Consider the following 54609-nt stretch of genomic DNA (forward strand, 5'->3'; position numbering starts at 1 on the left):
GTTTCTCGTCGTTGTTTTGTTTTACTTCGATCATATTATGAGAATTTGGTTAGTATTTCTATGTCGTTTGTTAATATTTTGTGAACCGGACACGCGTCTGCAATGGTATGGAGCCTTTTCATCTGCTCTGCATCCAAAACGCCTTCAAAATTGATATCTCTTTTGAAAACCGCTCTTTTGGTCAGTGGATAATTTTCAAGCTCCACTTCTACGCTGATATTGTCTACGTCCCATTCCTTTCTTTCAATGTACATTCTCAGAGTAGCTGCCGTACAGCTTGCAAGGGATGTTGCCAGAATTTCCATAGGGTTGAAGCCTTTGTTCTGACCGCCTTTATCGATAGGCTCATCAGTAATGATCCGGTTTTCACCAGCTGTTACTTCCGTATAATATTTTGTTTTTCCTAAACTTGCTTTTACCGTTACCGCCATTATTTTTCTGTATTGAATTTATAACTTAATGCTCCTGAAGGGCATTGGTCTATCTGTGTTCTAAGCTCTTCCGGACTTGCATTTTGTGCTTTTATCCAAGGTCTGTCTTTAGGATTATAGACTTTGGGAAGCATTTTTACACATACAGCGGAGTGGATGCACTTCTGAGGCTGCCAGATGACAGTGATGTCGCCGTTGGGATATTCGTGTGTTTCCATATCAAGGTTTCTTTTAATGATTTGTCAGGAATCAGCCATATGAGAGCCACGATGTATAAAAATCTGTGGCAATATAAGGATAAAAAAAAGAAGTTGCTATGCCGGGTATATAAAATATAATCGATATATATTCTTTATATTCTGATATGGATAGCCTCCTTCAGTTTTGAATTTAATGATTGGTTTTAACCTGATTTTTAAAATTTTCGATTTTCGATTTCAGGTCTGCCAGCATATCAGGATTGATCACTCCGCTTTCCATATCAAAATTTTCGTAGAATTTAGGAAGTGAAAACGTGTCCTTGATATCAGCGGCAAACTGAGGAAAAAATGTCTTCGCCGTATTCATCACATTGCCCCCTCCATAGCCTCCGGGAGAAGTGCTCATCAGAAACATAGGCTTGTTCTGAAATACTTTTACATTGATCCTTGAAGCCCAGTCAAAAACATTCTTGAATGCCGCACTATAAGACCGGTTGTGCTCAGCAAGAGAGCAGATGATAACATCAGACTCCTCAATCACTTTTAAAAACCGATGCGCTTCATCCGGAAATCCCTTTTTCTCAAGATCCACCGAAAAAACAGGCATAGTGAAATCGTTGAGGTCAATGAGATTGATTTCCTCATTCTGGAAATCTTTCAGAACAAACTTTACCAGTTCCCTGTTGATAGAAGTGGAAGATGTGCTTCCTGCGAATGCTAATATTTTCATGGCTTTAATGCTTGATCCTGACCGGATATTATTTTCTGTTTAAAATTGATTTGGGTAGCGGAACATATTCATGCTCATCACCGGGAACCAGGGGAAATGCTTCATGATTCTGATCATTCCAGTTTACTTTGGCCTGATCGATCATTTCTTTATCAGAATTCACAAAGTTCCAGAATATAAAACGTTCCTTATCGAATGGCTCACCACCAAAAAGATAGACAGTACCATTCTCGCTCATATCAAATTCACAAAGCTTGGTATCTTTGGCAATCATCAGCTGTTTTGAACCATAAGAATTCCCTTCGGTAGTCACTGTTCCGTCCAGTACATACATGGCTGCTTCACCATAGAGATCTTTTCCGATGCTTATTTTTTTCGCTTCTTTTGTCTTGATCTCAATGAAAAATAATTTGCTGTGTACAGGAACCGGAGATGTTCTTCCGAATGCTTCACCGGCAATCAGTTTATACCGGATTCCGTCTTCTTCCCAAACAGGAATATCATCCTCTTCAATATGATGGAATGTAGGCTCTGCCTGCTCAAGATGCTTGGGAAGTCCCACCCAGATCTGGAACCCGTGTAGTCTTTTATCGCTGTGCCGCAAGTATTCCGGAGTTCTTTCTGAATGTACAACCCCTTTTCCGGCAGTCATCCAGTTGACGGCACCAGGTTTTATTTCAATAGCGCTTCCGATGCTGTCTCTGTGGAAAATAGATCCTTCAAGCAGATAGGTTAATGTGGATAACCCAATGTGAGGATGTGGAGGAACATCAAGATTCTGATAATCCTTTAGTTCGGAAGGGCCCATGTGGTCAATAAACACAAAAGGTCCAACCGCTCTTTTTTCACGGAAAGGAAGAAGTCTTCCTACCAGGAAGTTCCCTATATCCGCTGCTTTTTCTTCAATGATAAGTCCGATATTTGACATGATGATGTAATACTTTTTAAATGCTGTTTAAATTAAATTGAAAAGAGGTATGAATGATTTAAAGCTTGCCGTATCCTTCAAACCTTTCATCAACGATACGCTTCCATTCAGGATGCTTTCTGATAAAAGCAAAAACGTAGGGACAGTAGGGAAGAAGCTTTTTACCGCTTTCTTCAATATAGTTCAGTGTTTTTTCCACTACTGCAGCTGCGGCGCCTGTTCCTGCCAGTTCCGGTTCTGCCTCAGTATGTATCAAAGAGATCTGATGCGTTGTTTCACGGTAATCAATGAATGCAGAATGTCCGTTCACTTCTATTTCAAATCTTTTGTCGGTTTTTACCAAAGGGATATTTTCAAATTCTGGTTTCATAATTCTGGTTTAAAAGTTATGGGTTTAAAGGATCTGGATTTTCTGATATTTGTAAGGAAGATCAAGCCTTATAGGTTTTAAAAACCTATAAGGTTTAGTTATCAATATTAAGCCTCGATCCCTTATATTTCAACCCCAACATAATTATATATAAAGTTAATGAAAAAGGAATAATCAAAGATTAAGCTAAATTTAATTCTTTTAATCTTCCAGGTAGCCGAACTTTCCGGTATTGAAGTCTTCGAAAGCCTGCATGATCTCCTCTCTGGAATTCATTACAAAAGGTCCGTGAGGGTAGATCGGCTCATTGATGGGTTCTCCGCTGATGATCAAAACGACTGCATCTTCACTTGATTCAATAGTAAATGTTTCTCCCTCATTTTTAAACAAAACAAAGTGATCAGCCTTTACCTTTTCTTCTCCGTTTACGATGATGCTTCCTTCGATTACCAAAGCTGCCGTATTGAAATGAGCAGGAAAATTAAAATCCGCCTTTCCGCCTGCTTTAAGCTTTGCATTCATCATATGAACAGGAGTGAAAGTTGTGGCAGGACCTTTCTGTCCCTTATATTCTCCTGCAATGACTTCCACCCATCCATTTTCACCCAGATCAACCCTTTCCATCTTAGAGTTTTCAATGGCCTGATATTTCGGATTGCTCATTTTATCTTTTGCCGGAAGATTTACCCAAAGCTGAACCATCTGAAAGATTCCTCCTTCTTTTGCCCATTCTGTTTCATGATATTCTTTGTGAAGAATACCTTTTGCTGCGGTCATCCATTGTACATCACCTTCTCCGATAACGCCGCCCCCGCCTGCACTGTCATGATGTTCTACTCTGCCATTATAAGCTATGGTTACCGTTTCAAAACCTCTGTGTGGATGAACACCCACACCTCTTGGTCTGGCTGATCCATTGAAATGAAATTTCGAATTGTAATCAAGCATAATGAACGGGTCCATTCTTTTCATGTCTAATCCATGTACGCCTGGAATAAAATTATGAACCCTAAAACCATCACCCACAAAATGTGCAGGTCTTGGAGACACTACGATTTCTATTTGTTTAGTTGCCATAATATTGTTGATTTTATGTAAACAAAATTACCATAGTAATACATGAAAAGCATTGACCTGTGATAAGTTCGTAGGAGTCTAATCCTTCGATTTCATATTCTTTCCATCCGAAATATGAAGCCTTCTGAAGACTAAGCCTGATAAGATGGTCAATATTCCTACGGTAAGAAATGTATACCGGAATGCATTGTGTATTTCACCATTGATGAAGCTGGTATTTTCAAACAGCTTTAAAACGATTAGCCCGAAAGCAATTCCAAAGCCGATGGCGAGCTGCTGATTGACAGATATAAGAGAGTTTCCGCTGCTGGTCTGAAAATTACGGAGGTCAGCTATGGAAATGGTGTTCATTGAGGTAAACTGAATGGAATTAAAGAACCCTAATACAGCAATAATAGGAATAAACCAGTATAATGAAGTGTGGATATCAGGGATTGCCAATAAGCAGATCAGAGTTCCGATAATGAAAGTGTTGACCATTAAGGTCTGGCGATAGCCGTACTTATCCAGAATTTTAATAACTGATGATTTTCCGAAAATGGCGGTTAAGGCCATTGGAGCAATGATCCAGCCCGATGTGACTGCAGACTGTTTGTAGGCAATTTGTATCATGAGGGGCAGCAATAGCGGAACAGAGCTGATCCCTAATCTCGTAGCCAGATTTCCCACGATTCCTACCCGGAACGTTCTTACCTGGAAAAGATTTAACGGGAAAATAGGATTTCCGCCTCTTTTGGCGTGCTTATAATAGTAATAAAGAAAAAGGAATCCTAAAATGAATACAAGCAGAACCGGAGTAATGTTCTGTATATCTCCGAAAAGTTCCAATGATATGGACAAAAGAAGGGAAGCTGCCGCAAAAATCAAAAAGCCTTTTAAATCAAAATCCACATCATCGGATTTGTAATCGGGCATAAATTTTAAGCCCAAAAGAATTCCCAGAATACCGATCGGAATATTGATCAGAAAGATCCAGTGCCAGGAAAGGTAATCAACCATATAGCCTCCGACCAAAGGCCCGAGGACAGGTCCGATAAGAGCAGGAATAATAGCGAAGTTCATCGCTTTGAGAAGTTCATTCTTATCAAAGGTTTTGATCAGCGCCAGTTTTCCAACCGGGGTCATCAGGCTTCCTCCAACACCCTGAACAACTCTTGAGATCACAAGATGGGTAAGGTTTTGAGACAATGAGCAGAATAAAGATCCCAGGCTGAATAAGATCAGTGAGAATATAAATACCTTCTTGGTTCCGAACCGGTCTGCCAGAAATCCACTGGCAGGCATGAAAACAGCAAGGGTAAGAACATAGCTGATGATGGCATTCTGCATATTCAGCGGTGATTCATGAAGGTCTTTGGCAATGGAAGGCAAAGATGTGTTCAGAATGGTAGAGTCCAGCATCTGCATGAAAATAGCGGTAGCCAGGATCAGTGGAAGAATTTTCTTTATGGATGTCTGTTGCGGGCTTGTTTCTGTCATTTTATATAGGCTGGAAAATCCGAAAAATTCCAGGCTTATTTTGATTTGAAGAAGCGCTTGCTTTAAGCGGTTTGATCTTTAGATAAAGAAATCCATATAAAATTAAAAAAGTCCTGTGAAATTTCACAGGACTTTTTGATTTATTTTCTAGGTTTTTCTACTCCTTTCCATTCATCGCCGGCTTTTCTGTACTGGCTTAATGTGAAGTTTTTGAAATCCTTTGTTTTGTATTCAATATTGTCAGTATTCTGCTCAAATGGCATGATGTAATAATAGTCTACATCTGTTTTATCTGATTTGTTTCCTTTTTTCACGGAAGGAACGTATTTTGAAAACTTATAGCTGGGAAGATACTGCCTCAATCTGGTATAGAAAGCTTTATCATCTTTCTCACTAGGAATGATATCCACTATATTTAAATCATCTTTTTTCTTATCGATCCAAAGGTAATATGTTTTTTCCTCTCCTATATTTCTGTTGAAGGAGTTGAAGGCAAACAATTCCTTCGGTACCAGTTCTTTGATCTTTTCAGGATCAACCTTTGTATAATATTGCCCTTTTGAAGGGTCAACATAAGTTTCCAGGTTGTACATCAAAACAGAATTGTTCTCAAATTTTTTGTTTTTAAAATATTGATTTAATGATAATTCTGCTGTGGCTCTCAGCTCCTTACCTCTGTCATCTAATTTTTTTGTTGGATTCTGAGGGTTTACATATTTTACGAACTCATACAAAACAATAGGTTTTATATCTTTTAAGTGAGGATAGGTTTTAAGTTGTTCCGCCTTTACCAACCAGTAATACTGTTGATAGTAATCATCCTTATCAGCATCTTTCACACTTTTATAAGCCAAAGCAAGCTTTTTTGAATTCAGATATTTGCCGTATTTTCCCTGTCCAAAAGCAAAACTGATGGATAATAAGGCAAATAAAACAGTAAGGTTTCTTCTCATTTTTTTTATAATTGATATTTTCGTTTTCCAAATATAATTATTTATTAGATATTATTTTTGATTGTCAGTTAAATTATGCTATATTATTATCGTTAATTCAAAAAAGAATCCTGTATTGCTACAGGATTGATAAATTATTGTGGTAGAGGGCGGATGTTAGATGTTAGAAATTAGAAGTTAGTAAGCTGGTAAAATTAAAATAAATTTTAAACATTGAATCTTAACCCTAAAGAGCTAATGGTCAATTTTTGCTTCACAAAGTCAATAGTGAATTTTGCTTCATAACTTCATAAGTGAATGACGAATTGCCGTTTTCATCCTGTATCTCGAATCCCGTTAACCTGCATCCTAATACGATGTTTCATGTACCTTCACCGCTCTTCCGCTTGGATCGTTCATTTTTTTAAAGGCTTCATCCCATTCTAATGCAATAGGAGTGGAACATGCTACCGATGGTACGGAAGGTACCGTAGCCGCAGCGGTCTCACTTGGGAAATGCTCTTCAAAAATAGTTCTGTATCGGTATTCCTCTTTGTTTTGAGGAGTGTTCAGTGGGAATCTGAATCTTGCATTGGCCATCATTTCATCAGTCACTTCTTTTTCAGCGACTTCTTTTAAAGTATCGATCCATGAATATCCCACACCATCTGAAAACTGTTCTTTCTGTCTCCATACAATAGATTCTGGAAGGATATCCTCAAACGCTTTTCTCAATACCCATTTTTCGATCTTACCTTCTGCAGTGTTGATCATCTTATCTTTTGGGTTGATGTTCATTGCAATATCCATAAACTCTTTGTCAAGGAAAGGAACCCTGCCTTCTATCCCCCAGCTCATGAGTGCCTTGTTGGCTCTCAGACAATCATAAAGGTGAAGTTTTCCCAGTTTTCTTACTGTTTCATCATGGAATTCCTGGGCGTTTGGAGCCTTGTGAAAATATAAATATCCGCCGAACAGCTCATCTGACCCTTCTCCGGAAAGTACCATTTTGATTCCCATTGATTTGATCACTCGGGCCAGAAGGTACATTGGGGTAGAAGCTCTGATCGTTGTCACATCATAAGTTTCCAGGTGGTAGATCACATCACGTACAGCATCCAGACCTTCCTGAACGGTAAAGTTTACCTCATGGTGAACCGAACCAATATGCTCTGCCGCTTTTTGTGCTGCTGCGAGATCCGGAGACCCTACAAGACCTACTGCAAAACTGTGAAGTCTCGGATACCATGCTTCCTGAGTGTCACCACTTTCAATTCTCTGTCTGGCAAATTTCGCAGTAATGGCTGAAATAACGGAAGAATCCAGGCCTCCGGAAAGCAAAACCCCGTAAGGAACGTCGCTCATTAATTGTCTGTGAACGGCATCTTCAAGTCCTTTTCTCAGTTGGGCAATATCAGTTTCATTATCTTTTACCTGATCAAAGCTTTCCCATTCTCTGGTATACCATTGCTGAAGCTCAGCACCATCTTTACTGTAAACCAGATGTCCCGGAAGGAACGTCTCGATGGTTTTGCATACCCCTTCAAGAGCTTTCAGCTCTGAAGCAACATAATAGTTTCCGTTTTTGTCCCAACCCTGGTAAAGAGGGCAGATGCCCATATGGTCACGGGCAATAAGATATACCTCATTTTCGGTATCATATAATGCGAAGGCGAAAATTCCGTTCAGTTTTTCAACGAAATCCTTTCCGTATTTTTGGTAAAGAGCCAGAATCACTTCACAGTCAGACTGTGTCTGAAATTCATAATCAGGAAACTCTTCTTTTAATTCTCTATGGTTGTAGATTTCACCGTTTACGGCTAATACTACTTTTCCGTCTTTTGTAAACAGGGGTTGTTTTCCTGAAGTAGGATCAACAATAGCAAGTCTTTCATGGGAGAATACTACTTTTTCATCCTGAAAAACTCCGCTCCAATCTGGTCCTCTGTGACGGATTTTTTTTGACATTTCCAAAACCTGAGGTCTTAATATTTCAGTTTTCTGTTTGGCGTCAAATAAACATACAATTCCACACATATTTTTTATTATTTATAAGACAAAAGTAGAAGTGATGTTTATAAATAACAATAAAAAATATTTAAAAGTTAAAAATTTTAATTAATTAATGTTTAAAAAAGAAAAATTTTAATTATTTAAATCAATTTGCATGTTTTTGATTAATTTTTTTCACTGTGCCCCTATTGGTAACATTTCTATACGAAATAAAAATGACATATTTATTAATATATGATAATTTATTATACAAATTTTAACCCTTACTTTGTGGCTCGAAATAATTTTTTTTCATCATTTGTGTTTTTACCTTCTTGCAATTCTCATGCAAGAAGGTTTTGTTTTTATTGGAGTCCCAGCAAGGCTCCTGAAACATTCCATGAACTGAAGCTGTTTCCTTCTGAAGGACCCTGAGGAATCTTTATCTGAATCGTGTGTTTTCCTGCCTTCAGGTCTCCGAGCGGGATAAAGTTGGGATTGGTAACCGTTCCCGGGCACCAGTTGGATCTGCTGAGGTCCGATGATGAAAGTCCGTCCTGGAAATTTCCGGAAGCAGGATTGTATAAGCGGTAAGAGCCGCAGTCTGTTCTCCAGGGTATAAATGAAAATACAGGTTGCCCGTCCATAAAGATGGAATTAGCCTTAGGGACAAATTCATCTCCATTTTCCCAGCCTCCATGTCCCGTAGTCGTATATCTTAGCTGAGCATTTTTGAGATCTTGCTTTAAAGTGAAATCAACAGAAAGTCCTTTCTCCTGATTGAACATGGTAGAGTAGTCCTGTCCTGCCATTTCCATAATATTTAATGTATTGAATAAAGGAATGGCAACATTGTTCTTGTAAATATTCTGATCGCTTTTGTGAATAGTGATCTCCAGGCTTACTTTATGCCCACCTTTATCATAATTACCGATAAATGTACCTATCCAGAGCTCCTTTCCTGATAGAGAAGGTTTCAGCTCTGTGATATCCTGCCGGTAAGGGCTGATGGTCTGCCAGTTTTTTCCTTTAAGCTGAATATGGTTGAATTGCTGGATTCCAAATGCGGTAAAGAATCTCATCATTTCCATAGCCGGACTGTAATTTTCTGTAGCAGCTATACCAAAGTATTGCTTTCCGTTTCCATTTTCAAAAGCTGGAAGTGTTTTGACTCCTTTTTCCAGACCATCAAAGAAAGACTTTTCTTTATCCTGCGGAATGAAGAATACGGTTCCGGTTCTGTCGTAAGCATCCCCGTTCGACTGCTGTTTCAGCTCTGCAAAAATATTTTCACCTTCTGTAATGACAGGGAATTTTACTTTTTTAAGAATGATCGTTCCGTTGGCATATCTTTTTATTTGATCATCCGATCGGGAAGCATCAGAAAAATTGATCGTTTCATTCTCAAAAACATTCAGTATGGTAAATCTGCTTTTCCATAGCAGGTCTTTGTATCCCAATTGGTCAGTCTGCTGAATTGACCCTTTTATAATACTGTCAATTCCTGTATTTTTAATTTTTTTGATTGACTTAGCTGTAATCAGCGAATTCTTATTTCTCTCAACTTCTAAAACAAGTCCTAAATTCTGTCCCAGCACTGATGGTCCACCTTGCAGCTTCAGATCGTTGGTATACCAGATCTCAATCGTATTTGAATTGACTTTGGTAACTGCTTTTTTACAGGTATATCCTAAAATCTTCCTGGTTTCGTTGGTCAGCTCAAAGTTTTGCTTTCCTACAGATTCTTTATCTGAAGCTGAGATAATTGATTCGGGCTTTAAAAAAGCATAGGAAACGATGGTATTGGAAGGTTTTTCCACCTTGGTAATCTCGAAAGGGTAGCTGCTTTTTTGTTCTTTAATCGTATTGTTGAGAATGAAATTCTCTTTTTCACTGACCCAAACGATCGTGGAGGGCTGATCAGATATTACTTTTCCGTTATAAGAGCTGGTATACTGAATTTCGTAGGTCTGTGCAGAAAACAGACAGTATAGGAAGACAGCCAGAAAATTGAAAACAGTTCTTGTATGCATAAATAAATGATTTTGCTGTAAAGTTATCCCAAACTTTCCACAGCATCAAAAACGGGTTAATCTACATGATAAGTAGACAATATAATCGAATTGTTACAAAAACTGTTACATTTTTTATAAAAATTTTTTAAATAAAAAAAACTACTCCGTAAATGGAGTAGTTGGTAAGCTTATATTGTAAAGTCTGATTAAGAAACTCTCTCGATCAGAGCCATATAGAATCCGTCATATCCTTCACTGGGCATTACTTTTTCATCCTTGATCATTTTAAACCCAGGATTGTTCCGGATAAACTCTTCAACCTGAAGATTGTTTTCAGAGGGAAGAATAGAGCAGGTAGCATATACCATTTTTCCTCCTTTCTTGAGCATTTTAGAATAATCCTGAAGGATCTGCTGCTGTTCTTTTTTAATTCTGTCGATAAAATCCTGATCGATTTTCCACTTGCTATCCGGATTTCTTTTTAAAACTCCGAGACCTGAACATGGTGCATCAATCAAAAGACGGTCTGCTTTTTCATGAAGACGCTTGATTACTTTGTTATCAGAGATCATACGGGTTTCGATGTTGTGAGCACCGGCTCTTTTGGCACGACGCTTCAATTCGGCAAGTTTCCACTCGAAAATATCTAAGGCTACAATCTGGCCTTTGTTTTTCATCAATGCCGCCAGGTGAAGGGTTTTTCCACCGGCGCCGGCACAGGCATCCACAACCCTCTGTCCTTCTTTTACATCAAGGAAGTAGCCGATCTTCTGTGAAGAAGCATCCTGAACCTCAAACAATCCTTCTTTGAATGCTGTTGTAAGGAAGACATTCTTCTTTTCCTCCAGCTGAACAGCGTCAGGATAATTTTTGATAGGAAAGGCCACAACCCCCTCATCTGAGAGATCAGAAATAAGTTCTTTAGTGGTTGTTCTTAAAGAGTTGGCTCTTAAAACTGTAGGAGCCTGTTCATTCAAAGCAATCATTTCTCTTTCCCAGTTAGCGCCCAATTCTTTTTCAAGCGTTTCTGCCAGCCAGTCCGGGATGGAATGTTCTATCGCTTTTGTAGGAACAGTGTTCTTTTTCAGCTTGGTAAGGATATCTGCGATCTTGATCCCGTCGAATTCCTCAAACTTTTTATAATTGGTTTTGCTCCAAAGCAAATAGGCAATGATCAGTTTATAGATGTTGTTGGGTTTTACACCTTCTCCCATATAGTACTCAAGGCGTTTTTTCCAACGGATGATATTGTAGAAAATCTCAGAAACAACGGCTCTGTCCTGGCTTCCCCATTTTTTGTTAGCTTTTAAAAGTCTTTCGATTACTTTATCAGCGTATTTATTTTTCTCGAAAAATGTTTCTTGTAAAGCATCGTGAATTCCGATCGCTAAGTTTCTGTGAATAAGTTCCATAAATTTGCTTCGCTGTTTTGAATCTGCAAAAGTACGAATTAAAGTTCAAAGTTTAAGGTTCAAGGATTAAAGTTGCTGGTATACAGAGTCTGTTTAAATTTGTATTAAAATAGTATTTCCCGCTGATTTTGCAGATCCCGCTGATTTGATTTACGAATAATGATCTGCTGAATCAGCAAAATCAGCGGGAAAATAAAAAAATAAAGCGTTAAATTAATCAGACAAAATGATTAGCAATTAAATTTAAACAGGCTCACAATCCTTGCCTATTATCTCACATCTCCTGTCTCTTGTCTTGGCTCTTGATTCTTGGCTCTTGGTTCTTGGCTCTTAATTCCCTCCCCTTGACTCTATACCTTAAAAAACTCTACCTTTGCAAAAAATTAAAATATGAGTGATACAGTACTTTGTCCGAAATGCAGCTCTGAGTTTACGTACCCGAGCGATAATATGATGGTGTGCTCTCAGTGTTTCTACGAGTGGAATCCTGAAGAGGCAGCTTCAGAAGCGGCTAATGAAGGAAAAATATTAGACTCTAACGGAAATGAACTTCAGGATGGAGATTCTGTAGTGGTTATTAAAGACCTTCCGGTAAAAGGAGCGCCAAAACCAGTAAAAGCCGGTACTAAAGTGAAGAATATCCGCTTAAGACCAGGAAGCGATCACAATATCGACTGTAAAATTGATGGCTTCGGAGCTATGGCTTTAAAGTCTGAGTTCGTGAAAAAAGCATAGAAAATGGATTTTGAGGGCTAAATATTAAAATCCCTTTGCTATCAGGGCATAAAAAAAGGAAAAAATTGGACAGTGTAATCTTTCAATAGACTTAATTGCAAAATTGCTAATGTCCGTCTAGAAGGCAGAAAGAGAATTAACCAAAAATTTCCTTATGCTGTGGAAGTACAAATGTAAGAAAAAGTTTTAGAACAGGTTCTTATGTTTGTATTTTTTTTATCCACATTTTGTTGATAAGTGCAAGGGAATGTATAAGTTATGTGGGTTGGTCAAAGGGCGAAACTGCAAAATCGTAAAAGAGCGAAGAGAGTGTAAAGGGAAAAGTTGATTTCTATCCAATCTTAACTGCTAGTATTCTTTTATTCATCTCTATTTTAAACTAAAATAGCATTATGGAAAGCAATAAAAAGTTACAATTACTGGTTATTAACTTTTTTTTGCCATTTCGCCTTTTTTGCTCTAAACAAACGAAATAGTAATAAAGCCTTCTAGCTTTTCATCCGTATAGACAACCAATTCTTTTCCTTTCGCTCTAAGCTTGTTCCAATAGTAGTTTCCTGCAAATCTGCTTTCCACCACTTCGGCTTCAAAGCCATTTTCTGTGATTTTTATTTCTTTGGGGTAATAGGAAAATTTCGTCAGCTGAAAATCGTCAGCTTCGGCTTCGTTAAAGATATTTACTTCCCCGAACAGTTTTGCGACATAGGAGTTGTAAGGATGTCTGTAAGTTTCTTCCGGGCTGTTGTTCTGAATCAGCCTTCCGTCCTGAAGAATAACGATCTGATCAAGCCACGGCATAATGTCCTGAAGCTCATGGGTAGAGATGATCAGAGAGACCCGATGTTGCTTTACATATCGGAAAAGCCTTTCCCTGAGCTCAATTTTTCTTGGAAAATCCAGATTACTGAACGGTTCATCTAGAATAAGAAGTTTAGGGAGTACCGAAAGTGCTCTGGCAATGGCTACACGCTGCTGTTGCCCGCCACTAAGATATTTGGGCAGTACATTAGCGAATTCCTGAAGCCCAACCACTTCCAGAAGCTCGATTACAGTTTCTCTTTTCTGAGCTAAATTGATATTTGAAATAAATTTTCCCACATTTTCAGCCACGGTAGCATAAGGCATAAGATCAAAATTCTGTGCTACGAATTTCATCTCAGCCTCTCCGGGAACAAGATTTCCCTTAGGTCCTAAAAGCCGGTTTCCATTAAAAATTATTTCTCCGCTTTCCCAGTCAAGAAGACCATAGATCAGGTTCAGCAAAGTGGATTTTCCGCATCCGCTTTCCCCGGCAAGGGCTATGATCCTGTTTTCCTCAAACCTTAGATTAAGGTTCTGAAACAGGGGATTATCCTGGGTGTGAGAGAAAAATAAATTGTTTACTTCTAATAGCATATTACAAATGTAAGGTTTTTATGAAAACATAATTTTTTTTATTATATTAGCGGAAGTAATAAAAATAAATCAAAAATGAGAAAAAAACTGTTTTCGTTGGCTATTCCTGCTTTATTTATTGCTGCTGTAATGGTTTCTTGTAAAAAAGATAAACCGCTTACCAGCGAAAGTAATGAAGTGACGACTACCAAAGAGGGTAGTCAGTATACTTTGGATACGCTAAACAGTAAGGTTGAATGGAAGGGATATAAAGTATTTAAATCTGAAAATACGAGCCATTTTGGAACGATCAGGTTTGAAAGCGGAGATGTGACGGTGAAAGACGGAAAACTGGAAAGCGGTAAATTCGTTGCTGATATGAATTCATTGACTTCCGTAGATTTGAAAGACAGTCCGGAAGATATGGGAAAATTAAACGGACACCTTAAAAGTGGTGATTTCTTTGAGGTTGAAAAATTCCCAACGGCATCTTATGAAATTACAAAAGTGACTCCTGCTACGGAAGGAGATTACAATACACTTTTAGATGGTAACCTGACCATCAAAGGAATTACAAAACCTGTTCAGTTTAAAGCCAATGTCTCTGTGAAAGAAGGAGAGGTAAGCGTAGCGACTGAACCGAAAGATATCAGGAGAGAAGAGTTTGGGGTGAAGTTCCAGGCTCCAGCTGAAAACGGAGTGATTAAAGATGAGGTAACTCTCCAGATCAACGTGAAAGCTTTAGAAAAGAAATAATTTTTTTATTTAAGTGAAATAAGTGATTGAAGTCTGCCTCCCGAAAAAGAGGCAGATTTTTTTATGAGTCAATTAATTATTAAACTTAAAAGTCGTATTTTTGCAATTACATTTTGAAAGGGTAAAATAATGATAGAAAAGATAGAAGAACTACTGGTCGAAGTAAACGGCTTCAATGCTACCTCTAAGGAAGAAATAGAAAATTTCCGAATCAAGTACAACGGTAAAAAAGGGGTTCTGAACGATTTTTTTGAAAAATTTAAAGAAGTTCCTAACGAGCAGAAGAAAGAATTCGGACAGAAGATCAATACTTTGAAACAAGCAGTTGCTGTAAAATTAGAAGATTTAAAAAATGCTTCTGCATCTTCTATTGTCTTGGAAAAAGAAGACCTTACCAGACCTGCTTTTCCGTTGGATCTGGGTTCAAGACATCCGATCAACCTGGTTAAAAACAGAATTATTGAAATCTTTAAATCTATCGGTTTTGCAGTAGCAGACGGACCGGAGATTGAAGATGACTGGCATAACTTTACGGCGCTTAATCTTCCGGAATATCACCCGGCAAGAGATATGCAGGATACGTTCTTCATTGAGCAGAATCCGGATATTCTTTTGAGAACGCATACTTCTTCTATACAAACCCGTTATATGGAAGAAAATCAGCCGCCGATCAGGATCTTATCTCCGGGAAGAGTTTTCAGAAATGAAGCGATCTCTTCACGGTCTCACTGTATCTTCCACCAGATCGAAGGATTGTATATAGATGAGAATGTAAGCTTTGCAGATTTAAAGCAAACGATCCAGTTCTTTACTACAGAGCTCTTCGGAAAATCTAAGATCAGAATGAGACCATCATTCTTCCCGTTCACGGAGCCAAGTGCAGAAATTGATGTGTACTGGGGACTGAATTCTGAAACAGATTACAGAATCACCAAAGGAACAGGATGGCTGGAAATCATGGGGTGCGGAATGGTAGATCCTGCTGTCCTGAAGAATGTGAACATTGATGCTGAGAAATATTCAGGATATGCATTCGGAATGGGAATTGAAAGAATTACCATGCTTCTGTACCAGATGAGTGATATCAGGATGTTTTTTGAGAATGATATCAGAACACTGGAACAGTTCAAAACATTATAAAAAATCAAACCTCCGGAGCTCCGGAGGTTTTTTGTTTTTAATTACTGACCTAAGAAACAAAACGTAATTAAAAACTGATCTTATTGAAAAATTTACACGTGTCTGTTTTATGATACTTCGTATTTTCAGAGGCATGACGAAGTGAAGCACCTGCTGTCAAAAAATTATTTGAGCTGCTTGTACTATTAAGACAATTGAGGTTTAAAATACATTACACGAGTTTATAAAAAAGAAAATATTAATCTCATTTTATAACGTATATAATGATGACTTAAATCATTCTCTCTTTTTTGCGGGTTTTTAGACAAAAATGTAATTTTGTTTCTGAAAAACAGAGTGTTATGAATAAGATTTTCTTTTCGTTTTTAATGTCAAGCATAGGGCTTAGCGCACAGAAAGTTGAGGTATCTGCGAGTTATGGTACCCCTTCAGTGTATGGGGTAGCTCATGACTTGACATCATCTATCATAGGTTCCATAACAGATACACAAACACCTTCCAGTAATGGAGTTGCTGCACTTGGAATAATGATGTACAGTAAAAATATGAAGTGGCGCTATGGTGTGGATGTAACGAATGAATTTTTTAGTAAGACGGAATCCGTATCAAAGCAAAATATAATGTCACTGCTTCCGAAGGTAGATTATTTCTGGCTTGCCAAAGAAAAAATAGGCTTGTATTCGGGAGGAAGTATTGGAGTAAGCTTTACCCATACAACGTATGTAAATCACGATAAAAAAGAGGATAAGGACAGGAGTACAGGATTAGGATTTAATATTGTTCCCATCGGATTAAGATATGGAGGAGACTTAAGTGTTTTCGTGGAAACAAATGTAGGAATGAAAGGAATTCTACAGGCTGGAGCTTCGTATAGATTTTAACAGGGAATAAAAAAATATCAATAAAAGAGGTCATCAGTTTTTTGATGACCTCTTTTATTGATTATGGAAGTTTATTTTGTAAACTTTAAAGGATATTTTACATTTTTATAATCATCGATACTTGCCTTTAAAGAACCCACAGCCAGTTCAGCTTTCAGAAGCATAGGAAGGTGATTGGCATCATTGGTTACCCACATGGTAACGCCTTCCTTTTCTTTAAATACCCTTCCGCTTTTTACAGACGGAATAATTTTTAAGCAGTTGATGGTGCCGAATTTCGTTTTTAAATTTTCTGTTCCTATAACTTTTAGCTGAAAAGGAAACATTTCATCGTCTATCCATACATTCATATTGATGACGGTTCCCACCTTTAACTCATCCGGACTTTTACTTCGAAGATAATAAAAACATGAAAGCATATCCTGAACTCCCTTTACGGATTTCAGTACTTTAGAGCCATTGGCAGGTGTTTTTTTGTCTGTCAGGATCAGCGTATTATTATCATGATTAAAAACCGTTTCAAAATGCTGGCGGTAGCTTCCTTCACGCACATTTCTTACATAGAAGCTCGGTAAGCCGGTTTCTGTGTTGATGAAACTTTCATATAAGTCATCTACTTTGAAGAATGCTTTCACAGCACCTGTCGTTTGCCCCGTGCCTTTTACGTATAAATGAGGGACGCCTTTATAATTGGTCTTTTGGGTCGTAAGATTAGCAGTTCCCGCATTCAGAAACCCATAGTGGATCCTGAGTGTGATTGATTCGCCATCTGCAATGTTATCAATCTGGGCTGAGCCTAAAAAGAATATGAATACTGCAAAAAGGTTTAAAATTTTCTTCATAACAAGACATTTACAAAAACGTTGCCAAATTTAAAATCTTAATTGATAGATATTTGACAAATCTCAGGTTTTTATTTAGAATCAATTAAATATGCTTCGCATTAAAATTAGTAAATTTGCATTTACATGTATAATTAAATTATCTTAAATTATGATAACCACTGATATATTGATCATAGGTGCGGGACCTACAGGACTTTTTGCAGTTTTTGAAGCTGGTTTATTAAAAATGAAGTGCCATATTATTGATGCGCTTCCACAGCCGGGAGGGCAATTGGCGGAACTTTATCCTAAAAAACCTATTTTCGATATTCCGGGGTATCCTTCAGTAAATGCCGGAGAATTAGTGGATAATTTAATGGAGCAGATCAAGCAGTTCCAACCTGGATTTACGCTGGGAGAAACTGCGGTTTCCTATACAAAAGTTGATGATGAGTGGTTTGAAGTGATCACGAACAAAGGGACGGTTCACAGATGTAAGGCTATCGCCATTGCAGGTGGATTAGGAACTTTTGAGCCTAGAAAGCCTACTTTCGAAAATGTAGCTGATTATGAGGAAAAAGGTCTTGAATATTTTGTTAAAGAACCTGAGCACTTCAGAAATAAAAAAGTTGTAATCGCAGGTGGAGGAGACTCTGCGCTTGACTGGAGCATCTTCCTTTCTAATGTAGCAAGCGAAGTGACTTTGATCCACAGAAGAAACGAGTTCAGAGGAGCTTTGGATTCCGTAGAAAAAGTTCAGGATCTTAAAAACCAGGGAAAAATTAAATTAATTACGCCTGCCGAAGTTACAGGGATCAAAGGTGACGGAAAAGTAGAAGCGATCACTGTAGAGGTTGAAGGTCAGGAAGCTTTTGATATTGAAACAGATTATTTTATTCCTTTATTTGGATTGACTCCAAAGTTGGGTGAGATCGGAAACTGGGGATTAAATATTGAAAAAAATGCAATCGTTGTCAACAATGCGCTTGATTATCAAACGAACATTGATGGTATTTATGCGATTGGAGATATTAACACGTATCCTGGTAAGCTGAAATTAATCCTTTGTGGTTTCCACGAAGCTACCTTGATGTGTCAGAGTGTTTATAACAGATTAAATCCCGGTAAAAAATTCGTATTAAAATATACAACCGTAAGTGGGGTAGACGGATTCGATGGAAGCCGTAAAGAAGCAGAGAAGGCTGTTGTGAAAAAAATTGACTAATTTTGCAGAATTATGTCAGATGTTAATATTAAAATTACCGATAGAGAAGGGGTAACCCATGATGTCGTAGCTCCTACGGATATGTCCATGAATCTGATGGAAATCATCCGTTCCTATGAATTGGCAGAAGAAGGTACTATTGGGGTATGTGGTGGAATGGCGATGTGCGCATCATGCCAGGTTTATGTTATCAATGATCCGGGATTGGAACCCATGGGAGATGAAGAGGATGCCATGCTTGCTGAAGCTTTCCATGTGAAAGATAACAGCCGATTAGGATGCCAGCTGCACATGGTTGATGAAATGGAGGGACTTGAAGTGGAAATTGCTCCTTATCCTTAGAAAAAATATTTTTTAATCTTAATAAAGAAACCCGTTCGATTTATTCGGACGGGTTTTGTTTTTATATTTCCTCCTTAGAAATCCACTTTCCAACTGTCGGAGCCTGATAGTTTCTCATTTTTTCCAGCAGTTCGTCAATAGTATCGCTGATCAGAAGCATATCTCTGTTAACCTGTTTTAAAAAGCCCTTATCGACCATATTCTGAACCAGTTTGATAAGATCATCATAAAAGTTGTCAATATTCAAAACACCGATGGGTTTTTTATGAAGTCCGAGCTGTGCCCAGGTAATCATTTCAAAAAATTCTTCCAATGTACCATAACCACCCGGAAGCACAATAACGCCATCACAGAGGTCGTTCATTTTTGTCTTTCTTTCGTGCATGGTCTCTACAAGGATTAATTCGGTCAGGTTTTTATGAGCTATCTCTTTAGACTGAAGGAAATGAGGAAGAACTCCGGTTACTTTACCGCCTTCTGTTAATACACCATCTGCTACGGTTCCCATCAAACCTACGTCTGCACCGCCATAAATCAATTGTATATCTTGTTTTGCCAGGGTTTGTCCAAGTAAATAAGCCTGTTCTTTGTAAATATCATCCGACCCGAAACTTGAGCCGCAGAATACGGTTATACTTTTCATATTATTTGCAAAAATCTTTTAAATAATTTCTAACTCCAAAGTCTGTTATACTACCTGCTTTGTTAAAACTTATACATGCATTATCATTCTGGTTTAAGACTAAATATGATATTCCTAATAAAATATAAGCTTCATGTACAGATGGATTAAATTCAATATCTCGTATCTGTATTCCATCTATTTTACTAAGGGTCTTTACTGTTTTTTCAAAATTATTTTTATAAAAATAATTATACCCAGTATTTAATATTGAATATAATTCTTTTTCCTCTTTTGTTTTTAAATTTCCTACCCATTTTTGGAAAAATTTTTCAAAAGTAATCACCATATCTTTTCGATACGGATTTTCAAAGTATTCTTCTGCTTTTTTTAAAGCCTGAATAAATTGTGAATGATATTGCGGAGTATATGGATCAATAATTTTAATTTGAGTAATCTTATTATCTTTTGTTAATATAAACTCCGCTTTAAAATATGAATCATCATCACTTTTGTAAGAATTATCTGAAATATTAAATGTTATGAACCCATCAAATGACTTTTGATTGTTAAATCTGGGTTTAATTATTTGATTTGCGATGATTACTGTGTCATTCTTAATGAAATCAATTTTTGGATTAAACTCAGGATTTTTTTTGGTAAAATCATTTCTTTTTAAAAAGGCATATATTTCATTATCTTCCTGAATAAGTAAATAATTATCTTCATACCAATATTTTAAATCTCTGTTTTCCAGTTTTATTTGATCCTTTAAAAAAACAGCCTTAAACTTCTGGTCATTGATTATTAATTCATTGGGTTTGATTTTATAAGAAAGAAAGATAGAATATTTACGATTATTTATTTCTAAATTTTTTCCATTTGATGGATATACTCTATCCAAAAACCATTCTCCCATTAATTTTTGTGTTTGGGAAAAGTTTTTTGAAAAAATAAATAAGCATAATATTAGAATAAAATTCTTCATCATTTTTTATTTGATTAATATATAAGAATATCCAAAATCATAAGACTTTGGATATTCAGTATAGTTATTTTAATGTTCTATTTCTGAGGAATATTCGCTAAAATATCTTTCAGGAAGCTCCAGAATTTCTGAGCGGAAGGGATATTGGCCTTTTCGTCAGGAGAGTGTGCTCCTCTGATGGTTGGCCCGAAGCTTACCATTTCCATTTCAGGATAGTTAGCTCCGATGATACCGCATTCCAGACCTGCGTGGCAAGCTACTACATGAGGTTTCTCACTGAACTTTTCTGTATAGATCTTTTCCATGATCTGTACGATCTCTGAGCCCGGTTTGGGTTTCCATCCCGGATAAGAACCACTGAATTCAACATTCATTCCTGCAAGCTCCGCTACAGATTTCAATTGCTCTGCCGTGGAATGTTTAGATGAATCTACAGAAGATCTTGTAAGGTTTAATATTTTCAGTTCTCCTTCTTTTAATTCAACTCTTGCCACATTATTGGAAGCTTCTACAAGGTTCTCTACATCCGGACTCATTCTGTAAACGCCGTTATGAAGAGCTTTCAGGGTAAGGATGATCTTCCTGGAATCTTCTTCGGAAACTGCTTTTTCAGAGGAAGTAGAGTTTTCGATATTGATCTGAAGACCTGGCTCTACAGACGCAAATTCTTCTAAAATTTCTTTTTTTAGAATGGTAGCCTCTTCAATGAATTCCTGAGCGTTTCTCACTGATATAACGGCTGCTGCTTCTCTGGGAATGGCATTTCTCAATCCACCTCCGTCAATAGAGACCAGTTCTGTATTTTGCTTTTCCAGTCCTTTGTAAAGAAGTCTTCCCAAAATAATATTTGAGTTTCCGAAACCTTTATGGATATCCATTCCGGAGTGACCTCCCTGAAGACCTTTTACCTCTATTCTTACAATCTGTCCTTTCGGAGTTTCTGTAGCATAATTCTGAGTGATGGTAACGTCAACACCTCCTGCACAACCTATATCGATCTCATCATCTTCCTCCGTATCAAGGTTCAGCAGGATGTCTCCGGTTAATTGTCCTGGTTTTAATCCTAAAGCACCGGTCATTCCCGTTTCTTCATCAATTGTGAACAATGCCTCAAGAGCAGGGTGCGGAATATCTGAGCTTTCCAGGATTGACATGATCGTAGCGACCCCTAAGCCGTTGTCTGCCCCTAGAGTGGTTCCTTTTGCCTTTACCCAATCTCCGTCAATCTCCATCTTGATTCCTTCTGTTTCAAAATCAAAATTAACGTCATTGTTTTTCTGGCAAACCATATCCAGGTGTGACTGAAGTACAATAGACTTACGGTTTTCCATTCCTACAGTGGCAGGTTTTTTAATAATTACATTCCCTACTTCATCTACAGTCGTTTCGAGTCCCAGATCTTCACCAAATCCTTTGATGAAAGCAATTACTTTTTCCTCTTTTTTTGATGGTCTTGGAACTGCATTTAATTTGGAGAAGTTTTTCCAGATTATTTGCGGTTCTATATTAGATAATTCCATTGAAATTTATTTTTCTCAAATTTACGAAATAAAAAATGCTTCCGTGGAATACAGAAGCATTTTTGTATGCATTTGGAGGCGAAATCGCAAAACCGCAAATTTGCTAATCGGCTTTTTTACGATTTCGCTTTTATCAACATCCACATTCTCCATAGATTGGTGTTGTGAAGACTGTACCATCCGGTTTTTCAATGGTCAGCGTTCCTTCAAACAGTAAGGCTTCTTCACCTTTTATTTTCTTACCTTTTACAGAGATCTTATAATCATCATTTTCTATTTCTTTGGTAAGCTCTTCATCTACCTCCATATCACTTGATGAGATAAGGTTCATAGCCAGCCTTTTACCATTCAGCATCATATAGGCTGTTTTTCCGGCATCATCTGCATAGATGTATTTCTCAGCTTCAAAATCCGCTTTGCTTCTGGCAAAATAACAGGAACATTCTTTTATTTCTTTTGGAAACGGAAGGATTCCTACCAGAATTTCCTCCGAAGAAGGATGTGTGGCTGCAGAATCTTTCACAATCTTTGAAGAGTCGGCAGAGTCGGAACCTGAAACTGTTTCTTTGTCTTTTTTACAGGCTACCAATATAAAGGCAGAAAATAAAATGATTAGGTATTTCATGTGTTTGTGGTTTGATTTGTTGTTTAGCCTCTTGCTCTTTCCAGCAATGTCATCATTAATAAAGAAAGGACCACCAAGCTTTCCTCTTGATCATCAATATCGATGAGCCTGTCTAACTGGAATCTTCTTCCAAAGAATGAAGGCATTTTTTTTAATTTAAAATAGGCTTTTCCGTCCATTCCTGTTACTGTGTAAGATGGGTTAAGGAAATAACCTGTAAACATTCCGATGATAGGAAGTTCTCCTACAAAACTGTCCCAGAATCTCACCCAGGCATTGTCTTCCTGAATTTTAAACTTAGGTTGATCGTTGGCATCAAGGATATCATAGCTTGCTTTCCAGATAGAACGCATTCCCTTTCTTGCCAGTCTCCCGAAGTTTTTGTTATCTACAAGATCATTTAAAGAGTATGATGCATTGAAATCGATCCATTTATTCGCTCTGATTCTGAAAAGCTCCTTCGACTTGCTCTCATCATTGAAAACGATCACATCTTCCTTCAGCTTGAACATTTTCTGACGCACATACGCTACATAATTTCCATTTTTGTCAGTGATGTTGAAGTCACTTGCTAATGTAGTGATTTTGAATTTGAAATCCAGCGGATAATTTAGGTTGTTGAGTACCATGTTAGTTTATTTTTTTCATATTTAATTCGAGTCGCAAATATAAAGGTTTTTTTAGAGAATCAAGGAGTAAGAGTCAAGAGTCAAGACAAGGACTTTGAGATAAGAGACAAGAGACGGGGACTGTATAACCCGCAACTTTAAACCTTGATTCTTACACTTTGAACTTTAATCCTTATTTTTGTATCTATGGATTACCCAAGTAAAGTTTTGGCAAAGGCAGTTGATGAGATTTCCGGGTTACCTGGCATTGGGAGAAAAACAGCTTTGAGGCTGGCACTGCATTTATTGAAACAACCCAATTCCAGAGCGGTGAGCCTTGGAAATTCCCTGATCAATCTTGTTAACGAAATAAAATATTGTAAGGAATGTCATAATTTTTCTGATTTTGACGTTTGTGAGATCTGTAGTAATGAAAAGAGAAATGGCGAACTGATCTGCATTGTCGAGGATGTACGGGATGTTATCGCGATCGAAAATACCGGAAAGTATTCAGGAAAATATCTGATTCTGGGAGGTAAAATATCACCTATGGAAGGAGTAGGCCCTGGCCAGCTGAATATTCCCAGCATTGAAAAGAAACTGAATGAAGGTCAGGTGAAGGAGTTTATTTTTGCATTGAGTGCAACGATGGAAGGAGATACAACAGCTTATTATATTTATAAGAAATTTAAAAACTTTAATGTAAGTTTTTCAAGCATTGCAAGAGGAATTTCAGTAGGAGATGAATTGGAATATGCGGATGAAATTTCTTTGGGAAGATCCATCATGAACAGATTGCCTTATAACGAAAAGGATTAATATGAAGCTGTCCGTTATTATTGTTAATTATAATGTTACCCAATTGCTCAGAAACTGTCTTTTATCTATTCAGAAATACATAAAAGAGGTGGATTATGAAGTGATTGTCATTGATAATGCTTCCACAGACAGTTCATGGAGTGATCTCATCCCGGAATTTCCCAATGTACGGTTTATTTCTTCTGAAATAAACGGGGGATTCTCAAAAGCGAATAACCAGGCCATACAAACGGCAATAGGCGAATATGTACTGCTTTTAAATCCTGATACGGAACTGGAAGGGTTTTATATGAAGGATCTGCTGGATTTTGCCGATTCCTGTTCAGATTTTGGATGTCTGGGAGTACGGATGCATGATGCGGAAGGGAATTTCCTGCCGGAAAGCAAACGTTCGGTTCCGGATATGTTCAATTCATTTGAAAAGCTGTTTACCAATTTTAAAAAGAATAATTCCAAGTCTTATTACAGAAATGATCTGGAAGAAGAAGCTGTTGCAGAAGTGGATGTGCTCACAGGAGCGTTTTTATTGGCTAAAAAAGAGGTATACCAGAGAATAGGAGGGCTGGATGAAGCCTATTTTATGTATGGGGAGGACATTGACCTTTGCTACACTTTTTTAAAGAACGGGTATAAGAACTTCTATTACGGTAAGGTTTCCATTCTTCATCATAAAGGGGAAAGCACGATCAAAGATGAGACCTATCTGGAAAGGTTTTATGGAGCTATGCAGATCTTTATTGATAAATATTATAAAGAAACAAAACCGGTCCAGTATTCGTTCCTGAAAGCCGGTTTAAAGCTCCGTCACAAGATTGAAAAGATCAAGTTAAAATAAAAAAGCAACTCAATTTGAGTTGCTTTTGTTTTATATAAGATAATAACTTTCTTATTTAGCCGGAGCAGCAGGTGCTTGTGCCGGAGTTGTAGTGGTTGTAGAAGAAGCAGGAGCTGATTGTTTCGCTGGAGCTTCTTTCTTCGCCGGTTGTTGCTGGGTTGGAGCCGCCTGTGACGGTTTACCAGTGATGACAACGCTTAAAATGATAAGAACGATGATAGTTCCGCCCAGAGTCCATGTTGCTTTTTCCATGAAATCATTGGTTCTCTGTACTCCAAACTGTGCAGATGACGCACCTCCGAAAGTACTGGAAAGGCCTCCTCCTTTTGGATTTTGAGCCATAACGATAATTACCAATAGAACACTGGCAATCATAATAAGAACCATCAATAGTGTAAATATAGTATCCATTAATTCTGATATCTTTTTGAATGGGCAAATTTAATCTTTTTTTACTGAACGACAAAAAAAGATGCCTGTAAATATGAATTAACTGCAAAATTTTAGAAATCAGGTAATATTTTTAAGCCTGGATAAAGGTAGAAGACAATATAGAAAGTGAGACATAAGAGAATGGAAGCCGGTTTAAAGAGTGTAAACCGAAATCATATGCCACTAAAAAAGGCTGTCCCGGAATTGAGACAGCCTTTATCCATAAAAAGGATTACTTTATTTAAAATCAGCATCTGTTGCCTGGTTGACCTGGCAAGACTGTACTGTCATGTTGATATCCATTCCACCCATATTCTGGATAATCGTGAATGGAAATTTCACTCCTGAAATCTCTTTATAATCAGCAAAGCTTGTAGGAATGGAACCTCCTTCCCCGGCTTTTATCTCTCCTGTTTTTAAACCTGTCTTTACACTGTAATAATACGTGTGTTTAGGACCTTTCACTACATAGGAATCTTCGTTGTTGTATTTTTCAATACCTGCCAGCTTCAGGTCTTTAGATTTTGCAAATGTCAATTCAGGGAAAAGCTCAGGCTCTGCCATTTCAGCTTTTTGTTGGTCATTCAAAGGGGTTTTTTGTCCCTGAGTTACCGAATAGCCTTCTTTACCGTCAAAAACAATTTTTTGAATTGTATTGCCCATTACTTTCATATCCATGGACATTTTCCCGCCTTTCGCCTGAATCAGCTTCAGCGTCATATCCATTCCCTGTACTTTGGTAGTGGCATCAGTAGTAATAGAGGTTACTTTCTGAACAGCGGCCAAGCCTCCGATCGCGTTGATGTACTTATCCGCTACAGAATTGATCGTTACATTGGCATCAACTTTCTGAGCAGCAGGTTTTGTTACTGGGTTGGCTTCCTTGTCAAAATATTTTACAGGATATCCCAGTTTTTCCAGTCCTTCAGAAATGTCTGATGCTTTACCGGCAATGAAAATTCTGCTTTGGTTCGGAAGAATTGTTGTTTTTACAGCGTTGGAAACATCTGCAGCAGTTACTTTATCAATAGACTTTAAGTAATTGGTATAGAAATCAGCAGGCAGGTCCTGTACTTTTTGATTTAAAGCAAATCTTGCGATAGTAGCCGGCTGTTCTAAAGACATAATGAAAGAACCTTTCAGTTTTGCCTTTGCATTTTCCAATTCCTCAGGCTTTACGGTAGAAATGCCGGTAAGCTCATTCATCATTTCCTTAACGGCCTTATCTGTAACTTCGTTTCTAACACTCGTTTCAGCAGTAAAACCTGGGGAATACTTGCTTGTATTCATATTGGAATAAGCTCCATAAGTAAACCCGTTCTTTTCCCTAAGATTCATGAAAAGTCTTGCCTCACCGCCGCCGCCAAGAATATAGTTGGCGATCGTGGCCGGGAAATAATTCGGATCTTTCATTTTAAGGGTGTTCAGGTTGCCGACTAATAATACAGACTGTACTGCAGAGGGTACGTCAACCACATTGACCTCGGTTTTGGCAACATTGGAAGCAGGTTCTAATGCCGCAAATTTAGTATTTGATTTTTTCCAGCTACCGAAAGCTTTCTCAACCAACGGCTTGATCTGATCGAATTTTACATCTCCTACAATAACCAAATAAGCGTTATCAGGAGCATAGTATTTATTGTAAACGTTCTGAACATCTGCCAGTTGGATCTTATTGATGGATTCTATGGTTTCAAATTCTCCTCTTGAAGTATTTTTTCCATACATCAGGGCATTGGATACTCTCTGAGCAATAGAAGACGCATTTTTCTCATCAGCCTTTAATCCTTCAATAGTTCTTTCCTTAGTGTTCTGGATTTCTTCAGCAGAGAATTTAGGGTTAACAATGGCGTCAGCCATTAGTCCTAATACTTCAGGAAAGTATTTTGAAAGAGAATTGGAAGAAGCTCCACTGGAAGAGAAGCTGATATTAGCTCCTAAAAAGTCAACCTTTTTATTAAACTCATCCTTACTCAGATTGGTTGTTCCGTTATCAAGCTGTTCTGCCATAAGCTGACTTACTCCAACGATATTTCCTTCATAATAAGGAGGTCTGTCTATGGATAGAGTCGTGGTTACTTTGGGAAGCTTGTTGTTTTCAACGACCATTACAGTAAGGCCGTTGCTTAGCTGGAAGGTCTTTGGTTTGGCAATGTTGATCGCAGGAGTAGGTCCCGGTTTTGGCATTGCATTAAGGTCTATTTTTTGGGCAGAAAGCATTCCTGCAAATAAAAATGCCGCTGCTATATAGGTGAATTGCTTTTTCATGGGTAAAATTATTTTTTCTCAGGAACGTAGTTGATAATGATTCTTTGGTTGGAATTCAGATACTTTTTAGCCGCATTCTGAATGTCCTGTCTGGTAATGGATCTGTAAATATCGATCTCCTTATTGATCAGATTCGTATCTCCCATCAATACGTGATTGGTTGCCAGGGAAGCAGCAATTCCCTGAATGCTTGAGTTTTGATTGACAAACTGGTTTTCAAACTGATTCTGAATTTTCTGATAATCTTCTTCAGAGATCAGAGTGGTCTGAAGCTTTTTGATCTCCGCATCAATATCGGCCTGTAAAGTTTGTTTTGTAGTCTGTCCCATTGGAATAGCGAAGAATGCAAAAATACTGTAATCTTCAAGCCCCTGGTTGAAAGCAGCTACCTGAAGCGCTTTTTTCTCCTGATCTACTAATTTTTTATATAAAACAGATGACTTACCATTACTTAAATAAGAAGAAAGCATATCCAGAACGTAAGCATCCTTTTCCTTGTTAGCAGGGGTTCTGTAAGCAAAAACATAAGCCGGAAGCTGGATGTTAGGATCTGTTGCCGTTACTTCTTTTTCCTGAGTGATCGGAGCATCTTTTGGGAAATCCTTTGGATAAACTGTTCCTTTCGGAATACCTCCGTAATATTCCTGGATCCATTTTTTGGTTTGCTCAGGCTTGATATCTCCTGCTACTACCAAAGTGGCATTGTTCGGAACATAGTATTTTTTATAGAATGCCTGGAATTCTTCAAGCTTGGCAGCATTAAGATCTTCCATAGAACCAATCGTAGGCCAGTTGTATGGGTGATTTGTAAACAGGTTATTTAAAATGGCTGTAAAAAGATTTCCATATGGTCTGTTATCCATATTTAATCTTTTCTCTTCTTTTACTACTTCTCTCTGAGTATCTACCCCAATTTGATTAATCTCTGCATGACGCATTCTTTCAGCTTCCATCCAAAGCCCCAATTGTTCGTTATTGGAAGGGAAGGTTTCATAATAATAAGTTCTGTCATTGGTAGTGTTAGCATTATTGACACCCCCATTTGCTGCAACAATTTTCATCCAAGTTCCTCTTTTGATATTAGGAGTTCCTTCGAATAGAAGGTGTTCAAAGAAGTGGGCAAAACCTGTTCTGCCTTTTACTTCGTCTTTTGCTCCTACATGATACATTACACTAGTCGTTACAACTGGTGCTGAATTATCCTGATGGAGAATTACATGAAGACCATTGGGAAGATCATACTCTTCGAATTTGATTTGCTGTGCATTCAGCATAAGCCCGAAGAAAGCTATGGCAGCAGAAGAAAGAAATCGCTTTTTCATAAAGTTAGAAATTGTTTATTAATTAGTGCTATAAATGTTCTAATTGTTACAATTTCTAAAGAAAAAATGAATTAGTAGTTTAATCTATTTATTAAAATGAAATTCCGCATCTAATTTACAGAGAGATACGGAATTTTGATTTAACATGTTTCAACATACATTGTCATTTGTGCTGGGCCTCGCCCAAATATTGAGCTGCTGACTCCACATCCCATTCCTGCCCCTCCACTCATAGGAGCACAACTATCACAATGATGCATTGAAATTACTTTACCGGATGAACATGTCATTCCACAAACAAGATTTCCTTCTCCTCCAGTTAATTTTTTAAGATCATTTCGGGTAAGTTTTTTTAGCTTTTCCATTTTAATAATATTTAAAGATTAGACAGTAAATATACATTATTAATTCAATATTAAGGGATGTGTTGTGCAGTTTTAAAAAGAAACGGTAAAATGCTGTATATTATAAAGTTTTATATATTTTTTTGAGACAATATATTAAGTTAAAATTATTTCCAAGTGAAAAAATAGAGGATGAAATTGTCAACACCTGCTGAAACCAAAAACGAAAATTTGAATTCTCCTCTGAATACATTAATTTTGTGTTCCCAAAATTTTTTTGCAGTATGGATTATCTGAAAGGACTCAATGAACCACAATATGAAGCCGTTACCTCTTTACAAGGGCCTTTGATGGTACTTGCCGGAGCTGGTTCCGGGAAAACCCGTGTGCTTACCATGCGTATTGCCCATCTCATCAATAACGGAGTAGACCCTTTCAATATCCTTGCTCTGACCTTTACCAATAAGGCAGCCCGTGAAATGAAAGACCGTATTGCGAAAGTAGTGGGAGACAGCAATGCAAGAAGCCTCTGGATGGGAACCTTTCACTCGGTTTTTGCAAGAATTTTGAGGATTGAAGCGCATTATCTGGGCTATCCTTCCAACTTTACGATCTATGATCAGCAGGATGCGCTGAATGTGATCAAAAAAGTACTGAAGGATATGAACATCGATGCGGATCTTTATAAGCCAAAAAAAGTGCAGGCAAGAATCTCTACCTATAAAAACAACCTCATTACAGTAAAAGCCTATTTCAACAATCCGGAGCTGATGGAAGCGGATGAAAAGGCGAATATGAAATTCATCGGTCAGATTTACCAAAGATATGTTGAACAGTGTTTCCGAAACGGTTCTATGGATTTTGATGACCTTTTGCTGAAAACCAATGAGTTACTGACCCGTTTTCCGGAAGTATTGGCAAAATACCAGGACAGATTCAGATATATCATGGTGGATGAGTATCAGGATACCAACCATTCCCAGTATCTGATCGTAAAAGCGCTGGCTTCAAAGTTCGAAAATATCTGTGTGGTAGGAGATGATGCTCAGTCGATCTATTCCTTCCGTGGGGCGAATATTTATAATATCCTAAACTTTAAAAAAGATTATCCGGATGCCAAAACAGTATCCCTGGAGCAGAACTACCGTTCCACCCAGAATATTGTAAACGCAGCGAATGTCGTCATTGCAAAAAACCTGCAGCAGTTTAAGAAAAATGTTTTCAGTGATAATGAAGAAGGGGATAAGATCAAGATTTACCGTTCCCTTTCCGATGCCGATGAAGCCAACTTCGTAGCAGGAAATATCTGGGAACTCCGCAACCGTGACCAGAGAAAGTATAGTGATTTCGCTATTTTATACAGAACAAATTCTCAGACCAGAGCATTTGAAGATGCTTTGAGGCGTAAAAATATTCCGTACAAAGTATATGGAGGTCTTTCTTTCTACCAGAGAAAAGAAGTAAAAGACCTGATTGCCTACCTTCGTCTTCTGATCAATGAAAATGATTCCGAAGCATTGATGAGGATTATTAACTATCCAACAAGAGGGATCGGGGAAACTACACAGAACAAGCTGATCGTTTTTGCAGATGCGCAGAATATTTCAGTATCGAAAGTTCTGGATAATCTTCCCATGTATGCTCCTCAGCTAGGATTGAACAATGGCGTTTTAAATAAGCTGAATGACTTCTGGTCGATGATAAAGGCTTTCCGGGTTTTACTGAAAACGGAAACAGCTTACAGTGTAGCTATGGAAGTGGCCAAGCGAAGCGGACTGATCAAGTTTCTGAAAGATGACCAGACGCCGGAAGGAATCTCCCGGGTGGAAAACGTTCAGGAATTGATGAACTCGATGCAGGGGTTTATTGAAGAGCAGATGCAGGTAGAAGACGGAGACCCGAGCCTTTCCAATTTCCTTGAGAATATTGCTCTTTCTGCGGATACACAGGATAAAAATCTTGAAGAGGATATGGTCTCATTGATGACGATTCACCTTTCAAAAGGATTGGAATTCCCGGTAGTACATTTGGTAGGACTTGAAGAAAACCTTTTCCCGAGCTTTATGAGCTCTGCAACCAGAGAAGATCTGGAAGAAGAAAGAAGACTCTTCTATGTAGCGTTGACAAGAGCAGAAAAACAGGTATTTTTCTCATATGCCATATCCCGTTTTCAATGGGGAAAAATTACCGATGCCGAGCCGTCAAGATTCTTAAGTGAGATTGATGATGAATATATTGAATTCCTTAATCCTGCACTGGAAAAAAGATTTATCAATAACTCAGGTGTTAAGTCCAATATTTTTGATGAATATCCTTCCGAAGTAAAAAGTTTCAAAAAAGTTGAGAAAAAAACTATCGATAGGGGAGACAATTCTAAACCGGCTCCGGAGCCAAGAAAACTGAAACCGGTGAGCACAGCCAAAATTATCAATCCAAGCGGAGCGTCTTCCCAGGATATAGAAGTGGGGGATAAGGTGAGACATGACCGCTTCGGAATAGGAGAAGTTACTTTCCTGGACGGCACTGATCCTCAGAATATCAAAGCAAAAGTGGTTTTCATGCATGAGGGTGAGAAAAACCTGATCCTGAAATATGCCAAGCTGACCAAGATTTAGAACGGAATAATAAAATAAATACAAAACGGATTCAATTTTTTTGAGTCCGTTTTTTTATTGGCTTTCAACATAATAATCTACAAGATGGTTCCACTTAGCAAAGAAAACACAAGCTTTGCTGAACGAAGTGCCTTTGCGAACTGAAAATAATACATATTAATGAATTCCTTTGCGAACATTGCGTTTCATTTAATCTCATTAATTTATTGAAATACCATGTTTGCAATCAACATCTCCATCGTTTTATTGTAAAAAGAGCTAACCTTAATAAGGGATAGAAACAAACTATAAGGATTTTTTAGAAAAACAAAGTCTATTGATTTTGTAGACTAATAAATATATTTTACATTTGCATCTTGTAAAAAAACATAAATGTACAATCCATTCAAGTAAACTATATGAGAAATAAAAAGACTATTGTTTCAGCCTCTGTTTTGTTTTTCCTGGGTGTTTTTACCTACGGACAGGAAAAGGACAGTATTCAAATAAAAAAAGACAGCGTAAAAACGAATAATGTAGAAGAAGTAGTTATTTTGGGATCAAGATCCGGGGCGAGATCGAAAATAGACAGTCCGGTTCCTGTAGATGTTTTTAATGTAAAAGAATCATCAGTGATCCTGCCGCAGACGAATATCGGGCAAATTCTGAACGCTGTTGCCCCTTCATTCACATCGACCATTCAGACAAATTCAGACGGAACAGACCATTTGGATCCTGCTCAGCTGAGGGGATTGGGACCGGATCAGGTGTTGGTTTTGGTCAATGGAAAAAGAAGACATACTTCAGCTTTGGTGAATGTAAACGGAACGCCGGGAAGAGGTACGGTAGGAACTGACCTGAACGCCATTCCTTCTTTTGCTTTAAACAGAATAGAAGTGTTGAGAGACGGTGCTGCGGCGCAATATGGATCAGACGCCATTGCCGGGGTTATCAATCTTGAACTTAGAAAAGATACAGGGAAGCTGGCCGGTCAGGTCAGCTATGGAGGAAATTTGACTCCAACAGCTAATGACCACACTGGAGATTTTGACGGTCAGAATATTCAGCTTGACCTGAATTACGGAAACAAGATCGGAACCAAAGGAGGCTTCTTTAATATCACCTGGACCTCACAGTTCAGAAATCCTACTTACAGAGCGGGAACTGAGCGGGGGGCGATCTATAATGCTTATAACGCCATTGAGCAAAGGGCTTTAAATGATGGTGTGAACCTTTCTTCTCTTTTTACTGATATAGGAAATACTCCTAATTCCCAGCAGATCGTCAATTATATTCATCAATATGCACAGAATGTAAGCTATTTTAATCAGGATCTGCAAAATAAAATACAAGGTGCAAATACAATTGCCGCATTGCAGAATGTTTTAAATCCCACTCAGTTTACGACTGACGAGCTTAATTATATTACCGACCAGGAGCTTGCCTACAGAGGGCAGACAAGAAAAGATTTCAACATGCAGGTAGGGCAATCCAAGCTTAATAACCACCAGCTTTTTCTGAATGCTGAGGTACCGGTCAGTGATACCTGGAAAGTTTATACTTTCGGGGGATACAGCCTGAGACATGGTACTTCAGGAGGATTTTACAGAAGACCGAGAGAAAACAGAACATTTACGGGATTGTATCCTAATGGTTACCTGCCTCAAATCGGGACCGATATTCAGGATATTTCACTGGCGGCGGGAATCAAAGGAAAATGGGAGGGCTGGAATATTGATTTCAGTAATACTTATGGGCAGAACTCATTCACCTATAATATCAGTAATACAGGAAATACCTCAATGCGCTTTGCTTCCCCACGTGAATTTAATGCAGGAGGCTTGAGGTTTTCCCAAAATACGATCAACCTGGATTTTTCCAAAAAATATGACGTTTGGGAAGGTATCAATATAGCATTTGGAGGAGAGCACCGTTATGAGAATTTTAAAATCACACCAGGAGAAGAAGCTTCTTATGCCACCTATGATGTTTCCGGAAATGTATTGAAAGATAACGCCCAGATAAGACCTACTGATTTCTTTGGGCAGGTCCTTCCCGGAGGCTCACAGGTATTCAACGGATTTAAACCTGAAAATGCTGTAGATAAAAACAGACAGTCTGTAGCAGCTTACGCGGACGTTGAGCTGAACTTTACCAATTGGTTATTGGTAGATGCGGCAGCGAGATATGAAAATTATTCAGATTTCGGATCTACTTTCAATTATAAACTGGCTTCAAGGATTAAGGTGACCCCTGATTTTAATGTAAGATTTGCCGGTTCAACCGGATTCAGGGCTCCGTCCATCCACCAGATCTATTATAATGTGACCTCTACTTTATTTACCAATAATCAGCTTCTGGAAGTAGGAACATTCAGCAACGACTCTCAGTTGGCAGAGCAGTTGAATATACCTAAGCTGAAGCAGGAAACCTCAAAATCCGCAAGTGTAGGATTTACCTATAAAATTCCGTCAGTGGGCCTTACGTTCACTGCTGACGGATATTTCACAAGAATTGATAACCGCATTATCCTTACAGACCAGTTCTTAAGAAAGGATGTGCCTGCGGATGCGCAAAACGAGTTTGACAATTTTAGAATCAACGGAGCGCAGTTCTTTACCAATGCGATCGATACGGAAACAAAAGGACTGGATGTGGTGATTGCCCATAATGCCAGGTTTTCGGATTTCAAATTGGATAATAACTTTGCCATCAATCTGAACCGGACCAGGCAGGTAGGAGAAATCCATTCATCAGGATTGCTTCAGTCTCCCGCGCTTGAAAAGATCTACTTCTCTGAAAAATCAAGAGTTTACCTTGAAGAAGCGGTACCTAGAGTAAAGGCGAGCCTTTCTAATACACTGACATGGAAAAATGCAAGCTTCTATCTTAGAAACACCTATTTTGGAAAAGTAACAGGAGCCGATGTCATTGATGCCAACGGAGACGGTATCATCGAGTTTAATGAGCATCAGCAGATAGCGGATAAAGTGATTACTGATCTATCCTTAGCCTACCAGTTTACGAAAAATATCGGACTGACTTTAGGGGTAAACAATATATTTGATATTTATCCTACTAAAAATCTTCCTGCATCTACCAATAATGACCAGTTTATCTATTCCCGTTCCACTTCACAGTTTGGACAGAACGGAAGATATGTTTTCACCAGACTGAATTTCAATTTTTAATCAATCTATATGCTTTTTTGAAGACGGATCCATTATTTGGATCCGTTTTTTGTTGATGTTTTATAGAATAAACCTGTTGTAAAGGTTGGAAGTCAGAAGAAAAAACCTTTTGAAGATTGAATAGCAGTTAAGGTTTTTTTAATAAAACTATTTCCATGTTTTTAATTCATAGGCTGCCTCCCAGAAATGATACTCCATCCGGGATGCCATGATGAACGCTTCTGTCATTCTATTCCGGGTTTCCTCAGTGCTGTTTTCTGCAATTTTATCGCAGATGGCAATGGCCTGATCTACTGCTGCTGAAAACTCTTCCCCGGCATAAGTGGCGATCCATTTTTCATAAGGATTGTTGACCGTGTTTTGAGTACGGTAAATATAATCTCCTACTTCCCTGTAGATCCAGAAGCAAGGGAGTACCGCTGCTGTTGCAATTTCCACTGATTCCAGCGCTGCCGTACTTCTCAGAAAGTGAATGTAATGATGGCAGGCAGGCTGTAAAACACCTTTATCATTCACCCCAAAATCTTTGAAATAAGATTCATGCAGCGCATTTTCCACAACAATGGCATTCTCGGCAAAGCGCATAAAAGCCAGTACATCCTGAAGATCGGTGATCTTTGCAGCAATCAGGGAGAGTGTTCTTCCGAAATGTTCCAGATATAAAGAATCCTGAGCCATATAAAAGCGGAATTTCTCCTGTGGCAGGCTGCCATCTGATAATTCTTTTATAAAAGGCATATCCAGGATAGATTGATAACATTCTCCTATAGTATTCCAGGTTTGTTCAGACCATTTCATTTTTGATAAGTTTTTGAGGATTAAAAAAGTGATTCAGCGGGCCGTTTCCCAGACCTGTTTGTACATCTGTTCCGTTTTCTATGGCTTTGTAAGTATATTCCTGTCCCAAAGAGACAGCGTCGTACAAAGTTTTTCCCTGGGCAATATAAGCTGCTATTGCGGAAGAAAGCGTACAGCCGGAGCCGTGGGTGTTATTGGTGTTAAATTTTAACGTTTCGAAAGAATGATAAGTTTCGTGCTCATCATAGAACAGGGAAGTAATCGTTGAGGTTTCCTGGTGCCCTCCTTTAAGAAGGATTGTCTTACAACCCAATTTTTTGATTTTTTTTCCTGCGGTGTAAAGGTCTTCCAGTGTTTCTACTTTCATATCCGCTAAAATTGCCGCTTCATCCATATTGGGGGTGATAACATCGGCAATGGGGAAGAGCATTTCTGTGAGGGCTGTGATGGTCTCTTCTTCAATCAGCCGGTGTCCGCTGGTAGCTACCATTACAGGATCAAATACAATGGGTATTCTTTCGTATTGTGATAATGTAGAAACAATGGCTTCCACCAGTTGAGGAGTATGTACCATTCCTATTTTAATAGCATCCGGAACAATATCATCCAGGATCGCTTTGATCTGATCAGCTACTGCTTCTACAGGAATTGGATATATTTTCCTTACGCCTTGAGTATTCTGTACAGGTAAGGCGGTCAATACCGATGTTGAAAAACAGCCTAAAGCAGAAGTTGCTTTGATATCAGCTTGAATACCTGCTCCGCCGCTTCCGTCAAAACCGGCAATAGTTAATACTGACGGGTATTTATACTTTTTCATTTTAAAATTTCATTTTTTAATTGATATGCTGCTTTCTGAGGATCATCTGCACCGCATATTGCCGAAACAACAGCAAGACAGTCTGCGCCTGCGTTGATGACATCTTTGGCATTGGTAAGATGAATGTTGCCAATGGCTACCAGAGGTTTTTCTGTAAGCTGCCTGATCTTCGTGATGCCTTCAAGGCCCCATTCTGTGATCGTATCTGTTTTGGTATTTGTTTTAAATACAGGACTTATTCCAAGATAATCCGAGACAGCGGTCTGTTCATTTTCAAGTTGGGCAAGATGCTCTACAGAATAGCCAATGATCTTGTCCAGGATAAGAGGTTGTTGTCTCAGATAAGCAGGGGCTGTATCGTTGTTCCCAACATGAATTCCTGCTGAATTTACTTTTTCAGCAACCTCAATATTATCGTTAATGATGAGGGGAATTCCGTATTTGTCCGTAATTTCGATAAGTTGTCGGGCTTTTTGAAGAAACACTTCACTGCTGTCATTTTTTTCACGCAGCTGGATGATATCCACACCGCCAATAATAGCCTGTTCAGCAACTTTCAGAAAATTTTTTCCAATGCAGTCAGCTTCAGAGATCACCAGGTACAGCCTGTAAGGGAAAGAATATGCACTCATTTTTGTTCTATTTTCAAATGGGCAACAAATTCTTCTTCCGTGATATTGTACAGCCTGTCGATCAGGTTGACCTGAAGGCTTCCGGGACCTTTACTTTCCTGAACGGCCAGCTCTCCTGCTATACCAAGCAATGCCATTGCTGCGGCAACTCCTATGATTTTATCTTCTGAACATCCTATGAATGCTCCCGTTAATGCTGTTGCTGAACATCCAAGGCCTGTAACTTTGGTCATGAGAGGATGACCGTTTTTGATCAAGAATGTTTGGTGTGGGTTCAGGATAATATCGGTTTCACCGGAAATGCAGACGATGGTATTATATTGGCTGACCAGGATTTGAGCAGCATCGATCGCTTCATCGCTCCCTGCTGTACTGTCTACTCCCTTTGTCACTGTTTTATTGATCTTGGCAAGAGCGATAATTTCAGAAGCATTGCCTCTGATGACGGTGGGGTGGTATTGTAAAAGCTGATGTAAGATCTGATCACGGAAAGAGGTTGCGCCTGCTCCTACAGGATCCAAAACCCAGGGCTTGTGAATAGCGTCTGCCGTTTCAGCAGCAATGAGCATAGACTCTGACCAGTATTCATCAAGGGTTCCTATATTAATAACCACTGAATGAGCTATATTGATCATTTCCCTGATCTCTGATTTTGCGTGAGCCATAATGGGAGAAGCACCTGCAGCCAAAAGAGCATTGGCTGTATTGTTCATCACTACATAATTGGTAATATTGTGAACCAGGGGAGACTTTTGTCGTACAAGCTGGGCTTGTTGCCAGAGAATTTTTTCCATTGTTATCATTAATATAAAATAGCTTTAGGAAAAAATCTGAAACAAAAGGTACATTAGCAAAAAAGCAGATCATGTAATTTTGCTTTTCCCTACGTCGGTGTAAGCCGTATCAGGTTCAAAGGGACTCTCTCAATTCTTTTCAGAATACCCCTAAAGCAAAACAAATGTATAAAAATTATCAGAGCAGGCAAAAAACCGGCAGTGGAATTTGAATCGGAACCTGCTATCTTTCTACCAGTTCCTTTACCTGTTCCCCATAGAAATCTGTTTCTGTTGTTTTGATCTTCAAAAGCTCATACCATTTTCTGAAAGCCCCGATAAAGACAATAAGCATCAATACCATAGCTGTGACCGCAAGAGCAGCCAGTAAATATTGTTCTTTGGGAATGTAGATGGTAGTGACCTGGAGATATCCTGCCCAGAAAGTAATTCCGGCCATAAAGACTCCCGGGATAGCGGAACATAATGCATATTTCCCCCTGTTCATCCTTATCAGCATCGTGGTGCAAACAATCAGTCCACAGGCTGCCAGCAACTGGTTGCTGATCCCGAACAAAGGCCAGATGCTGCTCACATTTCCGGTATATACCAGATAGCCCCAGGCAAAAGTGAAAAGCAGGCTGCTGATAATGATTCCAGGAATCCAGTTTTTATCATTGAACTTAGGAACAACAGAGCCCAGCATCTCCTGTAAAAAGAAACGTCCGACCCTTGTTCCGGCATCAATGGCTGTAAGGATAAATACAGCTTCAAACATGATCGCAAAATTGTACCAATAGGCTGTCAGCTGATCCATATACGGAATCTTATTAAAAATATGAGCCATTCCCACAGCCAGCGAAACGGCACCACCGGTTCTTCCATGCAGGTCAATGCCTATTTTTTGGGAATAATAATCAATGTCTACTCCATGAAGAGAAGGATGAGCGGCCAGGAAAGCGTCGTATGATTCTTTTGGAGTATTAATGGCAAAATAGTCTCCCGGCATTAAAGTACAGGCAGCAATCAAAGCCATCAGGGCGACAAAGCCTTCAACCAGCATGGCACCATATCCTACAAAAAGAATCTCTCTTTCTCTATTGAGCATTTTAGGAGTAGTTCCCGTAGCAATCACAGCATGAAATCCCGAAATCGCTCCGCATGCAATGACAATGAAGATAAAAGGAAGTACAGGCCCTCCTATTACAGGTCCTCCACCGTTGATAAAAGCAGTAAGGGCCGGCATTTGTACTGTTGGATGAATTACGATCACACCTACAGCAAGCATAATGATGGTTCCGATCTTTAAATACGTAGAAAGATAGTCTCTGGGAACCAAAAGAAGCCATACCGGAAGTACCGAGGCCAGAAAGCCATATAACGGAATAGCAATGGATATCGTTTTAATATCCCATGAAAATAAATTGTTCATGGTAGGATTCTGCATAAGACCATGTCCGCCAATAATACCCGCGATCAAAAGTATACCTCCTAAAATACTGGCGAAGAGGACACTGTTCTTTTTGTAGCGCATGATCAGACCCATGATCACAGCGATAGGCATGGTAATCACGACCGTAAAAAGAGACCAGGAAGCTTCATGCATCGCGTTGATGCAGGCAAGGGATAAACCTGCCAGTGTGAGAATGAGGATGAATAAGATGGCAAACCCTGCGACGGTTCCTGTTGCCTTACCTATTTCCTTCGAAGCAATGGTTGCCAGGCTTTGTCCTTTGTGTCTTACAGAAGCAAATAGAACCACCATATCATGCACTCCTCCTCCAAGTACACATCCGATTAAGATCCATAAAGCTCCGGGAAGATAACCGAACTGAGCGGCCAGAACGGGACCTACCAAAGGACCTGCTGCGGCAATCGCTGCAAAATGGTGTCCAAAGAGTACATTCTTATTGGTCGCAACATAATCTTTACCATCTGCAAATTCTATGGCAGGAGTCATATTATTGTCATTAAGCCGCAATACTTTATTGGCCATGAAAATACCGTAAACACGGTAAGCGATCGCAAAAATAAGTACTGATGCGAATATTAATGTAAGAGCATTTATATTGTCCAGGAAATCCATACCTTTTGTTTTTTACTGATTAATAATTCAAATTATTGGCTTTTTTATTGTAAAAAAAATAAATAATCGCCAAGTTAATTATTTTATATGTAAAAATTGTTGATATGTATACTAATCTAGCAATATTGTATTCTAATACAAATTTTAAAATTGTAAATCATTGATTATTATAATTTTAATTTATTTGGTTTTTTGGAAAATATATAGATTGATGTTTTTCTGTGAAGCAATGAAATTCAACATCCGGTCTGTAAACTTATTCAGAGAGTACAACAGCTACTTTAGAAAACAGAGTGCTTTTTGGGGGATTTAGGTTCAATATGATTTTGAGAAAAACTTTACATTGGATAAGCTTATTACTAAAACAATAACCAGGTTTTTAAAAACCTGGTTATTGATATGTTACTTATTAAAGATGAGTAATTTTTTTGAATCGTATTATTTTACTAATTCCTCAAAAAGTTTACCAAAAGTAGTATTCAGATCCCTGGATTTTCCGGGATGAGGTCTTGAAGTCTGTACAGCGGAACTCCTTACAGCCGTTAGCCAGCGGAAACGTTCGGGAATGTCGAGCAGGGCAATCGGGCCGCCATCTTTATCCCCGTTGGCGATCTTCTGGAAACTTTCCAGGTTTTGAATGATATCCGCATAATCCAGTTTACTGTGCATCAGTTTGAATTTATCAGGACACAGATAGAATTCTACCCGGATGAATTTTTCTTTTTTGGAAAACATAATAAGTCCGATATTGAAAAATTCCTCTCTTTCAACCTTGGGTACCAAGCGTATTACCGCATATTCATATATTTTATCCTCTTGCATTTTTAGCTTCGTTTACAAAGATTTGTGAATTTTCGAACCGGGTTTTCAAAAACTGAAAATAGATCTCACGGATTTCATCCGGGGTCTCATCAGCATCATTCCAGTGGAGCCAGTCTTCGGGGATTAAATTGACAATTTCCCTGAAAAGAGTATCATTCAGTACTTTGTGGGCAAACTTATCCGCTTCATCCAGCATACTAGCTTTTGGAAGTAATACATGATCTTTCACATATTTGAACGGAGTTTTTGCAGCGGCATCAAAGTTCTGCCATGAATGGTGGAAGTAGAACGAAGCGCCGTTATCAATGATCCAAAGCTCTTTATGCCACATCAGCATATTGGTATTCTTAAAAGTACGGTCGATATTGGTAATGAACGCGTCCAGCCAAACGATCTTTGAAGCTAAAAGCGGATCGATACTTACTCCCGGATCATACGTGATGGAACCGGATAGGTAATGCAGCCCTAGATTCAGCCCTTCTGAAAACTTCAGCAGGTCCTGTATTTCCTCATCAGCTTCCGTCCTTCCGAAATCAGCATCGAGATTTACGAAAACTAGCTCCGGAATTTTCAATCCTAAAGCTTCTGTAATTTTTCCGCCTAAAAGTTCGGAAATCAGCATTTTTACCCCGTGGCCCGCACCACGGAATTTTAAAACATATTTAAAGTCATCATCAGCTTCTGCCAGTGCAGGAAGAGAACCCCCTTCTCTCAATGGCAGAATGTAACGCATTACGGTTACAGTTCTTAAATTCTGCATAAAGCAAAAATAAGGTTTTACTTTGTGTTTAATTCTATTTTTAATATTTTTAAGTGAAAAATGGATTCTGACCAATTATAAACAATAAAAAGCTCTTCACGGATTCAGTAAACAGACGCGATAAACCTCAGCAGAATCTGTATGGTCAGTGAAAAACAAAAAATATAAACTCAAAGTATGGAAGTCACAAAAAAACAAAATATCATCATCCCCAATCCTGAAACAAGAGATTTTCTCGCCGATGCCTGTTATCCTGAAACAGATAAAAAACTTCCGTTAGTAATTTTCGTTCACGGGTATAAAGGCTATAAGGATTGGGGAGCCTGGGATCTGATGGCAGAAAAGTTGGCAAAGGCAGGCTTTTTCTTTGTAAAGTTTAATTTCTCCCATAACGGAACAACGATTGAAGACCCCCATCACTTTGCAGACCTGGAAGCATTTGGAAATAATAATTATTCCAAAGAACTTTCTGATCTTGGGGTTATCATTGATCATTTCGTAAAACATCCTAATGTAGACAGTGAAAAGATCATTCTCATAGGACACAGCAGGGGAGGAGGAATTTCGATCATTAAAACTTTTGAAGATGAGAGGATCAATGGTTTGATTACATTGGCAAGTGTTGATACTTTAGAACGTTTTCCTACAGATGATGCCTTTGAGAGCTGGAAAAAAGAAGGGGTATATTATGCCTTAAATGGCCGTACAAAGCAGGAAATGCCTCATTATTACCAGTTCTATGAAGATTATGAACAAAATATACACCGTTTTGATGTAGAGAGGGCTACTGAAATGGCTAAAACTCATATGCTGATCATTCATGGTACTCAGGATGAGGCAGTAGATGCCAGCCATGCGGAGCATCTTCATATTCTTAATCCGAACTCTGAACTTTTCCTTATTGAAAACGCTAATCATACTTTCGGAGCAAAAGAGCCCTGGACGGAAAGTGAATTACCGGAAAATCTGAATACTGTCATAGAAAAATGTATTGATTTTATAAAAGAAAAATTGAAATAAAATCTCTTAAACTGCGTTATAATATATTAATTACCAACCCATATAATTATGAAAAAACTTATTGCAGGCGCATTAGCGCTATCAGTATGTACAACAATTGTTTCCTGTAAAAAAGAAACAAATTCCCAATCTTCTGTAAGTACAGACACATTGGCAACAGTAATGTCTAACGATTCTACAGTGACACCAACACCAGATTCAGTTGCAACATCATCTCCTTCGACAGTTACAGACAATGTCATTACTAAAAATGTCGGAAAATATCCGCATGAGATCAAGCTCTTTGAAGATAAAGGCATAACAGACAGGTTGAAAAAATTAGTAGGAAGCCAATATGATGAGATGGTAAAATTCTTTAATGTGGAAAGCCCTGTAGTATCAGAAAATGAAATTTATAAGCTGAATGGATGTAAGCAGCATGACTGCCCGGGATATGCTACCACCATCTACTACGATTCTAAGAATGATAACCTGAATGTGTCTATTGATAAAAACGGTAAAGTAACAGACTTTACTGAAAAAGGAAAGATTACAGTTCCGGAAACGTTGAACGCGAAATAAATAGGATACTGAAGAGAGAAGCTATTGAAACCAGAGATAGCTTTCGTCTTATTCCTGGAAAATTTTCCAACCAATATAAAATAAAAGAAGCCTGAAATCTCAGGCTTCTTTTATCTATTACTATCTAATGGAGAGCAATGTCCAGGCTTCTTCAACCCTACTTTCCAAAAGTAATTTCTGGGCGTCAAGATGAATGTTCTCATCAGCGTGGAAATCTCCGGCAGGGAGCACTTCCGTATTGGCAAGCATTCCGAGGTCATTTCCTGTAAACACTTTGCTGTATTTGATAGCATCCGGCAAAAGATCAAAGCCGATTCCTTTTGTTACCAAAGGTTTAGGCACCTCAAAAAGACTGTTTTCATTGCTTCTGGAATACCAGTTGCTTCCTAAACGGGCTACCATATCAAGTTTTTTCTGATCCGGATTTCCTGCTTCATTCAGGTATTCTTCTCTGATATGAATCTTCTGAACCTCACAGATCACCAGATTTCCGGCACCGCCCTGATCTCCCAAAGATTTTACCTCCAAAACCTTACATTCAAAGTTCACAGGACATTCTTCGATCAGTTTGGGCTGTACAAGATCAGCATCTTTCATCGTGAGACCGGATTTGATAAATTCATTCACTCCCGTTTCGTATTCTGTAGAAGCTAAAGAGATCTGCTGTACGATTGGGAAGTTTACGGTCCCGATCACAACTTCCGGTACTTCCAATACATTTTCCAATGTATGTTTAGTCGTATTGTCACGTACTCTCCTGGATGGTGAAAAGATCAATACCGGAGGAACTGTGCTGAACATATTAAAAAAGCTGAATGGAGATAAGTTGATATTACCGTCTTTATCCACTGTAGAAGCCAAAGCGATAGGGCGTGGTGAAACGGCTGTCTGCATGATTGTCTGCAGCTGTACGGAGGTTATCTCGGAAGGGATTACTGTTTTCATATTTTTATTGAACCACAAAAAAATTACATAATCATAAACCACAAAAGTTTTTTAAATGAAACTGTTTTAATTTTTGACATTTAAATAAGTATATCTTAACATTTTTGTTTTGATAAGCTTAAGTGAATTTCACTAAACCTTATAGGTTTTTAAAACCTATAAGGTTTAATAAAAGACTTAAGTGTTTAAAATAATTATTAAAGTGCTGGAATAATTTTACCGGAAACTTCACCAAAACCTACTCTTACACCATCTTTCTCAGCCCAGGCTTTCATGGTAACCGTATCGTTATCGTCAATGAATTTTCTTTCTTCACCGTTGCTTAGTGATAAAGGATTTTGTCCTCTCCATGTCAGTTCAAGCATGGAGCCGAAAGATTTTGGGTCGCTTCCTGAAATGGTACCGCTGGCATACATATCACCTACTTCCACGTTGCATCCGTTTACGGTGTGGTGAGCCAATTGCTGGGTCATATTCCAGTACATATGTTTGTAGTTGCTTTCGCAGATCAGGTTCTGTTCTCCGTTTTCAGGCTGAATATACACTTCAAGGTTGATATCGTAATTCTTGTCTCCTTCAAATTTCAGATAGTCTAAAACTTCGGGATCCTGTACCGGAGAGGCTGTTCTGAATGGTTCCAATGCTTCAAGGGTAACGACCCAGGGAGAAATGGATGAACCAAAGTTTTTCGCAAGGAATGGTCCTAGCGGAACATATTCCCAGGATTGGATATCTCTTGCGGACCAGTCATTGAAAACCACCATTCCGAAGATGGCGTCTTCTGCATCTTTCGTAGAAATACTTTCTCCCATCTCTGTATTCCTGTTGATGATGAAAGCCATTTCCAATTCAAAATCAAGCTGTTTACATGGTCCGAAAACAGGCTTGTCTGCATCGGCAGGCTTCATCTGACCCTTCGGACGGTTGATTTCCGTTCCTGAAACTACGATAGAGGATGCTCTTCCGTGGTAACCTACCGGCAGGTGCTTCCAGTTGGGTAGTAATGCGTTGGCGGGATCACGGAACATTTTACCTACGTTGGTAGCATGTTCGATGCTGCTGTAAAAGTCTGTATAATTCGGGATGTGAACAGGCATCATCATTTTTACTTTGTCAAGATCATAGAAAGCTTCTTCAATTGTTTTCTGATCTTTTGATAATGTTGATCCCTCCTGCAATAAAGCCTGGATTCTTGTACGGACAGCATTGGTAACGGGTTTACCGAGTTCGATAAATTCGTTGATGGTATAGGCTTCAAAAACATTGTCGTCCAATCCTTCAATGTCTTCAAAATAACTGAGATCATACAGTGTTGCAAGATCGATAACCTGATCTCCGATCCTTGTACAGCATCCGATATATTCTTTATTAAAAACTGCTACTCCGAAAGGAATATTATGTATAGAAAAATCCGAGTTTGAGGAATAGTCTACAAATGATTTCATAAGTTTAGATTTAATTTGGATTAAAATATCATCCTGAGAAACTGTTTCCCCGAATGTTTATTTTGCCTTTTTAGAGTAAGATTGTTCATCAATCCATCTGTCTTTGGTATTGACGTCGATAAGATACAGAATATTATCTTGTTTGGTCAATAGTAGGGTTTTTGTGACAGGCATAGGGATCTTTTTATTCTCAAGCATATCTGCCCTTAAGGAAATAATATTTTTTTTTCTGATAATGTCACCCGTAAAAACATTTGAGCTGCTTTCTCCGGTGGCCTTATCATCAAAAACCTCTACATAAGTAGCGTTCTTTCCTTTGATAATAATAAAATCTCTTTCCGTATGGTCTTCTTCGTCCTTGATGTAAACAAACTTTTTGTTGTCAATGTTTACCTGCTCAAGATTCTGATTGATACCTTTTCTTTCTTCAAGTCGTTTAAGGATCTCATTCAAAGTTCCATATTGGGCTTTAAGCCCTAAGGTTCCGAGAAGAAACATCCCGATTAAAAATTTTCTCATATACTGTGTTTTATAAAAAAGTTTTGCCAGAACACTGTATCCTGACAAAACTTAATATTTTTAACGTAAAATTAAAGATTACCTCTTCTTTCCTGCTCTCTTTCCAATGCTTCAAATAAAGCTTTGAAATTTCCGGCACCGAAACTCTGCGCACCATGTCTTTCAATGATTTCGAAGAATAGGGTAGGGCGGTCTTCTACAGGCTTGGTAAAGATCTGAAGCAAGTACCCTTCTTCATCATGATCAATAAGTATACCTAACTCCTGAAGTTTTTTTAGATCTTCATCGATATGGCCAACTCTTTCAGGAACCATGTCATAATATGCTTCCGGCGGAGCAGAAAGAAATTCTACCCCACGTTTTTTAAGCTCGCTTACGGTATGGATAATATCTTTAGTAGCAACAGCGATGTGCTGTACGCCTTCTCCTTCGTAGAAATCAAGGTATTCTTCCACCTGAGATTTCTTTTTACCTTCTGCAGGCTCATTGATAGGGAATTTTGCATATCCGTTTCCGTTGGACATTACCTTAGACATCAAAGCGGAATATTCTGTATTGATCTGTTTGTCGTCAAAAGAAAGGATGTTTACAAATCCCATTACTTTTTCATACCATTCTACGGTAGGGATCATTCTGTCCCAGCCCACGTTTCCTACACAGTGGTCTACATACAATAGACCGGCTTCTTCAGGCTTGTAGTCACTTTCCCATTTTTCATAGCCAGGCATGAAAGCTCCGTTATAATTTTTTCTTTCCACAAACATGTGAACAGTTTCTCCGTAGGTATAGATTCCGGACATTCTTACTTCACCATGCTCATCAGTTAAAGTTACGGGCTCCAAATATGGTTTTCCACCTCTTTTGGTAGTTTCTTCGAAAGCTTTATAAGCGTCATCTACCCAAAGTGCCAGAATTTTTACTCCGTCACCGTGTTTTTTTACATGCTCACTGATAGGAGAGTCAGATTTAAGTCCGGTAGTTAATACCAATCTGATCTTTCCCTGTTGAAGCACATAAGATGCACGGTCTCTTACTCCTGTTTCAGGACCCGCATAAGCTACAGACTGAAAACCGAAAGCGGTTTTATAATAATGGGCAGCCTGTTTTGCATTTCCTACATAAAACTCAATATAATCTGTACCGTTGATCGGCAAGAAATTTTCTGCTTGAGCTATTTTCTCGGCAAATGTAAGTGTTGACATATTTTCTCTTTTACTTTTATTTTATTGGTATGCAAATTACAAAAAACTTGGATATGGCGAAAATATTACCGCCGAATCCTCAAATATATTTAACATAAAGTTAAAGAAAAGTTTACTTAAGTATATTTAAGTTCCATATGTTTAAAATCAACCGCTTACATTTGTGATACAAAAGACAAGTGAAAAAAAAATATTTCGAACATGAAAGCCGCAGATCATCTCTGCGGCTTCCTTATTTCTATACGGTTTCTATTTTTCGGTTTAATCTTCCGGCATCCGGGTTATAATTGTCCCAGATCTTCCAGGTATCGCCCACTTTTTTGATAAAGTAGATCTGTGTACTCAGCTGATTGACAAAATGCTCTTCCCCTGTTTCCCCGACTTTAAACAGCAGATTCCAGAATTCCTGGGATTCCAGTATTTTTTTGTCCGGCTCGTCCGTAACGATATTGATATCAAAAACTTCGTAGTTGGAACGGTTGTTTTTGGTTACCAGATGAAAGTCTTTGTCACACAGTTCTTTACTGAATTGTGATGCTCTTTCCAGGAACGGAGAATCGTCAAATACCAGATCTTTTAAAAGTGTGGTATTGTGGCTCGGAAACAATTTGTAAAATTCAAAAGCTGCCGCGCAATAATCGTAAACCATCCTGGTCGCAAATGAATTGTCATCTGCTTCCTGATCACTCTTTGTATGCTTTAGAGAAAGAATATAATCATTAAGGTCTTTATATCCCAGAAAGATACATATTTTGTCTAAGGTCTTCAGGAACCTCAGATCATTATGGGTTTTGTCCTGATAATCGTTTTCAAAAAAACGCTGAAGGGTGACATGCGAAATGGTATTTCCAATTTCGAACTTTTTCCCTCCTTTTAGTTCCTCAGCCTCAGATAGTTCATCTTTAATGATTTCGGAAAGAATAATATAATGGCTTCTCTTCCATTCATTCACATTCCCCAAAACAGAATTCCTTACTTTCGAATGCTTTACAACTTCTTCTCGTATCGAATTATATATAGTCTTCAATTTCCTTGTTTTAGAAAGAGTTTTATCAAAAATACTGCCAAAATTTTAACGCTTTTTTACTGTTTGTTTGGCTGGATTAAAAATATGTTTTTTAATCCTAAATAAAAATAGAATACAGAAATTTTATCTGCTGATTATCAGTGTTTAAATCTTTCAAAAGCAGCTCTTTCCAACATTTCCCTGTCATCGGGGTGTGCAATGCTGATAAGCTCCTGCGCTCTCTGACGTAGATTTTTCCCATACAGATAAGCAGTACCATACTCTGTCACCACGTAATGGATATGCCCTCTTGTTGTCACTACACCAGCCCCCTGTTTAAGATAAGGAACAATTCTGGATACCCCTTTTTTCGTTCTGGAAGTGATCGCGATAATGGGCTTTCCGTCTTCTCCCAATGCCGCCCCACGCATAAAGTCCATTTGTCCTCCGATACCGCTGTACTGCATGGTTCCGATTGAGTCGGCACATACCTGCCCTGTAAGATCGATTTCGATGGCAGAGTTGATCGCTACCATTTTCTTGTTTCTCATGATATTGATAGGGAAGTTTACCTCACTTACATCTCTGAAGGCAAAAACAGTATTGTCATCCACATAATCGTACAGCTTGCGGGTCCCGAAACAGAAGCTTGTAATGGTCTTATTATCGTTGTAGCCTTTATATTTATTATTGATTACGTCATTCTGGATAAGATCGATCGCTCCGTCGCTCAGCATTTCCGTGTGGATTCCCAGATCCTTGTGGTTGTGCAGACATTTTAAAACAGCGTCAGGAATTGTTCCTATACCCATCTGAAGCGTTGATCTGTCTTCAATAAGTTCTGCTACATTTTCACCTACAAGCATTTCTTCCGGACCTACTTTTGACCCATAATCTACCGTTGGAAGCTCTTCTTCATGCCAGACCAGTTTATGGATCCTGCTGATATGGATCATACCGTCTCCGTGGGTTCTCGGCATTCTGGGATTGACGACTGCAACAATGATCTTCGCGGTATCCACAGCTGATCTCGCGATGTCCACGGAAGTTCCCAGTGTACAGAAACCATGTCTGTCAGGAGGGGAAACCGTTACCAGAGCCACATCCAATGGAAGAATGTTCTTTTTGAATAAAATTGGGATTTCACTTAAAAATACAGGGATAAAGTCACCCCTGTCCGAATTTACGGCATCACGCACCGGTGTAGATACAAATAAGGAATTGATGAAAAATTTATCTTTGTATTCGGGTTTGGCTATTTCCACATTTCCCTGCTGGGTAATCGAAACCATTTCTACATTTTCCAGCCGGTGTGACTGTCTTGCCAATTCATCGATCAGGTAGTTCGGGGTACATGCACTGCCGTGGAAAAATACACGGTTGCCGCTTTTTATTGTATATATTGCTTCTTCAGCGCTTATATAATTATGCATACTTTATTTTTTTAATAATATTCATGGTAAGTGTTGATATTATTTTTTACTTCATAAAATATCTATCTTTTCTCAAAGATAATCTTTATATTTTTACTTTTTCCAAATATTTTACGGATATGAGAAGACTTTTATCATATTAAATACAAATAGTTGAATTTAATAAGAATAATGGGCCAAATACACTGCATTCGGTCCTTTATTCTGTATTGGTGAAATTTTTAGTTGGAGATTTCGACTTCTGTGGGCTGCCGTCTTTAATAATTTTTACAGCATTTTCAGCCGTTGTTACTTTCTGGTGTAGACTTTCTAATCTGATTCTTTCTAACATGTAATATTGATTTTGGTTTAAACCACCATTACTTAGGGTGTGTTATGAAAAATAATGATGGTTAAATAGGTTAACCATACCTCACAAATTTACGAAAAAAGACGCTTTAAATAAAGGATTTAAAGCGTCTTTTGTATGTATTCAGCAATAGTTTTTACTGTCATTCAGAAGATTTCACGGTTTTATTCCAGCCATGAAGTTTTATATGAAGGATCTTCCACTTTTAAAGCTTCTTCCGTAATTTTTAAAGGACGGAAAGGGTCTACCATTACAGCGTATTCTTCAGTGAATTTTTTACCGATACTTCTTTCCATTGCCCCTGGGTGGGGTCCATGTACGATTCCTCCCGGGTGAAGGGTGAAGTCCATCAGGTCGATATGGTTACGGCTCATAAAGTCGCCTTCCGTATAGAATAAAACCTCATCAGAATCAATATTGGAGTGATTATATGGAGCAGGAATCGCTAACGGATGATAATCATACATTCTTGCACAGAATGAGCAGACTACGAAATTGTGCCCTTCAAAATTCTGGTGCACCGGTGGTGGCTGATGAATTCTTCCGGTAATCGGTTCAAAGTTTTTAATATTGAATTTATAAGGATAGAAATAGCCGTCCCAGCCTACAACATCGAACGGATGTGTAGCATAGATGAAATCTGTGATCTGGTTTTCTTTTTTTACTTTGATCAGGAATTCTCCTTTTTCATCTTTAGGCTCTTTGAAAGCAGGGGCTATAATGTCTCTTTCGCAGAACGGGGAATGTTCCAAAAGCTGTCCGAACTCATTTCTGTATCTTTTCGGAGTATAGATAGGAGAGTGGCTTTCCAATACAAAAAATACCGTATCGTCAGACTTCAGTTCCACCTGATAGATCGTACCTCTCGGAATAATAAGATAATCGCCGGTCACAAATTCAAGATCTCCTATAAATGTTTTTAAGATCCCGTTTCCCTGATGAACATACAAAAGCTCATCACATTCAGCATTTTTATAGAAATAATCCATCGATTTTCTTGGCTTTGCCAATCCCATTTTCAGGTCATTGTTCATCAACAGGATCTTTCTGCTGTCCATAAAATCATCTTCAGGAGTAACGTTCATTCCTTTGAACATTCTTGGGGCAACATTTTTTTCTACTGCAATTTTAGGGGTTACATCCTTGGGCTCACCGATCGATTTGATCTGTGTAGGGCGGTGAATATGGTATAACAGGGAAGAAATACCATGAAAGCCCTCTGTTCCGAAAAGCTGCTCATAGTAAAATTTATCTTCCTGAGACTTAAAGATAGTGTGTCTTTTTTGTGGGATATTTCCCGCTAGATGATATCTCATTTTACTTTCTTATGTAGTTTCTCAAATTTAGTCATTTTTTACGAATCGGCTTTATCAATATTGATCTTGATGTTTTGTATTTAAAAAATAATTGTTAGATTTGTCTAACAATTTTAATTTCATGAAGCGAATATTATTTTCTATTACTTTTTTATCATCATACTGTTTTGCCCAGGAAACAGACAGCTTAAGCTTATATCAAAATAAAAACACAGACTCTGCACGGGTTTCCAAAAAAGAGATCAGGACGAGCAATATTGAGGATGTAGTGGTGACCGGAACCATAAAACCGATCAGCAGATCAAAAAGTCCTGTGGCAGTAGAGATCTACAGTCAGAAATTTTTCCAGAAAAATCCAACTCCAAGTATTTTTGAAGCGATAGCCATGGTGAATGGGATAAAACCGCAGCTGAACTGTTCGGTTTGTAATACAGGCGATATCCATATTAATGGTCTTGAAGGCCCTTATACAATGATCCTGATCGATGGGATGCCTATTGTAAGCTCACTTTCCACGGTATATGGGTTGAGCGGAATTCCAAATAGTCTGGTAGAAAGAATTGAAGTGGTGAAGGGCCCGGCTTCTTCTATCTATGGTTCTGAAGCGATGGGAGGAGTAATTAACATCATCACCAAAAATGCATTAACGGCTCCTAAACTGAGCGTAGATCTTATGACCAGCACATGGAGCGAGAACAATCTTGACCTCTCCACAAAATTTAATGTCGGGAAGAATGCCGCTTCATTATTAAGTTTAAATTATTTCAGTTTTAAGGAAAGAATAGACCAGAACAAAGATAATTTCACGGATACTACTTTACAGAGCAGGATTTCTGTTTTCAACAAATGGAATTTTAAAAGAAAGGAAAACAGACAGGCAAGTTTTGCCATGAGATATCTGTATGAAGACCGTTTTGGGGGAGAAATGCAATGGAATAAATCATTCAGGGGAAGTGATGAGGTATACGGAGAAAGTATTTATACCAACAGGGCGGAAGTCTTCGGATTGTATGAATGGCCGATGAAAGAGCATATCGTAACCCAGTTTTCTTATAATTACCACGATCAGAATTCTTTTTACGGAACCAATCCGTTCAATGCCCTTCAGAAAGTGGCTTTCGTACAAACGTATTGGGACAGAAGCTTCGGAAAGCATGATATCACAGCAGGACTTACTTTTAAAAGGACTTTTTACGATGACAATACTCCGGGAACCTTAGCATCGGACGGAGTGACCAATGCGCCGATGAAATCTCCGATCTGGGGAGCATTCATCCAGGACCAGTGGGATATTAACGAGAAAAATACGTTATTGCTGGGCTATCGGTATGATTATGATAAAGTGCATCATTCTGTACATTCGCCCAGACTGGCCTGGAAGTTTTCCCCCAACCCTTATCATACCCTGAGGTTCAATTTCGGAACGGGTTTCAGGGTAGTTAACTTATTCACAGAGGATCATGCTGCTTTAACAGGTTCCCGTGAAGTGGTGGTAAAATCTGATCTGGAACCTGAAAGATCGGTCAACGGGAACCTGAACTATATCTGGAAAATTCCTGTAGGAAACCGAATGCTGAACCTTGATGCTTCCGCATTTTATACCTATTTCAGTAATAAGATTGTGGGGGATTTTGATTCGGATCCTGATAAGATTATTTATGACAACCTTCACGGATATGGAATTTCAAGAGGAGCTTCATTGAATGTGGATTTTACCTTTCAGTTTCCTCTAAGCGTCAATCTGGGAGTGACCTATCTTGACGTATTCCAGAAATATGATGATGAAAATCAGAAAACCCAGCAGCTGCATGCGCCGAAATGGAGTGGAACCTATAATCTGACCTATAAATTCCCAAGTAATCTGACGATAGATTTTACCGGTCAGTTTTATGGTCCGATGAGGCTTCCTGTTTTACCGAATGACTACCGTCCGGAATATTCACCTTTTTATTCTCTGGCGAATATTCAGGTTTCCAAGAGTTTCAAATCCGGATTTGAAGTGTACTGCGGGGTAAAAAACTTATTCAACTTTACGCCTAAAGACCCTCTGATGAGGCCGTTTGATCCGTTTGATAAATATGCAGATGATCCTATAAGCAATCCCAACCACTATACTTTCGATACCGCTTATGGCTATGCTCCTATGCAGCGTATCAGAGGATTCCTGGGAGTAAAATATACTTTAAAATGAAAACTTTTGCTTTATTTTTAATGTTAGTGCCCTGTTTTTATCTGTCTCAGATGAAGACAGGCACTTTTTCAGAATTGGAAACTCAGCAGAAAGATAATCCTAAACCTGTAGTAATCCATCTCTACACAGACTGGTGTGCAGTCTGTAAGATCGAGTCTTTTAACCTTAATAAAGATAAAGACCTGGTTGATATTATGAATGAACATTTTTATTTTATCAATTTTGAGGCTGAGAAGATGAAGGAAAAGATTCGCTTTCAGAATCAGGAGTTCAGTTATCTATCCAATGGAAGCTCGGGAATTCATGAGCTGGCACTGGCTCTTTCAAAAAATAAAAGTCAGCCTGTTTATCCATTATGGATTATCCTGGATAAGAATCAAAACCTGGTTTATTATCATGAAGGGCAGTTTACTGCTGAAAAAATGAAACAGAAACTGCTGGAAGTTTCTGCTTTGTGAATTGTGTGATTTTGTTGGGAAATGCAAAGACGCAGGTTTTCTTTGTAAACTGTTTTTTGTTTATATTATTTCCCGCGGATTTCACAGATACCGCGGATGTTTGCAGAAAAATCTGCTCAATCTTCAAGATCTGCGAGAGAATTATAATCGTCACGAATTTCTCTTTTATTTGTGCATTCGTGGCGAATAAATGATAAAGTTTATCTGGATATATTTTCTTTTCTTGTATGTTTAAAAATACTCTGTTACTGAATTTTTTGCGTTTTCCAACCTATCAAAAGAATGATCTCCCGCGGATTTCACAGATACCGCGGATGTTTGCAGAAAAATCTGCTCAATCTGTAAGATCTGCGAGGGGATTATAATCGTCACGAATTTCTCTTTTATTTGTGTATTCTAAGACATGTGCAAATTATATCTTATTAAATTTACAAAAGGTTCCTCTCTTTTTACCACTGCAAA

Annotated in this window: 52 protein-coding genes and 1 riboswitch (1 of these 53 cut by a window edge); of the genes, 14 read left to right on the top strand and 38 right to left on the bottom strand. The window is 38.4% G+C overall.

What is annotated here, in order from left to right:
• The 12 genes from AC4IF5_RS15665 to AC4IF5_RS15720 form a co-directional block, all read right to left on the bottom strand.
• Positions 1-34, bottom strand: partial view of a GNAT family N-acetyltransferase gene (locus AC4IF5_RS15665; RefSeq protein ID WP_002984420.1) — the 5' portion only. Its footprint begins 254 nt before the window's first position; the window shows 34 of its 288 coding nt (coding positions 1-34); its start codon is at positions 32-34; its stop codon lies beyond the left edge, outside the window.
• A gap of 1 nt (position 35) precedes the next feature.
• Entirely contained in the window at positions 36-431 is a 396-nt protein-coding gene (locus tag AC4IF5_RS15670) for an OsmC family protein (protein WP_490736097.1), read from the bottom strand.
• Entirely contained in the window at positions 431-649 is a 219-nt protein-coding gene (locus tag AC4IF5_RS15675) for a (4Fe-4S)-binding protein (RefSeq protein WP_490736099.1), read from the bottom strand. The genes AC4IF5_RS15670 and AC4IF5_RS15675 overlap by 1 nt, the downstream gene beginning before the upstream one ends.
• 172 nt (positions 650-821) lie before the next feature.
• Positions 822-1361 (bottom strand): NADPH-dependent FMN reductase, encoded by a 540-nt coding sequence (locus tag AC4IF5_RS15680; RefSeq protein WP_490736101.1) that lies wholly within the window; start codon positions 1359-1361, stop codon positions 822-824.
• Positions 1362-1389: 28 nt separating this feature from the next.
• The gene (locus AC4IF5_RS15685; RefSeq protein ID WP_490736103.1) at positions 1390-2289 is read right to left on the bottom strand and encodes a pirin family protein; all 900 of its coding nucleotides are present in this window, start codon (positions 2287-2289) and stop codon (positions 1390-1392) included.
• A gap of 58 nt (positions 2290-2347) precedes the next feature.
• Positions 2348-2659, bottom strand: a complete 312-nt coding sequence (locus AC4IF5_RS15690; RefSeq protein ID WP_490736105.1) for a GNAT family N-acetyltransferase — start codon at positions 2657-2659, stop codon at positions 2348-2350.
• A gap of 201 nt (positions 2660-2860) precedes the next feature.
• On the bottom strand, positions 2861-3736 hold the full coding sequence (locus AC4IF5_RS15695) for a pirin family protein (RefSeq protein WP_490736107.1): 876 nt from the start codon (positions 3734-3736) through the stop codon (positions 2861-2863).
• A gap of 78 nt (positions 3737-3814) precedes the next feature.
• The gene (locus tag AC4IF5_RS15700; protein ID WP_490736109.1) at positions 3815-5215 is read right to left on the bottom strand and encodes an MFS transporter; all 1401 of its coding nucleotides are present in this window, start codon (positions 5213-5215) and stop codon (positions 3815-3817) included.
• 140 nt (positions 5216-5355) lie between these two features.
• The gene (locus AC4IF5_RS15705; protein WP_490736111.1) at positions 5356-6168 is read right to left on the bottom strand and encodes a hypothetical protein; all 813 of its coding nucleotides are present in this window, start codon (positions 6166-6168) and stop codon (positions 5356-5358) included.
• Between the two features lie 348 nt (positions 6169-6516).
• Entirely contained in the window at positions 6517-8184 is a 1668-nt protein-coding gene (gene asnB, locus AC4IF5_RS15710; RefSeq protein ID WP_490736113.1) for an asparagine synthase B, read from the bottom strand.
• Between the two features lie 320 nt (positions 8185-8504).
• Positions 8505-10172 (bottom strand): GLPGLI family protein, encoded by a 1668-nt coding sequence (locus AC4IF5_RS15715; protein WP_490736115.1) that lies wholly within the window; start codon positions 10170-10172, stop codon positions 8505-8507.
• Positions 10173-10360: 188 nt separating this feature from the next.
• The gene (locus AC4IF5_RS15720; protein WP_490736117.1) at positions 10361-11566 is read right to left on the bottom strand and encodes an RsmB/NOP family class I SAM-dependent RNA methyltransferase; all 1206 of its coding nucleotides are present in this window, start codon (positions 11564-11566) and stop codon (positions 10361-10363) included.
• A 390-nt stretch (positions 11567-11956) separates the two neighbouring features.
• Between AC4IF5_RS15720 and AC4IF5_RS15725 the strand changes: the two genes are divergently transcribed.
• Positions 11957-12301, top strand: coding sequence for a zinc ribbon domain-containing protein YjdM (locus tag AC4IF5_RS15725; RefSeq protein ID WP_066692216.1), 345 nt, complete (start codon positions 11957-11959; stop codon positions 12299-12301).
• Between the two features lie 459 nt (positions 12302-12760).
• Here AC4IF5_RS15725 and AC4IF5_RS15730 read toward each other — a convergent pair whose 3' ends face one another.
• Complete coding sequence (locus AC4IF5_RS15730) at positions 12761-13696, bottom strand: sulfate/molybdate ABC transporter ATP-binding protein (RefSeq protein ID WP_490736119.1); 936 nt, start codon at positions 13694-13696, stop codon at positions 12761-12763.
• Positions 13697-13771: 75 nt separating this feature from the next.
• Here AC4IF5_RS15730 and AC4IF5_RS15735 point away from each other — a divergent pair, with 75 nt between their 5' ends.
• The 3 genes from AC4IF5_RS15735 to AC4IF5_RS15745 all read left to right on the top strand — a co-directional run bounded on the left by AC4IF5_RS15735 (position 13772) and on the right by AC4IF5_RS15745 (position 16452).
• Entirely contained in the window at positions 13772-14431 is a 660-nt protein-coding gene (locus AC4IF5_RS15735) for a YceI family protein (protein ID WP_490736121.1), read from the top strand.
• Positions 14432-14560: 129 nt separating this feature from the next.
• Positions 14561-15571: a phenylalanine--tRNA ligase subunit alpha gene (gene pheS / locus AC4IF5_RS15740; RefSeq protein WP_490736123.1), complete on the top strand. Its 1011-nt coding sequence runs from the start codon at positions 14561-14563 to the stop codon at positions 15569-15571.
• Between the two features lie 341 nt (positions 15572-15912).
• The gene (locus AC4IF5_RS15745; protein WP_490736125.1) at positions 15913-16452 is read left to right on the top strand and encodes a hypothetical protein; all 540 of its coding nucleotides are present in this window, start codon (positions 15913-15915) and stop codon (positions 16450-16452) included.
• Positions 16453-16523: 71 nt separating this feature from the next.
• On the opposite strand, the gene AC4IF5_RS15750 is transcribed toward AC4IF5_RS15745, so the two are convergent.
• Positions 16524-17294, bottom strand: a complete 771-nt coding sequence (locus AC4IF5_RS15750; RefSeq protein WP_490736126.1) for a DUF3108 domain-containing protein — start codon at positions 17292-17294, stop codon at positions 16524-16526.
• Positions 17295-17445: 151 nt separating this feature from the next.
• Here AC4IF5_RS15750 and AC4IF5_RS15755 point away from each other — a divergent pair, with 151 nt between their 5' ends.
• Positions 17446-18501 (top strand): NAD(P)/FAD-dependent oxidoreductase, encoded by a 1056-nt coding sequence (locus AC4IF5_RS15755; RefSeq protein WP_490736128.1) that lies wholly within the window; start codon positions 17446-17448, stop codon positions 18499-18501.
• A gap of 12 nt (positions 18502-18513) precedes the next feature.
• Positions 18514-18843 (top strand): 2Fe-2S iron-sulfur cluster-binding family protein, encoded by a 330-nt coding sequence (locus tag AC4IF5_RS15760; protein ID WP_490736130.1) that lies wholly within the window; start codon positions 18514-18516, stop codon positions 18841-18843.
• A gap of 61 nt (positions 18844-18904) precedes the next feature.
• Here the strand turns inward: AC4IF5_RS15760 and AC4IF5_RS15765 are convergent, their stop codons facing one another.
• The 5 genes from AC4IF5_RS15765 to AC4IF5_RS15785 form a co-directional block, all read right to left on the bottom strand.
• The gene (locus AC4IF5_RS15765; RefSeq protein ID WP_490736131.1) at positions 18905-19486 is read right to left on the bottom strand and encodes an LOG family protein; all 582 of its coding nucleotides are present in this window, start codon (positions 19484-19486) and stop codon (positions 18905-18907) included.
• Position 19487: 1 nt separating this feature from the next.
• A complete protein-coding gene (locus AC4IF5_RS15770; RefSeq protein WP_490736133.1) occupies positions 19488-20456 on the bottom strand; it encodes a hypothetical protein in 969 nt (322 codons plus the stop codon).
• A 74-nt stretch (positions 20457-20530) separates the two neighbouring features.
• Positions 20531-21973 (bottom strand): aminoacyl-histidine dipeptidase, encoded by a 1443-nt coding sequence (locus AC4IF5_RS15775; RefSeq protein ID WP_490736135.1) that lies wholly within the window; start codon positions 21971-21973, stop codon positions 20531-20533.
• Positions 21974-22106: 133 nt separating this feature from the next.
• The gene (locus AC4IF5_RS15780) at positions 22107-22598 is read right to left on the bottom strand and encodes a hypothetical protein (RefSeq protein ID WP_490736137.1); all 492 of its coding nucleotides are present in this window, start codon (positions 22596-22598) and stop codon (positions 22107-22109) included.
• A gap of 23 nt (positions 22599-22621) precedes the next feature.
• Positions 22622-23227 carry an LURP-one-related/scramblase family protein gene (locus AC4IF5_RS15785; RefSeq protein WP_490736139.1) on the bottom strand — a complete coding sequence of 202 codons (606 nt, stop codon included), beginning with the start codon at positions 23225-23227 and terminating at the stop codon, positions 22622-22624.
• Between the two features lie 186 nt (positions 23228-23413).
• Here AC4IF5_RS15785 and recR point away from each other — a divergent pair, with 186 nt between their 5' ends.
• The gene (gene recR, locus AC4IF5_RS15790) at positions 23414-24025 is read left to right on the top strand and encodes a recombination mediator RecR (protein ID WP_490736141.1); all 612 of its coding nucleotides are present in this window, start codon (positions 23414-23416) and stop codon (positions 24023-24025) included.
• Positions 24021-24860, top strand: a complete 840-nt coding sequence (locus tag AC4IF5_RS15795; RefSeq protein ID WP_490736196.1) for a glycosyltransferase family 2 protein — start codon at positions 24021-24023, stop codon at positions 24858-24860. Before recR ends, AC4IF5_RS15795 begins: the two co-directional genes overlap by 5 nt.
• Before the next feature lie 51 nt (positions 24861-24911).
• Here the strand turns inward: AC4IF5_RS15795 and secG are convergent, their stop codons facing one another.
• From secG to AC4IF5_RS15815, 4 genes are all read right to left on the bottom strand, one after another.
• The gene (gene secG, locus AC4IF5_RS15800; RefSeq protein ID WP_490736143.1) at positions 24912-25271 is read right to left on the bottom strand and encodes a preprotein translocase subunit SecG; all 360 of its coding nucleotides are present in this window, start codon (positions 25269-25271) and stop codon (positions 24912-24914) included.
• A gap of 258 nt (positions 25272-25529) precedes the next feature.
• Positions 25530-27560, bottom strand: a complete 2031-nt coding sequence (locus tag AC4IF5_RS15805) for a M16 family metallopeptidase (RefSeq protein WP_490736145.1) — start codon at positions 27558-27560, stop codon at positions 25530-25532.
• Positions 27561-27568: 8 nt separating this feature from the next.
• Entirely contained in the window at positions 27569-28882 is a 1314-nt protein-coding gene (locus AC4IF5_RS15810) for a M16 family metallopeptidase (protein WP_490736146.1), read from the bottom strand.
• Between the two features lie 140 nt (positions 28883-29022).
• The gene (locus AC4IF5_RS15815; RefSeq protein ID WP_490736148.1) at positions 29023-29247 is read right to left on the bottom strand and encodes a bacteriocin-like protein; all 225 of its coding nucleotides are present in this window, start codon (positions 29245-29247) and stop codon (positions 29023-29025) included.
• 263 nt (positions 29248-29510) lie between these two features.
• Between AC4IF5_RS15815 and AC4IF5_RS15820 the strand changes: the two genes are divergently transcribed.
• Both AC4IF5_RS15820 and AC4IF5_RS15825 read left to right on the top strand, forming a co-directional pair.
• Complete coding sequence (locus AC4IF5_RS15820; RefSeq protein ID WP_490736150.1) at positions 29511-31841, top strand: ATP-dependent helicase; 2331 nt, start codon at positions 29511-29513, stop codon at positions 31839-31841.
• Between the two features lie 398 nt (positions 31842-32239).
• Positions 32240-35011, top strand: a complete 2772-nt coding sequence (locus AC4IF5_RS15825) for a TonB-dependent receptor plug domain-containing protein (RefSeq protein ID WP_490736152.1) — start codon at positions 32240-32242, stop codon at positions 35009-35011.
• Between the two features lie 147 nt (positions 35012-35158).
• Here AC4IF5_RS15825 and tenA read toward each other — a convergent pair whose 3' ends face one another.
• The 7 genes from tenA to AC4IF5_RS15860 form a co-directional block, all read right to left on the bottom strand.
• A complete protein-coding gene (gene tenA, locus AC4IF5_RS15830; RefSeq protein ID WP_490736154.1) occupies positions 35159-35809 on the bottom strand; it encodes a thiaminase II in 651 nt (216 codons plus the stop codon).
• Positions 35796-36629 (bottom strand): bifunctional hydroxymethylpyrimidine kinase/phosphomethylpyrimidine kinase, encoded by an 834-nt coding sequence (gene thiD / locus AC4IF5_RS15835; RefSeq protein WP_490736156.1) that lies wholly within the window; start codon positions 36627-36629, stop codon positions 35796-35798. Before thiD ends, tenA begins: the two co-directional genes overlap by 14 nt.
• Positions 36626-37261, bottom strand: a complete 636-nt coding sequence (thiE, locus tag AC4IF5_RS15840) for a thiamine phosphate synthase (protein ID WP_490736158.1) — start codon at positions 37259-37261, stop codon at positions 36626-36628. Before thiE ends, thiD begins: the two co-directional genes overlap by 4 nt.
• On the bottom strand, positions 37258-38055 hold the full coding sequence (thiM, locus tag AC4IF5_RS15845; RefSeq protein WP_490736160.1) for a hydroxyethylthiazole kinase: 798 nt from the start codon (positions 38053-38055) through the stop codon (positions 37258-37260). Before thiM ends, thiE begins: the two co-directional genes overlap by 4 nt.
• Before the next feature lie 69 nt (positions 38056-38124).
• A riboswitch (TPP riboswitch) is annotated at positions 38125-38217 on the bottom strand.
• A 61-nt stretch (positions 38218-38278) separates the two neighbouring features.
• Positions 38279-40120 (bottom strand): carbon starvation CstA family protein, encoded by a 1842-nt coding sequence (locus AC4IF5_RS15850; protein WP_490736162.1) that lies wholly within the window; start codon positions 40118-40120, stop codon positions 38279-38281.
• A gap of 438 nt (positions 40121-40558) precedes the next feature.
• Complete coding sequence (locus tag AC4IF5_RS15855) at positions 40559-40942, bottom strand: DUF3037 domain-containing protein (protein ID WP_490736164.1); 384 nt, start codon at positions 40940-40942, stop codon at positions 40559-40561.
• Positions 40929-41702: a HipA family kinase gene (locus AC4IF5_RS15860; RefSeq protein ID WP_490736166.1), complete on the bottom strand. Its 774-nt coding sequence runs from the start codon at positions 41700-41702 to the stop codon at positions 40929-40931. The genes AC4IF5_RS15855 and AC4IF5_RS15860 overlap by 14 nt, the downstream gene beginning before the upstream one ends.
• 177 nt (positions 41703-41879) lie before the next feature.
• Between AC4IF5_RS15860 and AC4IF5_RS15865 the strand changes: the two genes are divergently transcribed.
• Positions 41880-42722 carry an alpha/beta hydrolase family protein gene (locus AC4IF5_RS15865; protein ID WP_490736168.1) on the top strand — a complete coding sequence of 281 codons (843 nt, stop codon included), beginning with the start codon at positions 41880-41882 and terminating at the stop codon, positions 42720-42722.
• A gap of 48 nt (positions 42723-42770) precedes the next feature.
• Positions 42771-43283: an Ivy family c-type lysozyme inhibitor gene (locus AC4IF5_RS15870; RefSeq protein WP_490736170.1), complete on the top strand. Its 513-nt coding sequence runs from the start codon at positions 42771-42773 to the stop codon at positions 43281-43283.
• Between the two features lie 120 nt (positions 43284-43403).
• Here the strand turns inward: AC4IF5_RS15870 and AC4IF5_RS15875 are convergent, their stop codons facing one another.
• From AC4IF5_RS15875 to AC4IF5_RS15910, 8 genes are all read right to left on the bottom strand, one after another.
• Positions 43404-44228 carry a flavin reductase family protein gene (locus AC4IF5_RS15875; protein ID WP_490736172.1) on the bottom strand — a complete coding sequence of 275 codons (825 nt, stop codon included), beginning with the start codon at positions 44226-44228 and terminating at the stop codon, positions 43404-43406.
• Positions 44229-44425: 197 nt separating this feature from the next.
• Positions 44426-45673 carry a fumarylacetoacetase gene (fahA, locus tag AC4IF5_RS15880; protein WP_490736174.1) on the bottom strand — a complete coding sequence of 416 codons (1248 nt, stop codon included), beginning with the start codon at positions 45671-45673 and terminating at the stop codon, positions 44426-44428.
• Between the two features lie 57 nt (positions 45674-45730).
• Entirely contained in the window at positions 45731-46192 is a 462-nt protein-coding gene (locus tag AC4IF5_RS15885; protein WP_490736176.1) for a hypothetical protein, read from the bottom strand.
• Between the two features lie 71 nt (positions 46193-46263).
• Positions 46264-47394: a 4-hydroxyphenylpyruvate dioxygenase gene (gene hppD, locus AC4IF5_RS15890; protein WP_490736178.1), complete on the bottom strand. Its 1131-nt coding sequence runs from the start codon at positions 47392-47394 to the stop codon at positions 46264-46266.
• A 238-nt stretch (positions 47395-47632) separates the two neighbouring features.
• On the bottom strand, positions 47633-48421 hold the full coding sequence (locus tag AC4IF5_RS15895; RefSeq protein WP_490736180.1) for a hypothetical protein: 789 nt from the start codon (positions 48419-48421) through the stop codon (positions 47633-47635).
• A 137-nt stretch (positions 48422-48558) separates the two neighbouring features.
• Positions 48559-49833 (bottom strand): acetyl-CoA hydrolase/transferase family protein, encoded by a 1275-nt coding sequence (locus AC4IF5_RS15900; protein WP_490736182.1) that lies wholly within the window; start codon positions 49831-49833, stop codon positions 48559-48561.
• 199 nt (positions 49834-50032) lie between these two features.
• Entirely contained in the window at positions 50033-50164 is a 132-nt protein-coding gene (locus tag AC4IF5_RS15905; protein ID WP_490736184.1) for a hypothetical protein, read from the bottom strand.
• 182 nt (positions 50165-50346) lie between these two features.
• Complete coding sequence (locus AC4IF5_RS15910; protein ID WP_490736186.1) at positions 50347-51498, bottom strand: homogentisate 1,2-dioxygenase; 1152 nt, start codon at positions 51496-51498, stop codon at positions 50347-50349.
• Positions 51499-51619: 121 nt separating this feature from the next.
• On the opposite strand from AC4IF5_RS15910, the gene AC4IF5_RS15915 reads away from it, so the two are divergent.
• Both AC4IF5_RS15915 and AC4IF5_RS15920 read left to right on the top strand, forming a co-directional pair.
• Positions 51620-53689 carry a TonB-dependent receptor plug domain-containing protein gene (locus AC4IF5_RS15915; protein WP_490736188.1) on the top strand — a complete coding sequence of 690 codons (2070 nt, stop codon included), beginning with the start codon at positions 51620-51622 and terminating at the stop codon, positions 53687-53689.
• 50 nt (positions 53690-53739) lie between these two features.
• Positions 53740-54147 carry a thioredoxin fold domain-containing protein gene (locus AC4IF5_RS15920; RefSeq protein WP_490736190.1) on the top strand — a complete coding sequence of 136 codons (408 nt, stop codon included), beginning with the start codon at positions 53740-53742 and terminating at the stop codon, positions 54145-54147.
• The last annotated feature ends 462 nt before the right edge of the window (positions 54148-54609 follow it).

It is taken from the genome of Chryseobacterium sp. UF-290 (genome assembly GCF_058245615.1).

Excerpts from the sequence above, each read along its gene's own strand:
- AC4IF5_RS15670 (WP_490736097.1), bottom strand. The coding sequence starts at position 431 with ATGGCGGTAACGGTAAAAGCAAGTTTAGGAAAAACAAAATATTATACG.
- AC4IF5_RS15675 (WP_490736099.1), bottom strand. The coding sequence starts at position 649 with ATGGAAACACACGAATATCCCAACGGCGACATCACTGTCATCTGGCAG.
- AC4IF5_RS15680 (WP_490736101.1), bottom strand. The coding sequence starts at position 1,361 with ATGAAAATATTAGCATTCGCAGGAAGCACATCTTCCACTTCTATCAAC.
- AC4IF5_RS15685 (WP_490736103.1), bottom strand. The coding sequence starts at position 2,289 with ATGTCAAATATCGGACTTATCATTGAAGAAAAAGCAGCGGATATAGGG.
- AC4IF5_RS15690 (WP_490736105.1), bottom strand. The coding sequence starts at position 2,659 with ATGAAACCAGAATTTGAAAATATCCCTTTGGTAAAAACCGACAAAAGA.
- AC4IF5_RS15695 (WP_490736107.1), bottom strand. The coding sequence starts at position 3,736 with ATGGCAACTAAACAAATAGAAATCGTAGTGTCTCCAAGACCTGCACAT.
- AC4IF5_RS15700 (WP_490736109.1), bottom strand. The coding sequence starts at position 5,215 with ATGACAGAAACAAGCCCGCAACAGACATCCATAAAGAAAATTCTTCCA.
- AC4IF5_RS15705 (WP_490736111.1), bottom strand. The coding sequence starts at position 6,168 with ATGAGAAGAAACCTTACTGTTTTATTTGCCTTATTATCCATCAGTTTT.
- asnB (WP_490736113.1), bottom strand. The coding sequence starts at position 8,184 with ATGTGTGGAATTGTATGTTTATTTGACGCCAAACAGAAAACTGAAATA.
- AC4IF5_RS15715 (WP_490736115.1), bottom strand. The coding sequence starts at position 10,172 with ATGCATACAAGAACTGTTTTCAATTTTCTGGCTGTCTTCCTATACTGT.
- AC4IF5_RS15720 (WP_490736117.1), bottom strand. The coding sequence starts at position 11,566 with ATGGAACTTATTCACAGAAACTTAGCGATCGGAATTCACGATGCTTTA.
- AC4IF5_RS15725 (WP_066692216.1), top strand. The coding sequence starts at position 11,957 with ATGAGTGATACAGTACTTTGTCCGAAATGCAGCTCTGAGTTTACGTAC.
- AC4IF5_RS15730 (WP_490736119.1), bottom strand. The coding sequence starts at position 13,696 with ATGCTATTAGAAGTAAACAATTTATTTTTCTCTCACACCCAGGATAAT.
- AC4IF5_RS15735 (WP_490736121.1), top strand. The coding sequence starts at position 13,772 with ATGAGAAAAAAACTGTTTTCGTTGGCTATTCCTGCTTTATTTATTGCT.
- pheS (WP_490736123.1), top strand. The coding sequence starts at position 14,561 with ATGATAGAAAAGATAGAAGAACTACTGGTCGAAGTAAACGGCTTCAAT.
- AC4IF5_RS15745 (WP_490736125.1), top strand. The coding sequence starts at position 15,913 with ATGAATAAGATTTTCTTTTCGTTTTTAATGTCAAGCATAGGGCTTAGC.
- AC4IF5_RS15750 (WP_490736126.1), bottom strand. The coding sequence starts at position 17,294 with ATGAAGAAAATTTTAAACCTTTTTGCAGTATTCATATTCTTTTTAGGC.
- AC4IF5_RS15755 (WP_490736128.1), top strand. The coding sequence starts at position 17,446 with ATGATAACCACTGATATATTGATCATAGGTGCGGGACCTACAGGACTT.
- AC4IF5_RS15760 (WP_490736130.1), top strand. The coding sequence starts at position 18,514 with ATGTCAGATGTTAATATTAAAATTACCGATAGAGAAGGGGTAACCCAT.
- AC4IF5_RS15765 (WP_490736131.1), bottom strand. The coding sequence starts at position 19,486 with ATGAAAAGTATAACCGTATTCTGCGGCTCAAGTTTCGGGTCGGATGAT.
- AC4IF5_RS15770 (WP_490736133.1), bottom strand. The coding sequence starts at position 20,456 with ATGATGAAGAATTTTATTCTAATATTATGCTTATTTATTTTTTCAAAA.
- AC4IF5_RS15775 (WP_490736135.1), bottom strand. The coding sequence starts at position 21,973 with ATGGAATTATCTAATATAGAACCGCAAATAATCTGGAAAAACTTCTCC.
- AC4IF5_RS15780 (WP_490736137.1), bottom strand. The coding sequence starts at position 22,598 with ATGAAATACCTAATCATTTTATTTTCTGCCTTTATATTGGTAGCCTGT.
- AC4IF5_RS15785 (WP_490736139.1), bottom strand. The coding sequence starts at position 23,227 with ATGGTACTCAACAACCTAAATTATCCGCTGGATTTCAAATTCAAAATC.
- recR (WP_490736141.1), top strand. The coding sequence starts at position 23,414 with ATGGATTACCCAAGTAAAGTTTTGGCAAAGGCAGTTGATGAGATTTCC.
- secG (WP_490736143.1), bottom strand. The coding sequence starts at position 25,271 with ATGGATACTATATTTACACTATTGATGGTTCTTATTATGATTGCCAGT.
- AC4IF5_RS15805 (WP_490736145.1), bottom strand. The coding sequence starts at position 27,560 with ATGAAAAAGCAATTCACCTATATAGCAGCGGCATTTTTATTTGCAGGA.
- AC4IF5_RS15810 (WP_490736146.1), bottom strand. The coding sequence starts at position 28,882 with ATGAAAAAGCGATTTCTTTCTTCTGCTGCCATAGCTTTCTTCGGGCTT.
- AC4IF5_RS15815 (WP_490736148.1), bottom strand. The coding sequence starts at position 29,247 with ATGGAAAAGCTAAAAAAACTTACCCGAAATGATCTTAAAAAATTAACT.
- AC4IF5_RS15820 (WP_490736150.1), top strand. The coding sequence starts at position 29,511 with ATGGATTATCTGAAAGGACTCAATGAACCACAATATGAAGCCGTTACC.
- AC4IF5_RS15825 (WP_490736152.1), top strand. The coding sequence starts at position 32,240 with ATGAGAAATAAAAAGACTATTGTTTCAGCCTCTGTTTTGTTTTTCCTG.
- tenA (WP_490736154.1), bottom strand. The coding sequence starts at position 35,809 with ATGAAATGGTCTGAACAAACCTGGAATACTATAGGAGAATGTTATCAA.
- thiD (WP_490736156.1), bottom strand. The coding sequence starts at position 36,629 with ATGAAAAAGTATAAATACCCGTCAGTATTAACTATTGCCGGTTTTGAC.
- thiE (WP_490736158.1), bottom strand. The coding sequence starts at position 37,261 with ATGAGTGCATATTCTTTCCCTTACAGGCTGTACCTGGTGATCTCTGAA.
- thiM (WP_490736160.1), bottom strand. The coding sequence starts at position 38,055 with ATGGAAAAAATTCTCTGGCAACAAGCCCAGCTTGTACGACAAAAGTCT.
- AC4IF5_RS15850 (WP_490736162.1), bottom strand. The coding sequence starts at position 40,120 with ATGGATTTCCTGGACAATATAAATGCTCTTACATTAATATTCGCATCA.
- AC4IF5_RS15855 (WP_490736164.1), bottom strand. The coding sequence starts at position 40,942 with ATGCAAGAGGATAAAATATATGAATATGCGGTAATACGCTTGGTACCC.
- AC4IF5_RS15860 (WP_490736166.1), bottom strand. The coding sequence starts at position 41,702 with ATGCAGAATTTAAGAACTGTAACCGTAATGCGTTACATTCTGCCATTG.
- AC4IF5_RS15865 (WP_490736168.1), top strand. The coding sequence starts at position 41,880 with ATGGAAGTCACAAAAAAACAAAATATCATCATCCCCAATCCTGAAACA.
- AC4IF5_RS15870 (WP_490736170.1), top strand. The coding sequence starts at position 42,771 with ATGAAAAAACTTATTGCAGGCGCATTAGCGCTATCAGTATGTACAACA.
- AC4IF5_RS15875 (WP_490736172.1), bottom strand. The coding sequence starts at position 44,228 with ATGAAAACAGTAATCCCTTCCGAGATAACCTCCGTACAGCTGCAGACA.
- fahA (WP_490736174.1), bottom strand. The coding sequence starts at position 45,673 with ATGAAATCATTTGTAGACTATTCCTCAAACTCGGATTTTTCTATACAT.
- AC4IF5_RS15885 (WP_490736176.1), bottom strand. The coding sequence starts at position 46,192 with ATGAGAAAATTTTTAATCGGGATGTTTCTTCTCGGAACCTTAGGGCTT.
- hppD (WP_490736178.1), bottom strand. The coding sequence starts at position 47,394 with ATGTCAACACTTACATTTGCCGAGAAAATAGCTCAAGCAGAAAATTTC.
- AC4IF5_RS15900 (WP_490736182.1), bottom strand. The coding sequence starts at position 49,833 with ATGCATAATTATATAAGCGCTGAAGAAGCAATATATACAATAAAAAGC.
- AC4IF5_RS15905 (WP_490736184.1), bottom strand. The coding sequence starts at position 50,164 with ATGTTAGAAAGAATCAGATTAGAAAGTCTACACCAGAAAGTAACAACG.
- AC4IF5_RS15910 (WP_490736186.1), bottom strand. The coding sequence starts at position 51,498 with ATGAGATATCATCTAGCGGGAAATATCCCACAAAAAAGACACACTATC.
- AC4IF5_RS15915 (WP_490736188.1), top strand. The coding sequence starts at position 51,620 with ATGAAGCGAATATTATTTTCTATTACTTTTTTATCATCATACTGTTTT.
- AC4IF5_RS15920 (WP_490736190.1), top strand. The coding sequence starts at position 53,740 with ATGAAGACAGGCACTTTTTCAGAATTGGAAACTCAGCAGAAAGATAAT.